This is a genomic window from Alteromonas sp. P256 (assembly GCF_036864455.1).
In the GTDB taxonomy this organism is placed as follows: domain Bacteria; phylum Pseudomonadota; class Gammaproteobacteria; order Enterobacterales; family Alteromonadaceae; genus Alteromonas.
In genome coordinates this window covers 461370-519040 of record NZ_JAZETM010000002.1, presented here as the reverse complement: position 1 = coordinate 519040, position 57671 = coordinate 461370, and the positions used below count along the sequence as shown (strand labels likewise).

Annotated in this window: 55 protein-coding genes and 1 pseudogene (1 of these 56 only partly in view); 37 read left to right on the top strand and 19 right to left on the bottom strand. The window is 43.2% G+C overall.

Annotated features, from left to right (window positions below):
- The first annotated feature begins 55 nt into the window (after positions 1–55).
- The 16 genes from V7R39_RS05625 (at position 56) to V7R39_RS05545 (ending at position 10388) form a co-directional block, all read left to right on the top strand.
- The gene (locus V7R39_RS05625; protein WP_334029087.1) at positions 56–652 is read left to right on the top strand and encodes a glutathione S-transferase family protein; all 597 of its coding nucleotides are present in this window, start codon (positions 56–58) and stop codon (positions 650–652) included.
- Between the two features lie 1041 nt (positions 653–1693).
- Positions 1694–2494: an alpha/beta hydrolase gene (locus V7R39_RS05615; protein WP_334029084.1), complete on the top strand. Its 801-nt coding sequence runs from the start codon at positions 1694–1696 to the stop codon at positions 2492–2494.
- Between the two features lie 275 nt (positions 2495–2769).
- Positions 2770–3249, top strand: coding sequence for a hypothetical protein (locus V7R39_RS05610; RefSeq protein ID WP_334029082.1), 480 nt, complete (start codon positions 2770–2772; stop codon positions 3247–3249).
- Positions 3250–3356: 107 nt separating this feature from the next.
- Complete coding sequence (locus tag V7R39_RS05605) at positions 3357–3557, top strand: hypothetical protein (RefSeq protein ID WP_334029081.1); 201 nt, start codon at positions 3357–3359, stop codon at positions 3555–3557.
- A gap of 173 nt (positions 3558–3730) precedes the next feature.
- Entirely contained in the window at positions 3731–4156 is a 426-nt protein-coding gene (locus V7R39_RS05600) for a hypothetical protein (protein WP_334029079.1), read from the top strand.
- 1 nt (position 4157) lies between these two features.
- Entirely contained in the window at positions 4158–4487 is a 330-nt protein-coding gene (locus V7R39_RS05595) for a hypothetical protein (protein WP_334029077.1), read from the top strand.
- Between the two features lie 50 nt (positions 4488–4537).
- Positions 4538–4747 carry a hypothetical protein gene (locus V7R39_RS05590; protein ID WP_334029074.1) on the top strand — a complete coding sequence of 70 codons (210 nt, stop codon included), beginning with the start codon at positions 4538–4540 and terminating at the stop codon, positions 4745–4747.
- 106 nt (positions 4748–4853) lie between these two features.
- Positions 4854–5279: a GNAT family N-acetyltransferase gene (locus tag V7R39_RS05585; RefSeq protein WP_334029072.1), complete on the top strand. Its 426-nt coding sequence runs from the start codon at positions 4854–4856 to the stop codon at positions 5277–5279.
- Positions 5280–5397: 118 nt separating this feature from the next.
- Positions 5398–5856, top strand: coding sequence for a hypothetical protein (locus tag V7R39_RS05580; protein ID WP_334029070.1), 459 nt, complete (start codon positions 5398–5400; stop codon positions 5854–5856).
- A gap of 24 nt (positions 5857–5880) precedes the next feature.
- Complete coding sequence (locus V7R39_RS05575) at positions 5881–6129, top strand: hypothetical protein (protein WP_334029068.1); 249 nt, start codon at positions 5881–5883, stop codon at positions 6127–6129.
- On the top strand, positions 6116–6619 hold the full coding sequence (locus tag V7R39_RS05570) for a TFIIB-type zinc ribbon-containing protein (protein ID WP_334029066.1): 504 nt from the start codon (positions 6116–6118) through the stop codon (positions 6617–6619). The genes V7R39_RS05575 and V7R39_RS05570 overlap by 14 nt, the downstream gene beginning before the upstream one ends.
- A 141-nt stretch (positions 6620–6760) precedes the next feature.
- Complete coding sequence (locus tag V7R39_RS05565; protein WP_334029063.1) at positions 6761–7498, top strand: hypothetical protein; 738 nt, start codon at positions 6761–6763, stop codon at positions 7496–7498.
- 331 nt (positions 7499–7829) lie between these two features.
- Positions 7830–8081: a superinfection immunity protein gene (locus V7R39_RS05560; RefSeq protein WP_032095849.1), complete on the top strand. Its 252-nt coding sequence runs from the start codon at positions 7830–7832 to the stop codon at positions 8079–8081.
- 270 nt (positions 8082–8351) lie between these two features.
- Complete coding sequence (locus V7R39_RS05555; RefSeq protein ID WP_334029060.1) at positions 8352–8720, top strand: DUF3703 domain-containing protein; 369 nt, start codon at positions 8352–8354, stop codon at positions 8718–8720.
- Positions 8721–8799: 79 nt separating this feature from the next.
- Positions 8800–9129, top strand: coding sequence for a DUF1801 domain-containing protein (locus tag V7R39_RS05550; RefSeq protein ID WP_334029058.1), 330 nt, complete (start codon positions 8800–8802; stop codon positions 9127–9129).
- A gap of 89 nt (positions 9130–9218) precedes the next feature.
- On the top strand, positions 9219–10388 hold the full coding sequence (locus tag V7R39_RS05545) for an iron-containing alcohol dehydrogenase (RefSeq protein ID WP_334029056.1): 1170 nt from the start codon (positions 9219–9221) through the stop codon (positions 10386–10388).
- A 43-nt stretch (positions 10389–10431) separates the two neighbouring features.
- Here V7R39_RS05545 and V7R39_RS05540 read toward each other — a convergent pair whose 3' ends face one another.
- From V7R39_RS05540 to V7R39_RS05525, 4 genes are all read right to left on the bottom strand, one after another.
- Positions 10432–10893 carry a YaiI/YqxD family protein gene (locus tag V7R39_RS05540; protein WP_334029054.1) on the bottom strand — a complete coding sequence of 154 codons (462 nt, stop codon included), beginning with the start codon at positions 10891–10893 and terminating at the stop codon, positions 10432–10434.
- Positions 10894–10944: 51 nt separating this feature from the next.
- Positions 10945–11706: an SDR family oxidoreductase gene (locus V7R39_RS05535; protein WP_334029052.1), complete on the bottom strand. Its 762-nt coding sequence runs from the start codon at positions 11704–11706 to the stop codon at positions 10945–10947.
- A 49-nt stretch (positions 11707–11755) separates the two neighbouring features.
- On the bottom strand, positions 11756–12523 hold the full coding sequence (locus tag V7R39_RS05530) for an SDR family NAD(P)-dependent oxidoreductase (protein WP_334029050.1): 768 nt from the start codon (positions 12521–12523) through the stop codon (positions 11756–11758).
- Between the two features lie 77 nt (positions 12524–12600).
- Positions 12601–14403, bottom strand: coding sequence for an acyl-CoA dehydrogenase (locus V7R39_RS05525; protein ID WP_334029048.1), 1803 nt, complete (start codon positions 14401–14403; stop codon positions 12601–12603).
- A 150-nt stretch (positions 14404–14553) separates the two neighbouring features.
- Here V7R39_RS05525 and V7R39_RS05520 point away from each other — a divergent pair, with 150 nt between their 5' ends.
- Positions 14554–15543, top strand: coding sequence for a GlxA family transcriptional regulator (locus tag V7R39_RS05520; protein WP_334029046.1), 990 nt, complete (start codon positions 14554–14556; stop codon positions 15541–15543).
- A gap of 161 nt (positions 15544–15704) precedes the next feature.
- Complete coding sequence (locus tag V7R39_RS05515) at positions 15705–17981, top strand: TonB-dependent receptor (RefSeq protein WP_334029044.1); 2277 nt, start codon at positions 15705–15707, stop codon at positions 17979–17981.
- Positions 17982–18108: 127 nt separating this feature from the next.
- On the opposite strand, the gene V7R39_RS05510 is transcribed toward V7R39_RS05515, so the two are convergent.
- The 4 genes from V7R39_RS05510 to V7R39_RS05495 form a co-directional block, all read right to left on the bottom strand.
- Positions 18109–18465, bottom strand: coding sequence for a hypothetical protein (locus V7R39_RS05510; protein WP_334029042.1), 357 nt, complete (start codon positions 18463–18465; stop codon positions 18109–18111).
- Between the two features lie 253 nt (positions 18466–18718).
- Positions 18719–20821: a prolyl oligopeptidase family serine peptidase gene (locus V7R39_RS05505; RefSeq protein ID WP_438823516.1), complete on the bottom strand. Its 2103-nt coding sequence runs from the start codon at positions 20819–20821 to the stop codon at positions 18719–18721.
- A gap of 228 nt (positions 20822–21049) precedes the next feature.
- Positions 21050–24199: an efflux RND transporter permease subunit gene (locus tag V7R39_RS05500; RefSeq protein WP_334029038.1), complete on the bottom strand. Its 3150-nt coding sequence runs from the start codon at positions 24197–24199 to the stop codon at positions 21050–21052.
- Positions 24196–25443: an efflux RND transporter periplasmic adaptor subunit gene (locus V7R39_RS05495; RefSeq protein ID WP_334029036.1), complete on the bottom strand. Its 1248-nt coding sequence runs from the start codon at positions 25441–25443 to the stop codon at positions 24196–24198. Before V7R39_RS05495 ends, V7R39_RS05500 begins: the two co-directional genes overlap by 4 nt.
- 309 nt (positions 25444–25752) lie before the next feature.
- On the opposite strand from V7R39_RS05495, the gene V7R39_RS05490 reads away from it, so the two are divergent.
- Positions 25753–26061 carry an isoamylase early set domain-containing protein gene (locus V7R39_RS05490; RefSeq protein WP_269519848.1) on the top strand — a complete coding sequence of 103 codons (309 nt, stop codon included), beginning with the start codon at positions 25753–25755 and terminating at the stop codon, positions 26059–26061.
- 153 nt (positions 26062–26214) lie between these two features.
- Here V7R39_RS05490 and V7R39_RS05485 read toward each other — a convergent pair whose 3' ends face one another.
- Together V7R39_RS05485 and V7R39_RS05480 are read right to left on the bottom strand one after the other, a co-directional pair.
- Positions 26215–27141 carry an electron transfer flavoprotein subunit alpha/FixB family protein gene (locus tag V7R39_RS05485; RefSeq protein ID WP_334029033.1) on the bottom strand — a complete coding sequence of 309 codons (927 nt, stop codon included), beginning with the start codon at positions 27139–27141 and terminating at the stop codon, positions 26215–26217.
- A complete protein-coding gene (locus V7R39_RS05480; protein ID WP_334029031.1) occupies positions 27138–27890 on the bottom strand; it encodes an electron transfer flavoprotein subunit beta/FixA family protein in 753 nt (250 codons plus the stop codon). Before V7R39_RS05480 ends, V7R39_RS05485 begins: the two co-directional genes overlap by 4 nt.
- Positions 27891–28261: 371 nt before the next feature.
- Between V7R39_RS05480 and V7R39_RS05475 the strand changes: the two genes are divergently transcribed.
- The 5 genes from V7R39_RS05475 (at position 28262) to fldA (ending at position 32256) form a co-directional block, all read left to right on the top strand.
- On the top strand, positions 28262–29911 hold the full coding sequence (locus V7R39_RS05475; protein ID WP_334029028.1) for an electron transfer flavoprotein-ubiquinone oxidoreductase: 1650 nt from the start codon (positions 28262–28264) through the stop codon (positions 29909–29911).
- 154 nt (positions 29912–30065) lie between these two features.
- Positions 30066–30464, top strand: a complete 399-nt coding sequence (locus V7R39_RS05470) for an H-NS histone family protein (RefSeq protein ID WP_334029025.1) — start codon at positions 30066–30068, stop codon at positions 30462–30464.
- 89 nt (positions 30465–30553) lie between these two features.
- Positions 30554–31330 (top strand): alpha/beta fold hydrolase, encoded by a 777-nt coding sequence (locus V7R39_RS05465; RefSeq protein WP_334029021.1) that lies wholly within the window; start codon positions 30554–30556, stop codon positions 31328–31330.
- Positions 31331–31482: 152 nt separating this feature from the next.
- Positions 31483–31701 carry a DUF2788 domain-containing protein gene (locus V7R39_RS05460; protein WP_032095830.1) on the top strand — a complete coding sequence of 73 codons (219 nt, stop codon included), beginning with the start codon at positions 31483–31485 and terminating at the stop codon, positions 31699–31701.
- 30 nt (positions 31702–31731) lie between these two features.
- Positions 31732–32256: a flavodoxin FldA gene (gene fldA, locus V7R39_RS05455; protein ID WP_163107257.1), complete on the top strand. Its 525-nt coding sequence runs from the start codon at positions 31732–31734 to the stop codon at positions 32254–32256.
- An 87-nt stretch (positions 32257–32343) separates the two neighbouring features.
- Here the strand turns inward: fldA and V7R39_RS05450 are convergent, their stop codons facing one another.
- On the bottom strand, positions 32344–34341 hold the full coding sequence (locus tag V7R39_RS05450; RefSeq protein WP_334029012.1) for a methyl-accepting chemotaxis protein: 1998 nt from the start codon (positions 34339–34341) through the stop codon (positions 32344–32346).
- A gap of 313 nt (positions 34342–34654) precedes the next feature.
- Between V7R39_RS05450 and fur the strand changes: the two genes are divergently transcribed.
- Entirely contained in the window at positions 34655–35080 is a 426-nt protein-coding gene (gene fur / locus V7R39_RS05445) for a ferric iron uptake transcriptional regulator (RefSeq protein ID WP_032095827.1), read from the top strand.
- A 90-nt stretch (positions 35081–35170) separates the two neighbouring features.
- Here fur and V7R39_RS05440 read toward each other — a convergent pair whose 3' ends face one another.
- The 4 genes from V7R39_RS05440 to V7R39_RS05425 are packed head-to-tail and all read right to left on the bottom strand — an operon-like array spanning position 35171 to position 38572.
- Positions 35171–36037, bottom strand: a complete 867-nt coding sequence (locus tag V7R39_RS05440; RefSeq protein ID WP_334029007.1) for an aminotransferase class IV — start codon at positions 36035–36037, stop codon at positions 35171–35173.
- Entirely contained in the window at positions 36034–37044 is a 1011-nt protein-coding gene (locus V7R39_RS05435) for a biotin-dependent carboxyltransferase family protein (protein WP_334029004.1), read from the bottom strand. Before V7R39_RS05435 ends, V7R39_RS05440 begins: the two co-directional genes overlap by 4 nt.
- A complete protein-coding gene (locus V7R39_RS05430) occupies positions 37034–37789 on the bottom strand; it encodes a 5-oxoprolinase subunit B family protein (RefSeq protein WP_334029001.1) in 756 nt (251 codons plus the stop codon). Before V7R39_RS05430 ends, V7R39_RS05435 begins: the two co-directional genes overlap by 11 nt.
- A 57-nt stretch (positions 37790–37846) precedes the next feature.
- Positions 37847–38572, bottom strand: a complete 726-nt coding sequence (locus tag V7R39_RS05425) for a 5-oxoprolinase subunit PxpA (RefSeq protein WP_334028998.1) — start codon at positions 38570–38572, stop codon at positions 37847–37849.
- A gap of 65 nt (positions 38573–38637) precedes the next feature.
- Between V7R39_RS05425 and V7R39_RS05420 the strand changes: the two genes are divergently transcribed.
- The 5 genes from V7R39_RS05420 to V7R39_RS05400 all read left to right on the top strand — a co-directional run bounded on the left by V7R39_RS05420 (position 38638) and on the right by V7R39_RS05400 (position 47903).
- On the top strand, positions 38638–39558 hold the full coding sequence (locus tag V7R39_RS05420; protein ID WP_334028995.1) for a S1-like domain-containing RNA-binding protein: 921 nt from the start codon (positions 38638–38640) through the stop codon (positions 39556–39558).
- Between the two features lie 22 nt (positions 39559–39580).
- On the top strand, positions 39581–39976 hold the full coding sequence (locus V7R39_RS05415; protein ID WP_334028992.1) for an OsmC family protein: 396 nt from the start codon (positions 39581–39583) through the stop codon (positions 39974–39976).
- A 244-nt stretch (positions 39977–40220) separates the two neighbouring features.
- Positions 40221–41363 carry an efflux RND transporter periplasmic adaptor subunit gene (locus V7R39_RS05410; protein WP_334028989.1) on the top strand — a complete coding sequence of 381 codons (1143 nt, stop codon included), beginning with the start codon at positions 40221–40223 and terminating at the stop codon, positions 41361–41363.
- 25 nt (positions 41364–41388) lie between these two features.
- Positions 41389–44817, top strand: coding sequence for an efflux RND transporter permease subunit (locus V7R39_RS05405; RefSeq protein WP_334028986.1), 3429 nt, complete (start codon positions 41389–41391; stop codon positions 44815–44817).
- The gene (locus tag V7R39_RS05400; protein WP_334028983.1) at positions 44814–47903 is read left to right on the top strand and encodes an efflux RND transporter permease subunit; all 3090 of its coding nucleotides are present in this window, start codon (positions 44814–44816) and stop codon (positions 47901–47903) included. Before V7R39_RS05405 ends, V7R39_RS05400 begins: the two co-directional genes overlap by 4 nt.
- 104 nt (positions 47904–48007) lie before the next feature.
- Here the strand turns inward: V7R39_RS05400 and V7R39_RS05395 are convergent, their stop codons facing one another.
- Entirely contained in the window at positions 48008–48328 is a 321-nt protein-coding gene (locus V7R39_RS05395) for a DUF3718 domain-containing protein (RefSeq protein ID WP_334028980.1), read from the bottom strand.
- Between the two features lie 361 nt (positions 48329–48689).
- Positions 48690–49484, bottom strand: coding sequence for a DUF2189 domain-containing protein (locus V7R39_RS05390; protein WP_334028977.1), 795 nt, complete (start codon positions 49482–49484; stop codon positions 48690–48692).
- A 268-nt stretch (positions 49485–49752) separates the two neighbouring features.
- Here V7R39_RS05390 and V7R39_RS05385 point away from each other — a divergent pair, with 268 nt between their 5' ends.
- The 3 genes from V7R39_RS05385 to V7R39_RS05375 are packed head-to-tail and all read left to right on the top strand — an operon-like array spanning position 49753 to position 52937.
- The gene (locus V7R39_RS05385; protein ID WP_334028974.1) at positions 49753–50973 is read left to right on the top strand and encodes a pyridoxal phosphate-dependent aminotransferase; all 1221 of its coding nucleotides are present in this window, start codon (positions 49753–49755) and stop codon (positions 50971–50973) included.
- Position 50974: 1 nt separating this feature from the next.
- Positions 50975–51574, top strand: a complete 600-nt coding sequence (gene yfbR / locus V7R39_RS05380) for a 5'-deoxynucleotidase (protein WP_334028972.1) — start codon at positions 50975–50977, stop codon at positions 51572–51574.
- 19 nt (positions 51575–51593) lie between these two features.
- Complete coding sequence (locus V7R39_RS05375) at positions 51594–52937, top strand: anti-phage deoxyguanosine triphosphatase (protein ID WP_334028970.1); 1344 nt, start codon at positions 51594–51596, stop codon at positions 52935–52937.
- 41 nt (positions 52938–52978) lie between these two features.
- On the opposite strand, the pseudogene V7R39_RS05370 reads toward V7R39_RS05375, so the two are convergent.
- Positions 52979–53550, bottom strand: a pseudogene (locus V7R39_RS05370) (RDD family protein).
- 414 nt (positions 53551–53964) lie between these two features.
- Here V7R39_RS05370 and msrP point away from each other — a divergent pair.
- Together msrP and V7R39_RS05360 are read left to right on the top strand one after the other, a co-directional pair.
- Positions 53965–54972, top strand: coding sequence for a protein-methionine-sulfoxide reductase catalytic subunit MsrP (gene msrP, locus V7R39_RS05365; RefSeq protein ID WP_334028967.1), 1008 nt, complete (start codon positions 53965–53967; stop codon positions 54970–54972).
- A gap of 1 nt (position 54973) precedes the next feature.
- Positions 54974–55654: a sulfite oxidase heme-binding subunit YedZ gene (locus tag V7R39_RS05360; RefSeq protein WP_334028964.1), complete on the top strand. Its 681-nt coding sequence runs from the start codon at positions 54974–54976 to the stop codon at positions 55652–55654.
- 45 nt (positions 55655–55699) lie between these two features.
- On the opposite strand, the gene V7R39_RS05355 is transcribed toward V7R39_RS05360, so the two are convergent.
- Positions 55700–56131: a YqaA family protein gene (locus V7R39_RS05355; RefSeq protein ID WP_334028962.1), complete on the bottom strand. Its 432-nt coding sequence runs from the start codon at positions 56129–56131 to the stop codon at positions 55700–55702.
- Positions 56132–56586: 455 nt separating this feature from the next.
- On the opposite strand from V7R39_RS05355, the gene V7R39_RS05350 reads away from it, so the two are divergent.
- Both V7R39_RS05350 and V7R39_RS05345 read left to right on the top strand, forming a co-directional pair.
- Positions 56587–57012 (top strand): deoxyguanosinetriphosphate triphosphohydrolase, encoded by a 426-nt coding sequence (locus tag V7R39_RS05350; RefSeq protein ID WP_334028960.1) that lies wholly within the window; start codon positions 56587–56589, stop codon positions 57010–57012.
- A 276-nt stretch (positions 57013–57288) separates the two neighbouring features.
- Positions 57289–57671 carry the 5' portion of a YchJ family protein gene (locus V7R39_RS05345; protein WP_334028957.1) on the top strand. Its footprint extends 1 nt past the window's final position, so only the first 383 of its 384 coding nucleotides appear in the window; the start codon lies at positions 57289–57291; the stop codon is cut by the window's right edge — 2 of its three bases fall inside, at positions 57670–57671.

The following is a 57671-nucleotide window of genomic DNA, read 5'->3' as shown; positions in this document are numbered from 1 at the left end:
CCGCTGCGCGGTTCGTCGCCCGTGTGCTTTGAATTAAACGCTATAAGGAGAGTACGTGAAAATCTACGGTGATATACAATCCGGAAATTGTTACAAAGTAAAATTGTTATGCTCACTTTTAGAAATTGAGCATGAGTGGGTTCATGTTGATATTCTTGCCGGCGGAACGCAAACTTCTGATTTTTTGTTGAGAAATCCAAATGGTAAAATTCCATTGCTTGAACTACCTGATGGGCGCTGCCTTTTTGAATCTAATGCCATTTTGAACTATTTGGCTATTGGAAGCGAGTTACTGCCAAGAGACAGCTTCGATCTCGCCAAAGTTCAACAGTGGCAGTTTTTTGAGCAGTACAGCCATGAACCGTTTATTGCAGTAGCGCGCTTTATTGCCAAATACTTAGGATTGCCTGAAGATCGCCGTGCCGATTATGAATCAAAGCAGGAAGGCGGCGGCAAAGCTCTATCAGTTATGGAAGCTCAACTTAAAAAAACACCATATTTAGCAGGCGAGCAACTAACTACCGCTGACATTTCACTATATGGCTATACTCATGTAGCCGAAGAAGGTGGATTTAATCTTTCTAATTACCCAGCTATACAAGTGTGGATTGACAGAATTGCCTCTCATCCAAAGTACGTTGGCATGGCATAAGTGGTTATACAAAAGTTATTCACGCCCATTACAATAACGAACGCAAACTCTGCGTAGTATATAGATGAGTTGGGAGCTGTGATAGCCACTGTGGCAACCTGTGTGGCTTTTTATTTTCTAAGAAAAGGAAATGCTGAATTTAAGTTTGTCAAAACGCAAAAAGCCATCAAGCTCGCGGCTACTGACCATTTGCTCAGTTTTGCCATGCCACGTAATTTAGCAAATAGACGGTGACTTCATGGACATTTTGTATATTTGGATTTTTGCTTTTTCAATCGTGATAATACTAGCCGTATTGCGATACATAAAAATTGGACATTATGAGCCCGATAAGGTGCTCCAAGATTTCGGTAATAGCATTTGCGTAAACTATTCAGTTATTGGTAGTAAAACGTTACCAAAGAGTTCTGTAGTGAAGATTCAATTAGCAGGCAACTGCGTAAGTCTTTTTAATAAAAGCGATAACGCTCTAGATATTCATGCTCCCAGAAAAGCGCTTGCTCACAGCTTATTTGTTAGAGCAAAAAAAGTTTTTCCTCACGCGGTGGTTATCGAAGTTGACTGCTAACGAGTAAGAGCAATAACAGGGAAAGTTCTACGAAGATATAGATAAGTTTTATGTTTTGACGCGAATCTAGGTCAGAAACGCACCACTCGATAAATTAGACCGCTCCGCGTAATTTGTTAAAGACGACTTCAGGCTGTTTGCAGCCAAGGCAATTTCTTGGTGAGGGTTTGGCGAAGTAGACATTTGGTTTCAGCTTTTCAGCGACCATGGTGCACAGCACCTGCCTCGCGCTGCTCTTCATAATAGGCAACTTCGTGAAACTCTTTATGCGTATCCAATCCGATAAAAATCATGCTATGTTTGTTCATGCTAGCCTCCAGATTAATTTAGTATTGAACAAACTAATTATAGTTTTGGTCGGCACCCGATGGCTTTCGATCTAACCCACGAAGATGCGGAGGCTAGCATTTCTCAGGGAGTCATTGTATCTATATGCACTTTAAGAATTTCAGCCAGAAACGGAGTTTTAGATTTTGAAAATTGTTTTTTTAGTACTTACAACGTTCTTTTCAATCGGAATTAATGCGTCGAATTTCGTAAGCATGAAAATTCCCCAATCAACAATTATGGTAGAGGCACCAAATATAATTGTAGCGTTGCCGCCATCTTATAAGTCAGATACAACAAAAAAATATCCGGTTTTATTTGTTCTAGATGGTGAAACCAATGGTGAGCTGATTGATGGAATGCTGCAAAGGCTACATTTATCTAACGGCTCAAATGAGCATATTATTGTCGGCGTTACTAGCAGTAATCGTCTACGAGATTTTGCGCCCACAGTAAACAAAGATCCAAGAGGGCCCGTTGGAGAAGGCGGTGGTGGTGATAAATTTTTGGATTTTTTAGAGACGGAGCTTATCCCAGAAGTAAATACAAAGTACCGAACTAATGACCATAATGTAATTGCAGGCCATTCAATTGCAGGTCTTTTAGTTATTCATAGCTTCCAATCACGTCCTAATTTATTTCAGGGGCATTTAGCATTCAGCCCTGCTGTTTGGTGGGGAGAGCGAGAAACATCACAAGCTACAAAAAAATATGTCACCACAGCCAAACATATTCAAAATTATCTTTATATGGCTATAGGTAGTGAAGATGGCGAGATGCGACAAGTTTATGATTCTCTAGCTCAAACAATTTTAAGAAATCGTAATATTGATTTTAATGTGCGATTTGATGAGTTTGAACATGAGGGTCATGATTTTACTATGGCGGCCGGACTCTATAATTCCCTTAAAGGATTATTTCAGTATCAACAAAAGCTCGGCATATAAAAAGCTGTTGCGAAAAACTATCAAGGTTTTGGGCTTAGCGAAGACAAAATAGGGATTGCAAAGCTCCAGGGTGAATGCCTGGTGCAGCTCAAAGGTCTAACATTCAAAAGAAAAGATAATTTTGACCCTATATCGGAGTGGATAAACTATAGATCCGTTTCTCTACTTGAACAACACTCGCCATGTGAGGTATCAATAATGCTAGAAGTAGCTAACGAAAAGGTTCGTGGAGCAAGCGAGTAAAATTTAAAGTTAAAATTTTTAAGGAAGAAAATATGAAGAAGTTTTTAGTGATTGTTTTCATGGGGTTATTAACTGGTTGCGCATCAATTAATTACTCGGATATTGAAAATAGCGAAGCGACAGTCAGCAACATCAAAGTTGTGGAATTTGGTGAGGTTGGAACTGATGAACATCAGCTTGATGTGAAATTCGATTACAGCATAACTAATTATCACGATACTTTTAAGCTATACACGTGCTCAGTTTTGTTTGCGAATTCTCACGATGAATTGGTAACTACATCCAAAAAAAGAAATCCTTGCGTTATAGACGCTAAAAATGGCTCGATATCAGTCAAGTGGGACACTCCTTTATCAACGAGTGCGGGCTATTCAAACCAAGCTTTGGGTAAGTTGGTTTTTCCTTTTAAGTTTTTCGTAGCGATACATCAAAAGAAATCCAGGAATACAAACCATATTATTGGTAAAAGCGACGCGCTTTTTTTAAGCCCAAAAAACATAAGTACTCAATAGACTTACTCAGCTCGTCCGATGGGTTGCATAAAGTGGGCTGCTTCGCATTATAGCCCACTCCCCTGCGCCAGTGATTTAAGAGTAAATTGCCTAGAGGGAGAATTTAAATGGGATTTGAAATTTGGTACGCCGCGATTGGAATTGCAATTCTACTCAAAACAGTTGTTTCAATATTTCTTGGCCGTCGCGATGATTTAGAAACCTTTCAGAAAAGTGCTCAGATATTTTTTGTTTGGTTAGTCCCGTTTTTCGGAGCTATAGGGTTATGGTTGTTAAACCGTAGTCAGGATACGCCAGTAAGAGCCTAAAAAAGTTTTGGAGGCGGCCCGCAAGATAGCAGTGGCGGCGGATCCTCGGGTGACTAGTTGTATATAACAGTCACCCTAACGCTCGCTGCACTCGTTACTATAGTTTGTATCACTATAGTTTAAGTGTTTTGTCCGTTAAGCGCTCTTAATTTGCTGTTAAAGGAATTCAACATATGTTGAGCAATGAAGCATCCATTCAAAAAAGCTTGTTAGTCTTTAGCCATTTATTCGTAGGCTTTTCTCTTATCGGGCTAGGAATAGTTCGAGATAATCTTGGTGCGGAAGGGATATGGTTTATCCTTTTAGCGCTTACTTTACATTTTAAAATGAAAGTAGCTTGGGTTGGAATGCTCGCTACAGCTGCATTCAGCGCTCTCATATGCCTAAATCTAATTATTTCATTGCTCCCCCCATCTTTAAACGCAGGCTTGCACTTTAGCGCTAACAACAGCCAACTTTTTCAAATAGGCTCGATAACACACTTATTATTGGCTATTCTATGGACTGCGTATTTTGCACTGCAGTTTTACTTTTTAAACCAGCCAGCCAATAAGGCTTATTTTATACGCACAAGGCACCAAAGAAACACAGGAAGTTAATATGAGTGCAAAAGCTCGCAAAATTTTGGAAGCTTTGGAATCGTCCGGTAAAGAGGGTCGAGGAATAATTACACTCTCCTTAGAAACTGGTTATAGCCAATCAGATTTACGAAGCTTTTTTAATAAAAATAAAAAGTTCTGCGTTCCATTAAATGGACAAACCAAATATAAATTATGTCAATTTACTGAAGAACGAAGTTCAGTTGATGAGATGGTGGCGGAAATTGAACGGCAGAAAGTGGAAGCGCGAGTATCTAGGTCGTTTAGCTGCGGTTTAATTGCGGGATTGTTTATAGCGAGTATTGATAGCTTTATTGGTCTGTTGTTTTGACTACAGCCAATAACGAGCCAGATTACATTAAATAAGAAGGATATTTGATTATGAAACTAGGAACAAAACTTGGCCTTTCATTCAGCGTTTTGGGTTGTGCGGTCGGCGCATACCTTGGGCTCTCCCCTGTTTTTGCAGAGTTACAGTCTGGTGCCCTATCTGGCCAAGAAGCCGGGTTAATATTCAGTTTTGTGGGCATGCTCATAGGCATCACAGTAGCAACGGCGAGTATTCTAGCTTCGAAAAAGCACGCCGTATAATACACCTATTAATGCTTTTAAGATTTTCGATAGCGCGTTCGCTCGAATAGAGTGCGCTGTTATGCCCATCAAACTTGCTTTAGAAGTTTGAGGATTAGATGACTCGATGAATATCTCATTTTTACGCACTGAAGATTTAACGCGAGCTGCCAGTATCACGTTCGACAACATGCGAGTTTATTACCAGCAATTCGCCCCAGCGTGGGACGTGTCGAAAGTATTTGAGGCAACATTAGAACTTGAAAATTATGACATCATATTTCAGCAACAGGTTGTTGGCGTTATGCGGTTGCAATTAAATGATGACTGCTATGTTTTACGAGATTTACAGATTATTGATTCGGCAAAAAACAAAGGCATTGGCAGAGCATCGTTAAATGAGGCTAAAAGGCGTGCGTTAAATGCAAATTTAAACACCCTCACACTTAGGGTGTTTGAAAGTAGCCCGGCAGTTGCTTTTTATGAAAGAAATGGTTTTGTTATACAAAGTGAAGATGAACGCTTTTTCAATATGATAGCGAAAATATCTTAGCTTCACGCTATAGTGGCTAAATAGCCAAGCAAGCAAATAAAGTAGTGCAGCGCGCTCATAAAATGGATACGCATTCAACAGCATTATAAATATGCCATGCACTTACAGGGAATTCATGATGAAAAATATTTTTTTACTACTAGCTTTTGCTCTAGCAGGCTGCACGTCCACAACGTTGCCTCCTACAACTGCCACTTACCCCCTTTCTGACTCAATGAAAATTATTGAAGCCGCGGCTAACGCTGCCCCCAGAGGTGTTGTTGGAGAGTATACCCTTCGCATAGTCGCCGCAGGCAGTCAAGGTCACTTTGTTTATCTTAATACAGAAGCCGATTATCGCGACCAGCGCGCCGTAACGGTAGCCCTGCCCCCACGAGTCATTAAGCAACTCACAGCTTATTATAAAATGCCTCCGCAAGAGTTTTTTATCGGCAAAAAAATAGTGGTGAGAGGAAAAGCGCAGCGAGTAAAGATAGCGTTTTTGGCAGAAGGTAAACGCACAGATAAATACTATTACCAAACACACATAAGGTTGATGGATATAGCGCAGTTAAAAGTTGTTGATGAGCCCGTTTAATAAAAGAAAGGTAATGGAAATAGTATGTCTAATTTGAAAAAAACTGGAACCTGGTTACTGTTAGGTATTGCCGCGGTGGCGTTTATTGCCGCTGTGTTTGTACTTGGTTCCACACTTGGTAGTCTGTATGCCGCTGGCTCAATCGACCTATCGTTTCCTCAGGTTGGTGTGCTTTGCGGTGGGATTGTGGCCATATCATTATTAATACGTTGCATTAAACAACTAAGAAATGATGCCGAATATACGGAAGTGTTAACCAATGAAATGCCCTAGAACGCACTCCACGTTAAAAAAAGTCAGTGTAGGAAAAGTCCCCGTTTATTACAGTGAAGCATGCGGCGGCGTGCTATTGGAAAATAATACCCTGAGTCACTTTGAAAACCCTCAAGATAAAAAAGGCAACGTTTTAGCTAAGCATTTAAGTCAGTTTCATTGTGAGCTGGAGACGAAGGACAAACGCATACGCTGCCCTAAGTGCCCGGACACTGTAATGCTTCAGCGATTTTATAGCCCTTTGCACGCGGTGGAAATTGACGAATGCCCAGGGTGTGGTGCTATTTGGTTAGATACTGGCGAACTCGGAAAAATTCAGTCGCTAATGCTTAATGAAAAGGAACGTGCCCTTTTACGCAACGAGCTAATGAAGAAGCATGAAAGAATAGAAATAAAAGGCATGCCTCACCAACACGATAATTGGAGTCGCCGCAGCGATAAAGTAGATGCTTTTTTTGATTTAGCATCTTATATATCGAATAGCTGGTAGGCCATTGTCAGGCGCTCCGACTTAACAAAAGACCAAATACCTCTCACTACGAATTTGAGTTAACGAATGTTGTCTGCTAAGTTTTTTAAGAACTAATTATTAACGGTGAGCAATTGAACCTAAGACTCAAAAGGGATATTTATGTCTAAAAGAATTCAACCTCTATCAACCCTGCTTCTCTTTCTATCCTTATCGGTAAATGTGTCTGCAAATAGCGAAAGCTCAAGCAGCCAACAATTGAAATCTAATATCGAGCTTTCAGACTACAGAGACTATGCAGACTATCTTAATTTGCCAATCGACGAATATTATAAATTCGTTTCCGCGTATGGCATCAATAATAAATCTAGTCACTTACCAAATTTTATCGATATTCAAAACCACCCAGCATTTCTTAGTCTGCTCAATTCAGACAAAGATGAATCAGTTCCGAAAACACTGGTTAAAGAAGTGGAGCAATTGTTTGATACGAATAAAAAAATATTTGCGGAATATATGGGGTGGTCTTTGGATAGGCTAAAATTTACGCAGACAAGGTTTAGTGAACTTACTCGGGTGGTAGACGGTTTAGCACCAGTAACAAAACGAAAAAGCACTTCATCTATAAAAAAACCAGACGACGAAACTGACGCACTTGTAGTGGTAGCGAATAAAGAAATTATAAAGCAAACATCATCAGCTTCTTTCACCAATTTGACCCCGACAATTTTGAACTTTGCCATAAATTCAAACAATGGGCTGGGTGGAACCTTTACCGTTAAATTTAAAACAAACACCGGGGTGTATGGAGAGCAACAATGGTATGCGAATAGATTCAGTGCTTACCCCGTAAAAAATATTGTTTGTAAATCTGAGCAATGCGGACCTAGTTCAATTTAAATAGAAAGCACCATGCGTATGACCGCCTTTATTCAACCGGGCGGTTCGATATGCGATAAATTGCAACTCTACACTACAGCGCTTCACTACGACGCTACATTAGTGGCTTTCGATTGCTCTACCCCGTTTTAAAAAGGTCGTTTCTAACAACATAGCTCTTTATTAGAAAGGCCCCATATTTGCCTACGAACTCCTACTCGATATCCATAGCCCAATAAATAATTCTTTTTTCTGTGTAATAAATTCTTCAGCTTAAAGACTACTTAGTTTGAAAGCTGAATATCACAGCTTAAGACATCAACTTTGAGCTAATTTTAAGGACAGAAAAAGAATGGAATATATCAACACAGTTTTGGAAAGCGGCAACTACGCATTTATTGGGTTTGTAATTCTTGGCGTAATTGTATTGTGGTTTCTCCCAGCTATGCTAGCCCTTATTTTTAATAGAAAGCACTTTAAATATATAGTGCTAGCATGCATTCCTGCTGGCTTTTCTGTTATTGCATGGGTAGGTGTTTTAATTTGGGCAACTACAGGCAAAGTGTTTTCCAAACACGCCCATCAAATAAAAAATGAAGCTTAGGCAGCACTAAAAAAGAAGTAGTGATGTCGACACGTGCGAAACTAAAATGTTTCGGCAATTGAGCTCGGCTTTATTCTATGTGTAAGGCCTATTTCATTTTATTTACATTCACCAAAATATAACTCAGTATATAAATTACCTAATCGTCATATTGGTTTAAAGCGTGTCGCGGCAGCCACCTAGCTTTGCATTTTAGCCGGTTTGAAAAGCGAAAAGGCCCCAATTTAACTTGGTAACCAATTAGTTTAACGCTACCAACAGGATGAACATATGCTAAGTCAATTCTCTAAAAATATAGCTGATAGCGTACAGGCAGAGATAGCTATGGCCGCTAAAAAAGAAGCAAATGGCGATGTTGCCGCCTCTTTTCGTCATCTTGAAACTGCGCATGTATTAGGACAAGAATCTACATGGTGGCATGTGAAAGCTCATATTCTCATGTTTGGCTGGGCGTTTCGGCAGAAAGATGTAAAAGAGTGTTTAGGGCAAGTTTTTCGTATTTTCGGAGCTGCTACCAAAACAGCTGTAGGTTTAGTGCCCGCGGGAAATACCGGTGGCTCGAACATTAGCCCATTTAAAACGCTACCAATTAAAGCAGAAATTCAGCACGCTATTTTAATAGCCAAAGGAAATGGCTAACCGCGATCACTTTATGATTTTTGTAGCGCCCCCTAGCTTTTATGCGCCTAACCACAATATTGACTAAACGGGTAATTCAATGGAAAACAATAGCGCGTTAGATCTAGTTTCACTTGCCAATGAACTTGAAGCTTTTATTCAAGTTTGCGTACCGGATAGTAGAACAGTAAATAAATACGGCGGCACCCTATTTACCTTGAAGCCAGATGAAAAAGAGGGGCAGTTTTGCGGTGTTTTTATTTACTCGGCCCATGTACAGCTGTCATTCAGTCATGGCCCTCAACTTGTAGATGAACGCAATATGTTATGTGGCACTGGAAAATATAGGCGACATATTAATTTTAAACGTGTAGATGACATTGACTACCCTTACATTGAAGCGCTTTTATGCCAGGCATCCGCATTTTAACGTCAATACCAAAGTCGTAAGTGTGCTGTCACACAATGTTATGATACTGTTAACAGCATATTAAATATAACATTTTTGAGTGAGCACACATGACTGTAGATATACATTTGCCAAGCATTATGAAAGTGGGTGGAGGCGCTATTTCACAGCTTCAGGATATGCTTGCTACCTTGGGTGTAAAACGGCCGTGTATTATTGCCGATCCCATCATGGTGACATTAGGCAAAGTGGAAAATATTACGTCATCGCTTTCAGCTTATGCCAACGACATCCAGGTTTTTAGTGATGTAATGCCCGAGCCCGACGATAGATCTATCGATGGTGCGGTAGCCCTAGTTAAACAGCAGCAGTGTGATGGCTTAATTGCACTTGGTGGTGGTAGCGCAATTGATAGTGCCAAGGCCATTGCACTTTTGGCAACCCACGGCGGGCACATGAGAGACTACAAAGTACCCCGTGTAGTTTCAGAGCAGAGTATTCCAATTATAGCCATTCCAACCACAGCAGGCACAGGGTCTGAGTGCACGCGAGTAACTGTGATAAGCGACTCACAATCTGCTGAAAAAATGCTGTGTATGGGCCCGGGGTTAATGCCTAAAGCGGCCATCCTAGACTATGAACTTACGCTGTCAGTACCTTATCGGGTGGCGGCAGATACGGGGTTAGATGCCCTTACTCACGCAATTGAAGCTTATGTGAGTAGAAAATCCAACCCGTTTAGCGATCAACAGGCCATTGCTGCTATGCGATTGATAGCCCCACACCTTATTGCAGCATGCAAAAATCCAGATAATATTAAAGCCAAAGAGGCCATGATGCTGGGCGCAAGCTTGGCTGGCTTAGCATTCTCAAATGCGTCAGTTGCATTGGTACATGGTATGAGTAGGCCCCTCGGTGTGCACTTTCATGTACCCCACGGCATGAGTAACGCAATGCTTCTGCCTATAGTAACCGCGTATTCGCTTTCGGGAAGTCCATCTAAGTATGCTGAGGTTGCTCATCACTTAGGCTTAACTGGCGAGCCAGGTAGTACTGGTACTCACGAAAATGCCCATAAAAAGCTCATCGACTTTTTGCACCATTTAAATCGTGAGCTTGACGTTCCTACCATGTCTTCATTTGGCATTGAAAAAGGGCCCTACGACAACATAATCGAACTGATGGCAACGCAAGCATTGGCTTCCGGATCGCCGGCTAATAACCCTAAAGTGCCTAAGCCTGAAGAATTAGAGCGGCTTTACCGTGATGCGTATGCCTAGCACGTGTCGATAGCAAAAATAGTCGTAACAGCAGGCAGTGAGGTTAGTTTTTTGCTGCCTTAATTCCCTGCATAAGTAGTCTATCTAGTGCATTGGCGAAATTTTGCTTATCGCGTTGAGAAAACGCTTTAGGCCCGCCCGTATGCTCACCGCTAGAACGCATGGTATCCATGAAATCGCGCATTGTCAGCGCAGCCCGTATTGATGATTTATCAAATTCATCACCACGGGTATTCACTGCACTCGCACCTTTAGCCAGTATGTCCGCTGCCAGTGGAATATCGTTGGTAATCGCTAAATCACCCGCTTCAATTTTTTCTACAATATAGTCATCTGCCGCATCAAAACCCGAGGGAACTACGGTGAGTGTGATGTGCTTGTCGGGTGGAACCGACATTGAGTGGTTGGCAACTAAAGATAAAGGCAGCCCTGTGCGTCGGGCTGCCTTAAATAAGATTTCTTTAATTGCACCGGGACACGCGTCTGCGTCTACCCATATATGCATGGTGCTAGTCTCTCGTATATTTTTACACGCTACAACGTGTAACCATCCTCTTTACGCTAGCATACCACCATCAACTGTTACTGTCGTGCCTGTAGTGTAGGTAGACGCGTCGGAAACAAGGTATAACACGGTGCCAGCCATTTCGTCCGGATCGGCCACTCTGCCAAGCGGAATCACTTTAAGCGCGTGCTTTAAAATTTGATCGTTAGAGGTCAGCGCTGAAGCAAACTTGGTATCGGTTAACCCTGGTAATAATGCATTAACGCGAATATTTAAGCTGCCGCATTCTTTCGCGAATGATTTGGTCATGCTTATCACCGCTGCTTTGGTAATAGAGTAAATACCTTGCATGTCACCTGGGGTTACACCATTTACCGAGGCCGTATTTAATATTACGCCACCGCCCTGCTCTTTCATCATTTTGCCCGCTTCAATAGACATGAAGAAGTAGCCGCGAATGTTGACGTCTACGGTTTTATTATAAGCGCCCAGATCGGTGTCTAGAATATGGCCGAAATACGGGTTTGCCGCCGCATTATTCACCAAGATGTCTAGCTTTTTGAAGTCTCGCTTAATAGTGGCAAATGTTTCAGTAATTTGCTCCATTTCGCCTACATGACAGGCCAGTGCTGTTGCTTTACCGCCTGCATCGCGAATAGATGAAGCTACCGCTTCGCAGCCGTCTATCTTGCGGCTTGAAACAATAACGTGAGCGCCATACTGAGCTAGCAAACGAGCAATAGACTCACCAATACCACGGCTTGCGCCTGTTACTAGCGCTACTTTTCCTGTTAGATCGAATAAATCTTTCATCGTTATAATCCTTATTCTGTGTTCTTTGCTGTATTTTTCTGTGTTGCCTTTAGGCTAACATGCCGCCATCAAGTACTACTGATTGGCCTGTCATAAACGACGATTCATCGCTACATAACCACGCAATAGCATTGGCAATTTCTTCTGGTTTACCCAAGCGCTTCATTGGATTAGCGCCCACTAAGCCTTTTTGACCACGTTCATCGAGTTTAGACAGTACGCCTTGAACCATAGGAGTATCAACAAAGCTTGGGCATACTGCATTAATGCGAATGTTAGCTCGGGCATATTCTACCGCTGCCGACTTGGTAAGACCGATAACACCGTGCTTCGACGCGCTATAGGCACTGATCATGGGAGCAGAGCGAAGGCCAGCAACAGAGGCTATATTAATAATGTGGCCGCCGCCGGTTGCAGTCATATGCTTAAGGGCATTTTTCATGCAATACCACACGCCCGCTAAATTAACCTGAATGTTTTTCATAAACATGGCATCGTCTACCTCTGTAAGAGGCGCAGGGAAGTGATCGATACCGGCATTGTTAATCACCACGTCTACTTTTTCGTGCTGAGAATATGCCGTTTCAAACATGGCTTTAACTTGCTCGGGGTCGGTTACGTCAACTGCAACCGCATAGGCTTTACCACCAGCTTGCTTTAGCTCTTCAACAAGGGCTTTCGCATTATCAAGGTTTAAGTCTGCTACCCCGACAAGTGCGCCTCGCTCACACAACACTTTTGCAGATGCCGCGCCAATTCCAGAGCCACCACCCGTAATTAAAATATGTTTATTTTGTACATTTGCCGCTACGTTCATGCATGTTGCTCCACGTTTTATTGGCGATACTTATGCTTCACAACCCTAATTGGGCTGTGAAGCTCATTCTAGTTTTTTCAGAAATAGGCTGCTTTTACGCTATCGCAGGTTGTGTCCTTGGACGATAAAATTTCGATGTCTCTTTGCACTAACGGTAGTTCCCAACTTAAAAAGTACTCCGCAGCGGCAAGCTTGCCTTCATAAAAATCTACGTCTTGGCCTTTGGCACCTTGAGTTAACGCCTGCTCTGCTACTTTGGCCTGGCGCAGCCAAATCCAGCTAACCACACAACTAGAGAACACATTAAGGAAACAGCTTGCGTTAGTAAGTAGTACCGACTGTTTGTCTGAACGCAAGTCGCCCGCCGCTTGTTGAATTAGCTCGCCTAGCTTATCTAAATAGGGTTTAAGCTTTTTAGCAATGGCTTGAGCACGAGGTGTCTCCGCTCGCTTCATATCAGCGGTAACGCGAGCAAGAAGCACTTGAAGGCCTTTACCTTCATGTTGCCATAGCTTTCTGCCAAGCAGGTCGAGAGCCTGAATGCCGTTGGTTCCCTCATGAATAGGGTTTAAACGGTTGTCACGCCAGCACTGCTCTACTGGATATTCACGGGTGTACCCTGCTCCGCCTAAAACTTGTATGGCTAAATCGTTTGCTTTAGGGCCAAACTCTGACGGCCAGGCTTTGAAGACAGGCGTGAGTAAATCGAGCAGTTGAGAAAGCTCGGTTCGCTTGGCTTCATCTTGTTCTGTTTCTAGCTCGTCTATCAACATGCTGCCGTAAAGGCAAAGAGACATACCGCCTTCACAATACGACTTTTGCGCTAGCAACATACGGCGCACATCGCCATGATTAATGATTGGCGTTGGATCATCCTCAGGCGCCAAATTCGGAGCAGCACGGCCTTGGGTTCTATCTTTTGCGTAGTCTAGCGAGTAGCGATATCCTCTATAGCCAATCATAGCAGCACCATAGCCAACCCCAATTCGCGCTTCGTTCATCATCATAAACATGTAACGTAAACCTTGGTGCGGCTCACCGATAAGGTAACCGTGACAATCGTCGTTGTCACCAAAGGTAAGCGCCGTTGATGTAGTACCGCGATAGCCCATTTTGTGAATTAGGCCAGCAAGTGACACATCGTTTCGCTCACTCGGGTTGCCTTCTGTGTCTAATCGGAACTTAGGCACTGCAATAAGTGATATGCCTTTAACGCCAGCAGGGCCACCAGGAATTTTTGCTAGAACAAGGTGAACAATGTTGTCTGAAAGCTCGTGCTCACCACCTGAAATATAAATTTTACTGCCTTTTACGCGATAGCTACCGTCTTCTTGAGGCTTCGCTGTTGTGCGGATGTCTGCAAGTGCAGAGCCTGCATGGGGCTCTGTTAACGCCATCGTGCCGGTAAAATCACCAGTGAGCATTCTAGGTAAAAACGCATTTTTGATATCTTCTGAGGCAAAGTGCTTAATTACGTTCGCAGCGGCGGCAGTTAAGAATGGGTACGACGTGGTTGATGGGTTTGCCGCGAGAAAATAGCCAGCACACGCATTCATTACGGTAACAGGCAGCTGCATACCGCCGTCTTCATAATCAAAATGTCCGGCAATAAAACCCGATTCTCTGTAGGTATCGAAGGCCACTTTGACATCGTCAATCATGGTTACTTTTTTACCGTCAAACGTAGGCTCGTTTTTATCTGCAATAGCATTGTGAGGAAGGAAAAGCTCTTCCGCCATTTTTTCTGCCATATCGACAACGGCATTAAATGTCTCTACGTTATGATCTTCAAATCGTGTTTTTGAGCAAAGCGCTTCTGTGTCTAGCACTTCATATAACTGGAATTGCATTTCTCTGCGGGGAATAATTTGATCGGCCATGTTCGTCTCCACGAATAATTGTTAACGCATTGTGTCATATTCGTTATCGTGCCATTATTGTCATTAATGACACAATAATGGTCAAAACAGCCATTAATCATCTAAACTAATTAAATATCATAAGTCGCATTATCTTCATGAATGAGTTGTATGAATAACGCCCCGTTTACCGTCACCGTTTTTGGTTTCAATCACGCCCTCGCCTCGGCGATTACTGGCGCACTTGATGTATTCGCCTTTGCGGGAATTAGCTGGCAACGAATTCACAACCTGCCCACCTCACAGAAGTTTAAAGTTCAGCTTGCTAGCGCCCATGGACTGCCTTTTCATTGTTCAAATCAGCTTACTCTCACGCCAAATATTGCCATAGAAGATGTAAGCCATACCGATATATTGCTGATCCCCACTATAGGCGGCGATATCGACACTGTGCTTACTGAAAATCAGTCACAGCTGGTGCATATAAAACGCTTGCATAAAGTAGGTGCTGATATTGCGGCAAACTGCACTGGCACCTTTTTACTTGCTGATACTGGCTTGTTAGACGAGAAAGTAGCAACCACCCATTGGGGCTATGCCGAAAAGTTTACACAGCAATACCACAACGTAGATTTACAACCTGAGAAGATGGTGACGGAGCAGGATAATATTTATTGTGCGGGTGGCGGTATGGCATGGATAGATTTAGCAATCCTGCTTATAGAACGTTACTGCGGCCATCAGATTGCAAGTGACACAGCAAAATCTCACGTTCTCGATTTCTCTAGAACCAATCAAACTGCTTATGCTAGCAGTCGGCAACGCCGTTTTCATTCTGATGAAGATATTATGGCGGTACAGTCATTTATAGAAGAGCATCTCGCCGACACTATTTCTGTGAGTGCGTTAGCAACTACCCATAACATGACCGAGCGCACATTAACTAGGCGCTTTAAACTTGCCTGCGGCACAACGCCTGGGCAGTATCTTCAATCGTTGAGAATCGAAAAAGCACGTAAGCTCCTAGAGACCACTGCCATTTCGTTAGAGAAGATTATTAATGCAGTGGGTTACGAAGACCTAAGCTCTTTTACCCGTTTATTTAAAAAAATAACGGGCCTTTCACCATCCCAGTACAGGGCAAAGTTTAGGCGCAACTAGCCGATATAATCGTTTCGACTGATATTCAAATTAAAGGTAATTTTGCTAAAAACTGCAGCATTTTCTTATAAATTTAGGTAAACTCGCGCTCGTTGCGCAAATCTAACAAAAATAAGCGCACTACACTACAAAGAAACTGACACAATCATCTTGGTGAAAACATGAGTTCATATAAAATCGCGTCATTGGCGTTAGCTATCAGCGCTGCTTTTAGCACGTCGGCACTTAGTCAAGAAACCACAACGACTGAAAAGAAAGAATCAGCACTTGAAAAGATTACTGTAACTGCGCAAAAGCGTACACAGTCAATCCAGGAAGTTCCAATTTCAGTTGCCACATTAAGCGGCGAAAACTTTGAAAGCCTGTTTTCAGGCGGTGAGGATATTCTTGCATTAGCTGTTCGTGTTCCGGGTCTTTACGCTGAATCATCAAATGGTCGCGTAGCACCACGATTTTACATTCGTGGCTTAGGTAACACCGATTTCGACTTAGCCGCTTCACAACCTGTTTCTATTATCATGGACGAAGTGGTAATGGAAAACGTGGTTTTAAAAAGCTTTCCACTGTTTGACGTTCAACAAGTAGAAGTACTTCGCGGCCCGCAGGGCACGCTTTTTGGCCGTAATACTACAGCGGGTATCATCAAATTTGACACGGTTAAGCCTACGCAAGACTTAGAAGGTTATGCAAAAGCAGGCTTCGGCAATTTAGGTACAATGAATTTTGAAGGTGCAATTAGCGGCGGTCTTACTGATGACTTGTCAGCTCGTTTGTCGGTGTTATCTCAAGAACGTGATAACTTTATCGACAACGCGTTTACTGGCGAAAATGATGCGCTTGGTGGTTTCGACGAAAAAGCGTTCCGTTTACAGCTTCTTTGGGAGCCTTCGGCTGACTTCTCAGCGCTTCTTAACGTACATGGCCGCGACCTTGAAGGTACCGCTTCTGTGTTTAGAGCAAACGTGTTCGACAAAGGTAGCAACAACTTAAACGAGAATTATGATCGCGATACTGTATTTTACGATGGCGATCTTGAAGGCGACGGCATTGATAACAATCCACAGGCATACGAAGGTTTTGGTACGTCACTAAAACTAGAGTATGACATGGACACTGTAACATTTACCTCAATTTCTGCATTAGAAACAGCCGACGGTTCAAGCCTTGGTGACGTCGACGGTGGCTTTAACAATGCAGACGGCACATCGGGTCCAGGGTTCATTCCGTTCTCTGCAGTGACTAAAGATGAGTTAAACGACCTTGAGCAATATACTCAAGAGTTCCGCATTTCCAGTAACACTAATGACCCTATGAACTGGCAACTCGGTGCATTCTATTACGACGCGTCATTTAACGTCACCAGTATCGATGGATTCTTCGGCGCGACCACAGTTTTCCATGAAAACCAAACGTGGGCCCTGTTTGGTCAAAGCTCTTACCAAGTGAACGAAAAGCTAAACGTAACAGCTGGTGTACGCTACACGCACGACTCTAAGAGCCTTGTTGTAGGCGAGCAAAACGTAAACGGCTTTGCCTTAGTCATTGGCGCTGCAAGTATCCAAGATTACGACGATATCGATGTAAGTGACGGACAAGCAAGCTACGAGCTAAGTGCGAACTACCGCATTACAGACGACATGTCTTTTTTCGCACGTTACGCTAATGGCTTTAGAGCACAAACTATTCAAGGTCGTGACGTAGCATTTGAAGGCGCGCCTTCTGTCGCTGACTCTGAAACTATCAACTCATTTGAAATTGGTTTCAAGTCTGACCTACTTGACGACTCTTTGCGCTTGAACGCTGCTGCTTTCTACTACACAGTTGACGATATGCAGTTCTCCGCTATCGGCGGTGGTAACAACTTTACTGCCCTAGTTAACGCAGACCAAGGCGAAGCATATGGTTTTGAAGTTGACGCACAATGGCTCGCTACCGATGAGCTTAGCTTCACAGCAGGTTACAGCTATAACCACACAGAAATACAGGATGATTCACTGACTGTTTCACCATGTGGTACAAACGCAGACTTAGGCTTTACTGGTAACTGTACAGTAACCGATCCTCGTCCTGATGGTTTTGTTGCATCTATCGACGGCAACCCTTTCCCACAGGCACCTGAATCAATCTTCAACTTTACTGCTCGCTACACCATTCCTATGGGTGACGACGGTGAGTTCTTCGTATTTACCGACTGGGCTTTCCAAGGTGAAACCAACCTATTCTTGTACGAAGCGGTTGAATTTACTACCGACAATAACTTTGAAGGTGGCCTGCGTGTAGGTTATGAAAACTTTGCGCACAACTACACAGTTGCGTTATTTGGTCGAAACATTACCGACGAAGACAATGTAAGAGGCGCAATCGACTTTAATAACCTGACGGGTATTGTTAACCAGCCTCGTATTTGGGGTGTAGAGTTTAAATACACATATTACTAAGCCATTTATTAACGGATAGCTTTTGTAATAAATAGCTTTTGTATTAAATAGAAATGGTAGCCAGTTGGCTACCGTTTTTTATGCGCAATACAAACGCTGCGCACTTTTATCTGCGCAATCTCTCCAATTATGCCGCCAATTGAACGTCTTGCTTAGCGCGTTTTACTAACTGCTCTAACTTTCTACATACCTTCACCCAACGCGCTACACGTTGATAGTATACCTGTTCTATCAGGTTACCTTTTTCATCAAACAAAAAACTAGCCAGTTTTCCTTTGTGTGAAGGCAAGTAGAAGTGGTGAACATTGAAACACTTCGATAACGGTGCATGCGCTACTTTTTGGTACATGCAAAACGGCAAGTTGTTTGCTCTTTCGTCACCGCCTGTCAGTCGCACACGACGTTGAAATTCATCTGCACCAGGACTCACTAAAATGCCATATTTAGTAATTAACGTATCTACTGACTTAATACCTGTTTGCATATCGTATCTCCTGCCAACGCTTAATCATCATCGGAACGCGCCTTCTACATAGTTTTTCTACATGGTTTTTCCACATAGTTGCAGAAGTAAGAAAGGGCGGCACCATTTTAAATCGAGTCATTTTAAACCATACTGTATATATACAGTATATGTGTATTCGTACGAAATGCAAACAAAAAAACCGCTCATAAGAGCGGCTTTCAAATATAGAGTAAAGTATTTAAATTTTAGTTGGTCATCAGGGCATAAAAACCTAGTTCAAAGCAGACTCTAAAAATGCCCATTGGTCGGCATAGCCCTGAATACGCATCCACGTGGGCGTGCCAGCACCATGACCTGCTCTGGTCTCAACTTTTAGCAGTATGGGGTTATCACAACCTTGGTCAGCTTGTAGCTGAGCAGCAAATTTATAACTGTGCCAAGGTACAACCCTATCGTCGTGATCGCCTGTGGTTATCATAGTCGCAGGGTAACACGTGCCTGCTTTTGTGTTGTGTAACGGCGAATAAGCATATAGCGCTTCAAACTGTTCTTTGTTTTCACTCAACCCATAGTCTGAAGACCATGCCCGGGCATTGGCACTTGGCGTGTGATAGCGCAACATGTCTAACACGCCCACCGCCGGTAAAGCCGCCGCAAATAAATCTGGTCGTTGAGTGATAACAGCACCAACCAATAAGCCTCCGTTTGAACCGCCCTGTACCGCGAGTTTTTGGCTTGACGTGTAGCCCTTATCAATCAGAAAATTTGCGCCTGATATAAAGTCATCAAACACGTTTTGCTTGTTTAATTTAGTGCCAGCTTGGTGCCATTGCTCGCCGTATTCACCGCCACCGCGAATGTTTGCGATAGCAAGCACGTTACCTTGTTCTACCCACACCATGCGAGAGATAGAATAGCTTGGCAGTAAAGAAATGTTAAAACCGCCATACCCGTACAATAATGTTTTGTTATTGCCGTCTAGTTCTATGCCTTTTTTATGCACAATAAACATAGGTACTTGGGTGCCATCTTTGCTGGTATAGAATACTTGCTTGGTCACGTAGTTGTCGTAATTGATGCCAGTATCAATGGTTTTAAAAACCGTGCTTGTTCCGGTGTTTAAATCGTATTTAAATACCTGCCCAGGGTTAGTGAAACCAGTTAGTTTATAAAATGTCGAGTCTGCGTTTTTACTGCCATTAAAGCCCGATACATTACCAATATCTGAAAACGCCAATTCCTTTAGCTTATTGCCTTTGGTGTCAAACACAACAACGTTTGCTTTTACGTCTTTTAAGTACTGTACGAACAGTTTGCCGCCAAAGAGCGATACGTCTCGAAGCGTTGCGTCACTGCTTTGTATGATGGTGGTTCTCTCACTGACAATTTTGCCCGTTGATGACGTATCGCTTGCCGGGTTATCCGTTAGGGAAACTTGAATTACTTTTCCGGTAGGTGCGTTTTCAGTAGATGAGAAAAAGAGCGTGTTGCCTTCTTCACCAATAAGCTCATATCTGCCATCCCATTTATCGAAAATTGGCAGTAGAGGCCCGTCTTCGGCAAGGGATTTTGCATAGACACCATTTGACTGATAGCCTTCGAATACGGAAATCAGCAGCGTTTTTCCACCTTGAATTACCTCAGGATACGGGTTCCATGTTGGTTTATCATCAAACTTGAAAATAAGCTTGTCTTCGCGCTGCTCAGTGCCTAATTGATGAAAGTAAATCGAAACGGTTTGGCTATCGTCATACTCACCGTTTTCATCTTGTGGATAGCGAGAATAGTAAAAGCCCGTTTCGTCAGGCAACCAAGCGATATTAGTGAACTTCACACCGCTTAAAATATCGTTAGTATCTAGCTTTGAACTCACATCACGTACGTGCACTGTTTTCCAATCGCTGCCGCCATCAGACAGTGTATAGGCAAGATAACTGGCTTGAGGGCTCACCTCGGTAGAGGACATAGACACGGTGCCATCATCACTTAGCGTGTTGGGGTCTATAAGTACGTCGAAGTTTCCTTCACCTTTCCCTTCGCCTTCTGCATCGCCGGACACATAGATGACATACTGATTCTGTAGCCCGTTGTTGTAAGTATAAAACACCTTCGAATTAACCATATAAGGTGTAGAGTACTTCTCGTAATCCCAAAGGGCAGTTAGGCGTTCTGTATAGCGCTCGTGAGATGGAAGCGCACTTAACAGCGGTTTAGCTAACGCATTTTGCGCATCAACCCACGCTTTCACCTCGGGTGTATCTTGCGCTTCTAACCATCGATAAGGGTCGTTGACACTTATCCCGTGATAGTTATCTACCTGAGCAATCGTTCTTGTCGTTGGGTAAGCCCCCGACGTAACAGACAGCGTAGGCATAAAAGTAGAAGTGCCTGTTTCTTGCGTGCTGGCTTCTTGCGTGCTGGCTTCTTGTGCGCTTACTTCTTGTGGGCTTAGGCTTGAGATGTCTGCACTATCTTTTGAGGCCGAATCAGATTGGTACGCCGAATTACAGGCAACCATAGCACCAGCCGCTAACACCACAGCAAATGAACGCATTGATTTAATTATCAAATTACTCTCCTTAAAAACACGGCCATTTTGAGATCAGCCTGCATTTTCAATTTCAGAATTACTGTTTGCCGCGTTATTTTTACCCTTAAAAATCATTCTTATGTCGTTAAGAATTAAGTACAGCGCAGGCACAAGAAGCAGTGTAATAACAGTGGCAAACAAAATACCGAACGCCAGTGAAATGGCCATTGGTATTACAATTTGCGCCTGCAAGCTGCGTTCAAATACAATAGGCATCAGCCCCATAAACGTAGTCAGTGAAGTCAGGATAATGGCCCTAAAGCGCTGCGTACCAGCACTTATCGCGGCATCCATTAACGAGAGTCCCTCTTTACGCGCCCGGTTTACAAAATCCACCATAATTAGGCTGTCGTTTACCACAACTCCCGACAGCGCAATAATTCCGCAGATGGACAGCACGCTTACCGCCATTCCAAGCACCAAGTGACCAATAATAGCCCCCACCACGCCAAACGGTATTACCGACATAATAATAAGCGGCTGACTGTAAGAGCGAAGCGGAATCGCCAACAGGGCATAAATGGCAAACAGAGCAAACAGCAGTCCTTGCATTAGGCTAAAAATAGCGTCGGCTTGTTCTTTCGAATTACCCTGTAGCTTAAATTCAACGTTGGGGTAGCGCGCAAGTAAGTCTGGCATAATGTTATCTACAACATCATACGTTACCTCAGACGGGTCCATTAAGGCCTTATCCACTACACCTGTAATGGTAACCGAGCGTTTACCGTCAACGCGAATGATAGAGTCGAAGCCTTGACCTAAATTGAAGGTTGCGACTTGTTCAAAAGGGATCTCTTGGCCGTTTGGCGCTCGTACGCGCATATTCTCAAGGTGCTCAATTGAGCTGCGTTCAGATTTTGGATAGCGCACCATTACTTTAATTTCTTCATCGTCACGCTGAATACGCTGTACCTCTGCGCCGTAAAAGCCAAAGCGAACTTGTTGCCCTAACTGCTGCAGCGTAATGCCAAGGGCATCCGCTTGTGGCTTAAGCGCCAGCTGAATTTCATCGCTACCACCAGAGAACGTATCGTTAATGTCTGTAACGCCTTCGTAGGTATCAAGAACTTCTTTTATTTCATCCGTAATAGCGCGAAGCGCATTAATATCGCTAGAACTAAATTCGAAGCTAAGATCGGCGCCACCACCTGGCCCACCTGGCGAGCTAATGCTAAAAGTTTTCACACCGGGAATTTCTGGTACTTCTTCACGCCAGCGATCTTGAATATCAAAGTCTGACAGCGTGCGAGTTTCCCCTTTGGTGAGCTCTGCAAAAATTTCACCACCCAAGTTTCCGTTATCGAAAGTCATGGCGTGTTTAATAACGTTAGAACCCGTTTCTTCTTCAATCTTTTTGTCCATTCTACTCATGGCATCTCGAAGGGTATCGAGCACGCGGTCGCGCTGAGCAATGGAGGAGCCAGGTTCTAATTCAAAGCTTGCCGACATAAAGTCGCTTGGAATACTGGGGAAAAATACAAACCGCACAATCCCGCCGCCAAATAAACCAACCGTTAGAATAAGCATGGCTAGGAAAGTGGCTACAGTGGTATAGCGGTTTCTCACTGCTTTAGCCAAAAATGGGGCATAGGTATTGTGAATAAACTTCTTAATGCCTTCGCTGAAGAAGTCTCTAAAACGCTGAAATTTATTTGCTTTTGCCGGGTCGTATGGCTTCAGCTTCATGTGCACTAAATGCGCGGGCAATATCAGCTTTGACTCTATGAGAGAGAAGACAAGACAAACAATAACCACCATACCGATGGTTTTCCAAATAATGCCGAAGGGCCCTGATACCATTAGCATTGGCGAGAATGCGGCAATGGTTGTTAACACACCAAAGGTTGCAGGCATTGCTACCTTTTTGACCCCAGCGATAACATTTTCTGCGCTATGGCCTTTTGCGTCTATTTCGGAATACGCAGACTCCCCCATAATAATGGCGTCATCTACCACAATCCCCAGAACTAATATAAAAGCAAATAAGCTAAGCATGTTAATGGAGACACCAATCATGTCTAAGGGCATCACTAACAAGGTACCCAAGAAGCAAACAGGCAGCCCAATAATCACCCAAAACGCCAGCTTAATTTTGAGAAACAGAGACAACACCAAGAAAACTAACAAGGCACCGAAAAACATGTTTTCTAGCATCATGTTGAGTCTGTCAGCGAGGTAAAACGAGCTGTCTCCCCATGTGTCTGCTGTAATGTGCGCAGGGAACGTCTCTTTTTCTTTGTCGATGTATTGGTTAACTTGCTCAGATATTTCTAAGGCATCTTGATCGCCCACAGCGCGAACACGCAAACTAACCGCAGGCTTTCCATCAAATAACGCGTACTGATTGTTCTCGATAAAGCCATCGTTAATGTAAGCCACATCGCCTAAAGTTACCCGAGTACCGTTGCTGTTTGACACTAAAATAATTTGTGAAAAATCCCAACCGGTATACGCCTGACCTTTCGTTCTTAATAAGATGTCGCCATTTTCAGTTCTTATTGAGCCACCTGGCAAGTCGATACTTGACTGGCTAAGACGCGCCACAACATCGGCGAAGGTGAGGTTATATTTTTGCAGGTCAGACTCAGAAAGCTCGATTGAAATTTCATAATCGCGAGCACCCACCACCTGAACACTCGATATGCCGGGCAGGTTTGCAATATCATCGCGAAGGTCTTTTGCAAACTCTTTTAACTCGCGCTCGGTGGCATCCCCATACACCGATACCCAGATAACGTCTTGCTGAATCTTTTGTCGATATATAACCGGCTTTTCCGTATCGGCAGGAAAGCTGGGGATTGCATCAACCTGAACCTTAATTTCATCGAGCAAAGACTTAACGTCGTAGCCCTCTTCAACTTGAATACTGACGGTTCCCATGCCCTCAACTGCAGTAGCGTTAAGCTGCTTAATTCCCTCAAGCTCCTTCACGGCTTCTTCTATTTTCAGCAGTACGCCCTCTTCCACTTCTTGTGGCGCCGCGCCCAAATAAGGAACTCGAACATTGACTACATCAATTTCGAAACTAGGAAACACTTGTTTTTGAATTGAGAATGCACCAAATAAGCCACCAACGACCAATAGCCACATCAATAAGTTAGCTGCTACGTTGTTGCGCGCAAACCAAGCAATCAATCCGCTATGTGTATCTATACGACTCATTCGCTGCCACCTTCTGAGGTATCAGTATTAATTTTTTCTTTATCTGAATTTTTATCAGTGCCTTTATCTAGCTCAGCTTCTTCGGCTAACACTATTTCATCGCCTGGCAGTCGAACTTTCATTCCGTTATAAGGGTTAGGTACTGCACTTGTCACTACCAAAGTGCCTTCGTTTATACCGCCGCTAATAAACACGTCTTCAGCCGTAGTGCGTGTTACATCCACAGGAACAATTTCAAGCTCGCGATTTTCATTCACAGTCAGTATGGTGTTATCTAAACGAAGAATATTGCGGGGAAGCACTATTAAGTTTTCATCTCTGCCTGAGGTAATCTCGGCCTCAACAAATTGTCCAAATCGAAGTGGAGAGTCATGCTCGTCATTAATTTGATAAGGCAACGTCACTTCAACTACAGCAAAAACGACACGACTTCCGGTATCCAAAATACCTTCAGAGCGAACTAGGCGCCCAGTCCAACTGCGTTTTGCACCGCCCACTGTGGCCCGTAAAGTAACCTCTGCACCGTCTGATGACTGGTCGGCAATGCTGATAAACCTTAAGTCGCCATCGGTGATTGGCAGCCTTACCTCAGCCGTATCAGTTGAATACACTGTACCAATTGGCGTTCCCATTGTTACAAACTGACCTAAATCGATATTTCGCTCGACCACAATACCGTTGTAAGGCGCTTTTATTTTTGTGCGCTCCAAGTTACGTCTTGCACGCTCTAATTTTGCTTCTGAGGCTTTTACATTCGCTTGTTCTTTGGCGAGTTGCGGCTTGCGTAACCCTAACTCGGGAGGCGTTGAATTGCGTACTGAACGCCATTCTTGTTCAGCAACTTTCCCTCTCGCAATTTCTTCTTGTAGGGCAGCCTGAGCTTGCGCAAGTTCAGCTTCAGCAAGCTTCATATCGGTCATGTAGTCTTCTTGCTCTAGCACAGCAAGCACATCACCTTTTTTGAACGTTCCCCCTACTACAAAATGGTCAGATAGAGAGACGACTTGCCCACTTACCTGCGCACTCAATGCAGTTTGATGTTTTGGGACAACGTTACCCTGTGAACTGACGACAAAACTAATAGACTCGGGTGACACCTCTTGCGCGTCTACCAAAAAGGCCGGTATCTCGACGGGAACCTGTTCGGGTGGTTTTTTAGCGCTGATCATGATTGCTGCTGCAATGAACGCAACAACAATAATAATAAGTGGTATACCACTCTTTTTTAAACCGGAGTTTTTCATTTTCTATCCCTAGGAACGTGTTGCTAAGGCCTGTTAAAGAAGACCTGATATTTTATTATTGTATGTAACCAGTGTACTGACTTTTCTTGTTTTTTGCTTTACATAGATTGTTAGATTTTATGTATTTTTCGCTGAAAATCGCATCGCTGAATAAAGCACGGGTAATATAAGTAATTATTGGGCTAATAAAAAGTCTGATTGAAAAACTTTCGATAATCGGTGATTATTTATGCGCTCAATTGAAAAAGAGCGTTAGAAAAGACACTTTTTCTAAAAAAATATTTTCGCTACGTTGAAGAGAAACACATTATGAGTCTTAAGAAGCAATACCTTAAATCTAAACCAGTGTGCAAAGTGACATTTCGACTGAATGCGGAAGCAGCAGGAGAAGCGAAAAACGCAGAGCTTTGCGGCGATTTCACTGGCTGGGACGAAAAGCCACTGTCGATGAAAAAGCTGAAAAGCGGTGACTTCACGCTAACAGTGAATCTAGAAAAAGATGCCGAATATCAATTCCGCTACCTTTTAGACGGTAAGACCTGGGAAAATGACTGGGAAGCCGATGCATACAGAACATCACCAGTTAGTTTTGAAGAGAACTCCGTAGTTCGCGTGTAATTCGTTCATCGTTCGCTTTTAACGCACAATTAGAAAAATTATAGATTCCCTACAGAAAGGGCTGCAGAAGCAGCCCTTTTTTATTGCGTTTTATCGCTTGTATTCAAACAGGTATTCAGTCAGATGTTATACAAACATACTGCTAACAATTGATTAAATAGCGCCTTCCAATTCTGGAAGCACTTCAAACAAGTCACCCACCAAGCCGTAATCTGCAACTTGGAAAATAGGCGCTTCTTCGTCTTTGTTAATAGCGACGATAACTTTAGAGTCTTTCATACCAGCAAGATGCTGAATGGCACCAGAAATACCCACTGCAATATAAAGCTGAGGAGCAACAATCTTTCCTGTTTGGCCTACTTGCATGTCGTTTGGTACGAAACCGGCATCAACGGCTGCACGGGATGCACCCATAGCTGCGCCTAGTTTGTCAGCAATACCTTCAAGAAGCTTAAAGTTCTCGCCGTTTTGCATACCGCGCCCGCCAGAAATAACGACATCGGCAGCAGTAAGCTCAGGACGCTCTGATTCTGTAAGCTCTTCAGATACAAAATCGGACTTTTCGTTTGCTTTTACTACGTCGATAGCAGCAACTTCAGCGCTATTGCCAGTTGAAGCAGCATCGAAAGACGCAGCTCGCACAGTAATAACTTTCTTTGCGTCACCTGATTGTACAGTCGCTATCGCATTACCCGCATAGATAGGACGAATAAACGTATCTTCGCTTTCTACGCCAATAATATCTGAAATTTGGGCTACATCGAGCAGTGCCGCAACGCGAGGCATGAAGTTCTTGCCTGTGGTTGTTGCTGCAGCAATGACATGAGAATAATCGCCCGCTAGTTCAAGCACTAAGTCGGCAACATTTTCTGCTAGCTGATATTTATAAACTGCGTTGTCTGCAAGCAACACCTTAGTAACGCCGTCTACTTGCGCCGCTGCATCAGCAACCGCCTGACAGCCTTCACCAGCAACCAATACATGAATGTCGCCACCCATTTGCTTTGCAGCATGCACTAGCTTATTAGTTTCGGTTTTTAGGCTCGCATTGTCGTGTTCTGCGTATACAAGTACTGTCATGAGATCACCTTCGCTTCATTTTTAAGTTTGTCTACTAACTCAGCAACGTCTGCTACCTTAATACCACCCTCGCGCTGTGGCGGTGGCGTTACTTTAAGCACTTTCACGTGAGATTCTAGCGCTACACCAAAATCTGCCGCTGCTTTAACATCTAGAGGCTTGCGTTTTGCCTTCATGATATTAGGAAGTGACGCATAACGAGGTTCGTTTAAGCGAAGGTCTGTGGTTACTACCGCAGGAAGAGAAAGCGCTACAGTTTGAAGGCCGCCGTCTATTTCACGTGTAACGTGCACTTTTTCACCATCGATGGCTACTTCAGAAGCGAACGTGCCTTGAGGCATTCCCGTTAATGCTGCTAGCATTTGACCCGTCTGATTATTATCAGAGTCGATGCTTTGCTTGCCTAGGATAACCAGCTGAGGCGCTTCTTCTTCAACAACTTTTGCTAATAGCTTAGCAACTTGCAAAGAATCTAGGTTTTGATCGGTATCAATCTGAATGCCGCGATCAGCACCTAATGCCAAAGCCGTGCGAATTTGTTCTTGGCAGCTTTTATCGCCAATTGAAACAACAACGATTTCAGTGGCAACCCCCTTCTCTTTTAATCTTACTGCTTCTTCAACAGCAATTTCACAAAACGGGTTGATAGCCATTTTTGCATTAGTAAGGTCGACGCCAGATTCATCGGCTTTCACTCTTACCTTAACGTTGTAGTCGATCGCGCGTTTGACCGGTACGAGTATTTTCATATTTACCTCAATTATAGAGTTCGTCGGTGTCTACTACGTTTCACTAATAATTAACTATTAAAAATTAAAAACGTATTACTTCACCACGCTTTTTGAAACTTTAATAAAGTACATTACGTTAAAAAAGAAACCGTGGAACGTCCGTTTTTACAAGGCTAGCTCGAAAAAGGCGTTAACACCACGTTTACCAGCGCATAAAATGCGTTGTCAGTTAACGTTAACGTAAACTGCTATGCAATGTACTTACTGTTGACGTAAACGTCAACCTGGATTACCTTGCAGGTCGACATTTAATTTACATGTTTTTGACACATTGCATTATTTGTTTCATCAATAGTGCATTATAAAAATACGAACATAAGGAGCCTCCCGTGGAACGAGAATCGATGGAGTTTGACGTAGTCATCGTCGGTGCCGGCCCAGCTGGACTATCAACTGCTTGTAAGCTAATGCAGCTTGCAAATGAAAATGACCAAGAATTAATGGTTTGCGTAGTCGAAAAAGGCTCCGAAGTAGGTGCACATATCCTTTCGGGTGCTGTTTTTGAGCCTCGAGCCATGAATGAGCTCTTCCCCGATTGGAAAGAGAAAGGCGCGCCACTTAACACGCCTGTTACTGAAGACCACATTTATCTACTTAACGATGAGAATTCGGCCAAAAAGCTGCCAAACAGTATTACCCCAAAAACCATGCATAATGAGGGCAACTATATTGCCTCTATGGGTAATGTTTGCCGCTGGCTTGCAGAACAAGCCGAACAGTTAGGCGTTGAAGTATTTCCTGGCTTTTCTGCCGCAGAAACAATTTACAACGAAGACGGTAGCGTTGGTGGTGTAATAACGGGCGACATGGGCGTTGGCGAAAATGGCGAGCATAAAGATGGCTACATGCCGGGTATGGAGCTTCGCGCGAAATACACGATATTTGCAGAGGGCTGTAGAGGCCACCTTGGTAAAGAACTTATTTCTCATTTCAACCTAGATAAAGACAGTTCACCACAACATTATGCCATTGGCTTTAAAGAAATCTGGGATATCGACCCAGCCAAACACCAGCCAGGTTTAGTGGTGCACAGTGCGGGATGGCCACTAGATGAGGCTACCGGCGGCAGTTACATGTATCACGCCGAAGATAACCAAGTGTTTGTGGGTTTAATTGTTGACCTTAACTATGAAAACCCTTACTTGAGTCCTTTTGATGAGTTCCAACGTCTAAAACATCATTCGGTATTTAAGCAATACCTTGAAGGCGGTAAGCGGGTTTCTTACGGCGCTCGCGCCATTGCAAAAGGTGGGTTTAATTCACTGCCTAAAATGACGTTCCCTGGCGGTCTACTAGTAGGTTGTAACGCTGGTACACTGAACTTTGCGAAAATTAAAGGCAACCATACGGCCATGAAATCAGGCATGTTGGCTGCTGAGAGTATATTTGAAGCAATAAAAGAAAATAATGAAGCACCAGTTAAAGAATTAACCAGTTTCACAGACAAATTTAAATCATCTTGGGTATACGATGAATTATTCCGTTCGCGTAACTTTGGCCCGGCAATTCATAAATTGGGTAATTTCTGGGGCGGTGCATTTAACACCTTAGAACAAAATTTCTTTAAAGGTAATTTACCCTTTACCATGAAAGATGAGCATAAAGATTATGCGCAGCTTAACGAAGCGGATAAATCACAAGAAATCAGTTATCCAAAACCAGACGGCGTTTTGAGCTTTGATAAACTATCTTCTGTGTTTTTATCCAATACAAACCATGAAGAAGATCAACCCTGTCATTTGCAATTGAAAGATCCTTCTATTCCAATTCAGATAAACTTACCGAAATTTGCAGAGCCTGCTCAACGTTATTGCCCTGCTGGTGTTTATGAAATTATTGAAGATGAAGGTGAAAAGCGTTTTCAGATTAATGCGCAAAACTGTGTACACTGCAAAACCTGCGATATTAAAGACCCTAGCCAGAACATAAAATGGGTAGTGCCTGAAGGTACGGGCGGTCCTAATTATCCAAATATGTAAATGTTGAGTCGATTTGTGTAAAGGTTTGCTTTTTAGCGACTGAATTACACTGTACATCGTATTAAATTAAAAAGTGGGCTCTGCTCGCTTTTTTTTTGCCCGTTTATTAATTATTATCATTAGGAATTTACACCCAACGTACTAAGGTTAATTAATGAGTGAATTTTTAGATATTTTAACCCATGGAAGACGTTTACAAGGTGCCGTAAAGGAATTAAGCATTGAAGAACTGGAAGAAGTTCAAGAAAAACTAGCAAATATTGTAGATAAAAGAAAAGAAAAAGCGTTAGAACAAGAAAAAGAAGTACAGCAAAAACGGGAAAAACTGGCTGCTATTAAACAACAAATGGAAGAAGCTGGTTTAAATGTTGAAGACCTACAGGCTCTAAGTAACGAGACAAGCAAGAAAACAGGTAAAAAACGCCCGGTTAAATATAAGCTTGTAGACGAAAAAGGCGTTGAGCATCCATGGACCGGCATTGGCAGAATGCCACGGGTTTATAAAGACGCCCTCGATAGCGGTAAATCGTTGGATAGCTTTTCAATTAATTAAGGCATGCCTTAATACATACTGTTATTAATTACATTTATGTAGGTCTGTATTGCAGGCCTCTTTATTTCATCAATTTATTTGGCGACTACGTGGATATAAATTACAAAATATCTCAATGCGATAATTCATCGTCATGGCTTTTTTTAATTCATGGATTATTTGGAAGCGCTGATAATTTAGCAATAATTAAACGGCATTTTGAAAAACAATACAATATTGTAAGCATCGACCTTCCTGACCACGGTGAATCGAAGTGGACAAGTGGATTTGACGTCATTAACGCAGCCAATGCCATTAACGATATTGTCGAAACACTTTCCCTTTCGAGTGTAGCCATACTAGGTCATTCTTTAGGTGGCAAAGTCGCAATGCAGTATGCACTTAACTACCCAGAGAAAGTGAGCCATCTTGTTGTGGCTGATATTGCGCCAGTTGCATACAACCACAGGCATTACAGCATATTTAATGGTTTAAATGCAGTTCCGTTAGATGACATTCAAGGTAGAAAAGACGCTGAAACTGCAATGGCTGAGTTTATTGAGGAACCTGGTGTACGACAATTCTTACTTAAAAGCTTGTACAAAACAGACGAAGGTAAATGGTCTTGGCGTTTTAATTTAGCAGGGCTGATAGAGAGCTACCCTCATATAGTAGACTGGCGACAAACGTCTAAACAATTTAACGGGCCTACCCTATTTATAAAAGGGGGAAATTCCGATTACATCACCGCGGATCATAAATCCGCTATCGGTACCTATTTCCCGAATGCTAAAGCGCATATTATCGAAGGTGTCGGGCACTGGCTGCATGCAGAAAAGCCTGCGGCTTTTAATGCAATTGTAGAGAGAATGTTACAAAAAAATTGATTTTTTGTATTTACAAAACAATCTCTTATTAAACTTGCACTGACAGCGAATACTATTACATATTTTTGAATGTTTTGGTCTCTTACACATTCGCATATTGTGATATCATTCGCGCAGATTTTGTAGATTACTGATATTGAATTAACGAAACCATGCTTGCAGAAAACTATGAACTAATAGAGTCCATTATGCTTTACGGCGGCCTTGCAATACTTTTTGCATTGATGGGCTTTGCTGTGCACGATGTATTGCGTAAGAACGATGTCCCTCTTATTGGTAAAGTAGTGACCTATGGCGTGCTTGGCCTAGGTGCCGTGGGGTTTCTAGCAAAGGGACTCATCGAATGGTTCTGGCTTAATTCAGGCGTTTAAACAGACAGAAATGATTAATAGAGGTTAGTTATGGCGAGCGTTGGCCTATTTTTCGGCAGTGACACGGGTAATACCGAACACGTAGCGAAGATGATTCAAAAAGAATTAGGTAAGCAACTCATTGACGTTAAAGACATTGCTAAGAGCAGTAAAGAAGATATTGCCGAGTTTGACCTTCTTATTTTCGGAATACCAACGTGGTATTACGGAGAAGCACAGTGCGATTGGGACGACTTTTTCCCAGAGCTAGAGGGCATCGACTTTAACGATAAGCTAGTGGCAATTTTCGGTTGTGGCGATCAAGAAGACTACGCTGAATATTTTCTAGATGCCATGGGTATGGTGCGCGATATCGTTGAAGCGAAAGGCGCAATTCTTGTTGGTCAGTGGTCTACAGATGGCTACGACTTTGAAGCGTCTAAAGGCATGGCCGACGACAACCACTTTGTAGGCCTTGGTATAGACGAAGACAGACAGCCAGAGCTCACTGACTCTCGAGTGAAAGCGTGGTGTAAGCAAATTCACGACGAACTTTGTCTCGCTGAACTCGCGTAAGCAACGCCAGTTTGTTAAATAAAAAAACCGCTCATGGTGAGCGGTTTTTTTGTGCCTGGCATTTTATTTCTGACATTATGTTTTCGTTTACAATTGAAAACGCTCAACCGCTTTTCGCAAGCTTTCAGTTTGCGCATCTAACTTCATGGTGGATTCGTTAGACTGCCTTGTGCTTTGAGCACTGGAGTCTGCCAAGCTGACAATGGTGTTTAAGCTTTGCGCTACGTCGGCTAACAACACGTCCTGCTGTTCGGTATCGGTGACAATATGCTCGTTGATGTTGCTTAGCTGCTCGATAATTTCCCGAATATTTTTTACCTGCTCTGCAACCTGGTGGGTAATATCAACGCTGCCCTTTGCCTGCTCTTTCCCAGATTCAATGGCTTTAACCGCTTCAGCAGCATCTTTTTGTAAATTGCCAATCATCTGCTCAATTTCTTCAGTTGAGTCATGAGTTCGATTTGCTAAGGTTCTTACTTCATCGGCAACAACAGCAAACCCACGTCCTTGCTCCCCTGCTCTGGCAGCCTCTATGGCTGCGTTAAGCGCCAGTAGATTAGTTTGTTCTGCAATGGTTTTAATAACATCAAGTATGCTACCAATGCTGCGAGAGTTATCATCTAACCGGGCGATAATCTCTGCAGATGTTTCAGCCTGTTTAGCTTGGCTGTCTACTTGCTGTCTATTTCGCTCTACAAGGTGACCAATGTCTTGACTCTGATTGGTAATATCCCGTAGCGCAGACATTGCCTGATTAATTTGTTTAAGGTTACTGCGGCTTTTTTCCTGTACATGTTGCGTATTGGTGGACGTAACCGTGACTTGCTCTCGTTGGTCATCCACATCGACTAGGCTCTTATCACCTAATTCTACGCTCTCTTTCGCTATTTCAATTAACCGCGTTTCCTGCTCTAAAATATTCCCAACCAGCTCTCTCAGGCTATCGGTCAGGCTATTCACTTTGGCAGACAGTGCTGAAAACTCATCATTACCTTTTTCAGGTAGCTTCTGGCTTAGATCACCCTTGCTCAATAAACTCAAACCGCGATTAATGCGGCTAAGTGGTTTTGAGATACTGCGGGTAACCACAACTGCCAGTACGATAGCGGTAATAAGGCCAAATACAGCAACAATAGTATTTTTAACTAAGTTAGCCTGTACCGATTCTAAAATTGCGTTTTGCCCGCTTAACGCTTGAGCTTGAACTCGTTTAAATAATGCGTTGATGTCGTCTAGGGCCGTATTAAGCGATGAGGTCGCATTGCTTCTCTCTTTTACCGTGTTTTCAATCATGTCTAGCTTTGCTTTTTGCAGCGCTGTTAACTTGTCGACAGCGACCAGTAAGGCATCGTATTGCTCGTTAAACGCACTCACCGTGCCACCGTCGTCTATTCCGCTTGCTAACCTATTTATATAGTCTTTATCTACCTGAAGGTTACTGAGTTGATAACTTAAATCATCAATAATCCCTAGGCTTTCTTCTGAGCGATTAGACTCTGCTAATTCGATAAATGAGTCATTGATTGTGAGAAGCTTATTATCTATGGCGGTGCCAGCGCCAATTAATGTTTCTATACCTGGGTCGTTAGAGTCGATGTAAGAAAGGTCAAGCATAAGTGCACTGGCCTCGTCGGCCACCATTAGCACTTGTTCAAGTTGGCTTTGCAGCTGCGCCTCTACTTCCATACGCGATTTTATAGCCGCATACATTTTATTGCTGCTATCTACGTAATGAAGACTATCTGCAATTGCTTTTTGAGCATCGCCATTTGAGGGCATTAACGATTTGAGGTTATCAAGATCTTCTGTGAATTCAGAAGATAAAGCATCAAACAATGCTTTATTCTTTTCGAATGAAGCAGCGTTTTCCACATGGAAGCCGTTTGCGGTGATAACAGATAAGGACAAAATTTCTGTTTTCACTCTTACCATGCTGGTTTGCTCAGGCATTTTTCGCTCAACCACATCTTCTGCAGATTTGCGGATATCGTTAAGGCCAAAGTAAGATAAAACACTGGTAAATAGAAGTAAGCATCCGAAGAGACCAAAGCCTAACGTTATTTTATTTATTATTGTTAACTGCATAATAGAATCCAACAAGTACGCCCGACAAAAGCAAGGAGTGTCATAATACTCTCTCAATTCTAGTTTAACAGTATGTAAATTCAATGCACCAAAAGTTTATATCTATTTTACATATTTATGTTTCTTATCCTGCACTTAATGAACAATCTCTACTTTTAAACGCTAAACTTAATACACCTTTACTACTTGCCCACTATTCGAATTAAGAACAAAAATCGTTCATACGTTTAAAGAAACCTGAGTTTTACTTTAAAATCGCTACAAGTTACCTATAATACCTGCAAATGTTTTCACACTTTCTCAGTAGGTTGTAATGGATCAAAATAAAGAATTGAAAAGAGCAGGGCTTAAAGTCACTCTGCCTCGCCTTAAAATTTTACAAATTCTGCAAGACCCAAATAATCAACACATAAGTGCGGAAGATGTGTACAAAATTCTTATCGAACAAGATGAAGAAATTGGTTTAGCTACGGTGTACCGCGTTCTTAACCAATTTGACGACGCCGGCATTTTAAATCGTCATCACTTTGAAGGCGGCAAATCTGTTTTCGAAATAAGCCATAAAGACCATCACGATCACTTGGTATGTCTTAAGTGTGGAAAAGTGATTGAGTTTGAAGACGATATCATCGAGCAGCGACAAGAAATGGTGGCAAAGCAGCACAATATTAAGCTTACTCACCACAGCCTGTATCTGTACGGCGAATGCACCGACGGGAACTGTGACACACTCGACTAATCAAGGCGTGTCGACCTAAAGTTCAAATAAAAAACCTGCCCTAATATCGGCAGGTTTTTTTTCGCTTTTCAAACGCTGCTTATATGCGCATTAAGCGTCAAATTTATAAGCGTGATACGCCCTTATTGCACGTTCCCACACTTCACCTGCCGCGCCCTCACCAATAACATGCCCATCAATTTCAATTACCGGAGACACTTCCTTACTCGAGGATGTAAGCCACACCTCATCGGCATCGAGCAGTGACTCTTTAGAAAACCACTCCTCTACAACGTTAAGGTTTGCACGCTTAAACGATTCTAGTGCAATGTGGCGGGTGATCCCTGGCAGCAATTCGTTATTTAAAGGCGGCGTTTTAATCATGCCGTTTTTCACCATAAATACGTTACACGAACTTGCCTCAGTTATCAGCCCTTTCTCGTTGTACAAAATCGTTTCGTTAACACCAGCCTTTACGCCACTTTGAAAGTGCATGACGTTGCCAAGCAACGATGTGGACTTTATATGGCATCGCTGCCAGCGCTTGTCTTCTTCTAGTGCCACTTTGAACACCTTGGCACTGCTTCTTGAATTTGACTGGGGGGCTGCCATTTCAAACGCGAAAGCAAAAACCGTTGGTGTAACGCCAGTTGGGTATGCATGATAACGCTTAGTGTCAGTACCTCGACTCACATGGAAATACACTCCCACGTTACCACTTTCTATATGCTGAGCATTTTCTGTTGCCAGCTGCAGCACAATGGATGTCCACATGGCATCGTCATAAGGGTTATCAATTTCAATGGCCGATAGCCCCGAGGCCAACCGCGACAAATGGCCCTTAAGCCCTACTGGTTTCCCTGCATAGGTCGGTATCACTTCATAAATACCATCTCCAAATAGGAAGCCCCTATCCATGGGTGAAATTCTTGCTTCACTAAGGGGAAGGTATTCACCGTTTAAAAAAGCGACTGTCATGCAATTTCTCCTCTCAATCGCAGCACGTGTTGCCGAGACAAAAGAATGTCGGCTCGGGCTTCTTCACTATTTTGAAAAATAAAGGAAACAGTTTCCCCAGGAACCCGCTGAGCCAAGCGACTCACATCGAGTGGGTTCAAACATCCTAACTTCGGATAGCCACCCAGGGTTTGTCTATCGCGCATCATAATAATAGGCTGTCCATCTGGAGGTACTTGAATTGCGCCTACATGAATAGCCTCTGAATGCATTGAAGATAGTGATGAAGCAATATCTGCTCCGGTCAAACGATAGCCCATTCTGTCAATTGACGAACTGACCGTATACTCTGAGCTTTCAAACATGCGCTTTGCGACCTGACTAAAATGCGCTTCTTGATACCCTTTAATAACACGTAACGGCGCGTCTATGTCATAGGCTATCTGCTGCCCACACTTTATCGACATGCTGTGCTTTATCGACATGCTGTATTGCATTGACATGCTGTGCTGGATTGGCAGCTGACGAACAGATAACGTTGCATAGGTTTGCTCATCGCAACGACTTATATCGATACAGTCACTGTCGCTAATCACTCGACCATCGCCATGAAGGCCGCCAAGAGATTCCCGAACTACAGTACATGCACTGTCAACGTGATAAGGAACCTTCCACTGACCACAAATAGCAAGATACGCCTTACTTCCAACATATTCACTTTCAAAGCTTAAGCAGTCATTTTTATTGACCTTAATACTGGAATAAGACGGTTGGTCATGCCCATTTACCTGCACCTTTACCTGCCGCCCAGCAACGGCAACAATAGTAGGCTCATGAAAACAGACCGTCATTTTTCCCATCACTTCTAAACAGGGCGTATTGTCAGGGTTATGAGCAAGAAAATTTGCCCAACGATACGCTATTTCGTCCATAGGGCCTGATTGGGAGAACCCCTGACGCTGCTTACCTTTTCTGCCTTCATCAACAATGAGGCTGAAAAGGCCTTTCGAAATTACTTCAACCTTCATGATAGGCGTTAAACTCACTTTCTGTTATCGACACAAACTTTACGGTATCGCCAGCACTTAGCAAAGAATGATTGGTTTTATCCAGCATGTTTTCAGGACACAGGCCCATTAAATTCCAGCCGCCGGGAGATTCGCTAGGATAGACAGCGGTTTGTCTATCTGCGATGGCTACCGCTCCCTTCGGCACCCTCTTTCTGGGCGTGCTCAATCGAGGGCACTGTAGCTGTTGCACAATATTACCCATGTAGCCAAAACCGGGAGCAAAGCCCACCGCGTAGACCTTGTATTCAACGCTGGTATGAAGCGAAATAATATCTTCAATTGATAAGGATGTTTTCTGACTAATTTCAACGAGATCGTTAGCCTCTGGCGCGCCATACCACACCGGTAATGTATGGCATTTTCCTGCGGCTACTTCAGTTTCACCACCTTCCTGGCTACCCACTGCCGGGTCACCAAATGCCGGGCCACTTATGGTGTTTCCACCGTTTTGCCAGCTGCGAAGCGTATTGTATACAAAGTGGCTATCGACTCGCTCAATATCGAATATTATTAATAAGCTATCGTAAGATGGCACACATTCTACAAGCCAAGGCTGCTCGCTATGAATGGCAGCCCTATCGAGTACACGCAACCATTGCTGGCAGGCGGCATTTGCTTGCTCTAAGTCAGAACCTGAAAAATACAACATGATGGCATCTGCTCCCACGGGAACAAACTGCTTAATACTGCCAAAAGGTTGCATGAGCACCTCCTACCTTAAGACCACTTTCAAAATAACGTGTTTCTTGAAACAACATAGTTATAGGTATGCTCTAATTTGGCGGGCTATCTCTACGGCGCCGGCTGTATCGCCGTGCACACACAAACTGTCTGCTTGAATAGATAACGTGGCGCCTGATGCAGTTGTTACTGTGCCCTGCTCTATTAGTTGCTTGGCCTGTACTAACGCCTCTTGCGAACTGAGAACAGCGCCGTCTATTTGACGAGACTGCAGATAGCCTTCATCGGTATAGCGTCTGTCAGAAAAAGCTTCAAACAACAGCGATACACCATGCTGTTTTGCTTCATCTGCTATCCCTTGGTATTGAGATGTGGCTTGGACCATCAGCGGAAGTTTTCCATGGCACATGGCAGCAACACTTTTCATCACGGTTTGCCTAATGTCCTTATTTTTCATCATGTCGTTATAGAGTGCACCGTGGGGTTTAACGTAATCGACTTTTGCCCCTACAATATCTGCCATACCAATTAATGCACTTACCTGATATTGAATACAGGCGCTAAGCTCATTGGCTTGCATTGCCATACTTCTGCGTCCAAACCCTTGTAAATCAGGGTAAGACGGATGAGCACCAACCGACACACCGTGGGCTTTGGCAATATCCAGCGCGGCTTTCATGACCAATGGATCGCCAGCGTGAAAGCCACAGGCAATGTTTGCTTGGTCTATTTCAGACATAATGTCCTTTTCCACAGGCATCGACCAAGCCCCAAAACTTTCACCTAAATCGCAATTTAACTTCATAATGGTTTAGCTCTTAACTCCAATCCGATATTATGTTACCTGTTCTATTAAAAAAGTCAGTGTTAATGATAAATATTGGAAAAATTAATACATTGCGCGTGGTAGCAGAATACCCTTTTGGGTACGCCCTAGCCGCCCTAGACGCTAATGAAAACGAGTTTGAGAGTGGGACTGATAACGAAGGTGCTGCTGTTTTCGATTCAGAGGCCCACACTCTTGGCATCGATGAAACCGTTACTCTTCCTCTTGATGAGGTTGAAACACCCCTTGCAACAAATGCGGAGATAGAGGTATTTGTTGCCACAAATCAGCGTGGAGAGCCCTACGCAACGGTGAAAAAACCGCTGATCCAAGTGGGTGAAGTCAAAATATTAAAAGCGGTATCTGCAACCAATTTCGGCGCATTTTTCGACTGGGGATTAGATAACGATTTACTCGTTCCAGACGACTATCAAGCCGAGCCTGTTAGTGCGGGTATGAAATACGTTGTTTATACGTTTTTTGACAATAAAACCCAGCGTATTTTGGGTGCGACCAAGCTTCACTACTTTTTACAGGAAAGTAACGCCTATTTGAATGAAGGCGACGATGTTGAATGCCTAGTTTATGCCAAAACAGATCTTGGCTTTAAAGTCGTGATAAACGAAAAGAATCTTGGGCTGATTTTTCACAGCGACGCGTTTAAACCATTGAAAGTAGGTCAAGCTACCTCAGGTGTAATAAAAACAATTCGCGAAGATGGCAAAATTGACGTGGTGCTTCAGCGTATAGATAAAGATGCGCGAAGTGAGCTTCAGCAGGCTATTTTAGATGATTTAGACGCCCACGGCGGCATATCGACTCTCACTGACAAGAGTGCACCTGAAGACATTTACACGCATTTTAATGTGAGTAAAGCGGCCTATAAAAAGGCATTGGGTGCGCTGTATAAACAGAAAAAAATTACTATTAACGCTGATGCAATACGATTGAACACAAATATTTAACCTACACAACTCAGGATATATAATGAAAGCACGTGTTTCATGGGATAAAGACCTTACGTTTACTGGTACTACCGACAGTGGTTACAACACCGTGATGGATGGAAACGGCAACGCTGTTTCACCTATGGAATCGGTGCTTGTTGCTATTGGTGCCTGTTCAAGTGTGGACGTCGTCGATATTTTGAAAAAAGGGCGCTTTGACATTACAGCGTGTCATTGTGAGCTTGAGGCCACCCGCGCTGAAGAGCCACCACGGGTGTTTGAAAAAGTACATGCTCACTACACGGTGTCAGGAAAGGGAATTACCGATAAGGCGTTAGCCCGTGCTGTGCAGTTATCAGCAGAAAAATACTGTTCGGTCATGTTAATGCTTAAGGGCAATGTTGACATTACCACCAGCTACACCTTGGTTGAATAAAAAATCAGTGGAATAAGCGATGTTTAGGCAGGCTTTGGGCTTGTAGACTTTAGTTTAAATCGCTTTAACTTAGCAATATTGGCTAACAGATAGTAAAAAAGGCTAACCATTTCGGTTGGCCTTTTTGTTTTTCACCTTTAAAAACCCCTAACTTACTGAAAATTATAACGTTTAGTTTACTGGCACGTTATCTGCTGATACTGGTCATTATGATATAACGACAATAAATGTTAGGGCATTGACCATGGAAACAACACATAACACCTCATATCAGAACGCAAACAACGCTTCACTTCGCAGTTCGAACGCTAACTCTCTACTTTTACGCTATGCGGTTATCGGTAGCACAATTCTAGCGCTAAGCGCATTTGCAACTGGCTGCACAGATGCTGATGCGATTGATGCAGAGAATGGCCCTGACAAAGTAGAAGAGACGGTATTCGCTATTCCCGTTGAAGCACTGCACTTAAAAACAGGCGACATTACCTCAACGTACGATACCACCGCTATTTTAGAGGCCCGTGAAGAAGCGTTTGTCTCTGCCCGCGCATCAGGAATTATTGAAGCCATATTCGTAGAAGAAGGCGACTACGTAGAAAAAGGACAAGCGTTGGCACAGCTAGATAAGCGTCGGTATGAGCTCAATGTGTCAAAAGCACGCGCTGATTTACAAGGTATCGAAAACGAGCTCGAACGCGTCAACAAGGTATACTCACAAAAACTCATTAGTCACGATACCTACGATAAACTCAACGCCCAGTATGAATCAGTTAAAGCCTCGTTGAGCATTGCTGAATTGGATTTAAAAGAAACCACTATCGAGGCCCCTATCAGTGGCTTTATTGCATCTCGCAATGCCAAAGTAGGTAATTTAACCGAGTCTTTCCAACGTGAAAGAATGTTTCATATTGTGCAGCAAAAAGATCTTCAGGGCGTAGTATTCCTACCAGAGAACGAATTAACAAATGTGTCTGTAGGCCAAGTTGCTACCCTAAACGTTGCGGCGTTAAACAATCAAGAAATAACCGCACACGTTGAGCGAATCAGCCCCGTTATCGACGCCACTACCGGTACCTTTAAAGTAACTCTGCGAGTGCCCAATGGACAAAACACGTTGAAAGCCGGCATGTTCACTGATGTGTCTCTTGAATATGCCACTCATGCCAATACCACACTCGTGCCCCGCCGTGCTCTGGTTACCATTGATAATACCCACAGCGTTTTTGTAGTCGACGGTGGCGTGGTTAAGAAAGTTAATGTATCTACCGGATTTGAAAATAACGATGTTATTGAAGTCACTCATGGGTTAACTGGTAACGAGCAAGTCGTTACTGCGGGACATCAAAATTTAAAAGACAATGCGCCTGTTGAAGTTGTAAACAGCTAAGCGAAGATAAATAAGGAATAGTATTATGCGTATTGTCGATATTGCTGTTAAGCGTCCCGTCGCCGTTTCTATGTTTACTTTCGCGGTGTTGTTATTTGGTATGGTGTCTCTTGGTAGGCTGTCGGTGAATTTATTGCCTGATTTGTCTTACCCCACTTTAACTATACGCACTGATTACGATGGCGCCGCCCCTGCAGAAATAGAACAACTGATATCTAAACCCATCGAAGAGTCTATCGGCGTTGTTAAAGGCGTGCGTAAAGTTACCTCTACCTCACGTGCAGGACAATCAGACGTGGTCTTATCCTTTGCTTGGGGCACGGACATGGACTTTGCCAGCTTAGAAGTGAGAGAAAAACTAGACGTACTTCGACTTCCTCTGGACATTGAAAAACCTCGACTGCTGCGGTTTAACCCCAGCTTAGATCCCGTCATCAAGTTAGGCCTCACCACTGATACCGAAAACCTTTCCGAAAGCGGTATGAAACGCTTGCGTTTATACGCCGAACAACAAGTAAAACGAGGCTTAGAATCTGTTGAAGGTGTTGCGGCCGTGCGCTTAGGCGGAGGGCTAGAAAATGAAATTCACATTCTTATTGACCAGCGTAAAGCCAGTCAGCTATCCATTCCCATCACAGACATTGTTGAGCGTATAAAAGCGGAAAATGTTAACGCCGCAGGCGGAAGAATAGACAATGCCGCCCAAGCCTTTTTAGTTCGAACACTAAACCAGTTTGAAACACTAGACGATATCGAAAACTTATTTATAGGCCGCTCTGGTAATCGAAACATCCAATTAAAAGATGTTGCCGTGGTACAAAGTGCGTATAAAGACAGAAGTGTCATCACGCGCTTTAATGGCACTGAAGGTGTTGAAATAGCTATCTATAAAGAAGGTGACGCTAATGCGGTGGATGTGGCTACCAATGTGTCACGTCGCCTGAAAGAAGTACAAAAAGCCCTCCCCTCAAATTATGCACTTAGTCAAACTTATGATCAGAGCGTGTTTATAAAACAGGCCATCGACAACGTTAAATCAGCGGCCATTGTGGGCGGTATTCTAGCCATGTTGGTGCTGTATTTGTTTTTAAAAGACTTCTGGGCAACGGTTATCATTTCCGTGTCTATTCCTGTGTCTGTTATTGCCACGTTTAATTTAATGTATGCCAACAACATAAGCTTAAATATGATGAGCCTTGGCGGTATTGCTCTTGCTGTTGGGCTATTGGTAGATAACAGCATTGTTGTGCTTGAAAATATTGATCGCCACCGCAAACACAAGCGTGGCTTAACAACGACCCAACATGGCGAAAACGAAAACGCGACGCAATTTGAGGCGGCCTCTAAGGGCACTAAAGAAGTATCGGGTGCGATAATCGCCTCTACATTAACCACCATGGCCGTATTCGTTCCCCTTATTTTTGTTGAAGGCATTGCTGGTCAGTTATTTCGAGACCAAGCGCTAACGGTTTCCTTTGCCCTTGCCGCATCTCTCGTGGTGGCGCTCACCATCATTCCGGCGATGGCAAGAAGAAAATCAACGCAACAATTATCTCACCAAGATACATTCGATAACCCGTCAGCCTCTGTAAAAACAGCCCCTACGAGTCTGTTAGGTAAAATAGCGTTTTACGCCACCTGGCCTATTAGAGCGCTATTCAAGTTTGTTTTTGTTTTCTTGCCTGCAGCCCTTGTTACTTTGTTAATTGGTGCATGGCACATCATCAGCAAATGTTTGTCGGTAGTGTTCACACCCCTTGTTTGGCTGTTTTCCAAAGGGTTTGAGGGCCTATCAAAAGCGTATGAAGTGTTACTGAAAGCAAGCCTTCGCGCTCGAACGGCAGTGCTAGGTATTGCAGTAGCCGTGTCTGCTGGGGGCGTTTTACTGTTACCCCAGTTGGGTATGGAGCTCATTCCCACCATGTCACAAGGAGAGTTCTCAGTAGAAATCACCTTGCCAGCAGGTTCTCCTTTGCAGAAAACTGATGCCGAACTTAACGCACTAGCGGCTGTTGTATTTAATGAGAATAACAGCTTGGACAGTGGTCCAGAAGACGAGCATAAAGGCGAGCATGAGAGCGAGCATAAGGACGAAGAGCAGAGCGGAGCCCACACAAAAGTACAGCGTACTTATGCGATGTCTGGAACGGGCAGCCTTGTAAGTGCTGCGCCTAATCAAGGTGGCGACCACTGGGGCCGGTTAAATGTAGTCATGCAACCCAATGCGACTCAAGATGACATGCAACAGGTTCAAAACACCTTGCGTGATTATCTAAACAACAAATCGAATATCGAATCAGTGTTTTCTGAGCCTGAACTCTTTAGCTTTTCATCGCCAATACAAGTGGAAATAACGGGTTACGATTTAAATCAGTTGCAAGAATATGGTGACGCTATTGCGCTTAAGCTGGCAAGCTTTGCTAATTTTACCGATGTAACCACCAGCATTCGCGATGGCAATCCAGAGCTTAAAATAGAATTCGATCACGCTAAGCTTGCTCGGCTAAACTTAGATGCAGCCACTGTATCGCAACTGATCGCCGCCAAAGTGGGCGGGCGCATTGCCACCCAATACAGCGTTGAAGATAGAAAGGTTGATGTATTGGTTCGCACTATTGAAAGTCAGCGCAACGATATCGCGGGCGTAAGGGCAATTGTTATCAACCCTCGTTCAACACAGCCTATTCCTCTAAGCGCAGTAGCCGATGTTTACATGAGCGTGGGCCCAAGTGAAATTACCCGCGTTGGCCAGCAGCGTGTCGCTATCGTTACGGCAAATTTAGCGAAAGGAAAGCTAGACGAAGCTGTTGATGTTGCGAATACTGTACTTAACGAAACTCAGCTTCCTCTTTCACTTAGCGCCACCATTGCAGGTCAAAGTGAAGATATGCAAAACAGCTTCCGCTCGCTGCAATTTGCTCTCGCCCTGGCAGTATTCATGGTGTACCTGGTTATGGCGTCGCAGTTTGAATCCTTGCTTCATCCGCTTCTTATTTTGTTCGCAGTGCCACTTGCAGGCGCAGGCTCAGTGTATGGCTTGTGGCTCACCAACACACCGCTTAGTGTGGTGGTGTTTATCGGGCTAATTATGCTGTGCGGTATTGTTGTGAACAACGCCATTGTGCTTGTTGATAGAATAAATCAGCTGCGCAGAGACGGAATGGAAAAGCACGCTGCCATTGTTGACGCTGCCCAAACACGTTTAAGACCCATTGTAATGACTACATTGACTACCGTTCTCGGTTTGCTCCCCATGGCATTAGGTTTTGGTGAGGGTGCGGAAATAAGAACACCTATGGCGGTAACGGTTATTTTTGGATTACTGTTTGCCAGCTTACTTACGCTCGTTTTACTGCCAGTGCTGTATAGCTTATTTGACAATAAAAAAATACCGGTGGATACGAGTGCAGTGATGACACGCAACGAGCCTATTGCAAAAGGAGGCGCGCTATGAAGCCTTCACAACAAAAGTCGCCCACTGTAGTAGCGGGTATAGGTGCGGCGTTAGCAAGATTTGCCCTTAACAAACCCGTCACCATAGGCATGTTATTTTTCTCCATGCTGCTGTTTGGATTAGTGTCTTCTAGACTGCTTCCGTTAGAGAAATTTCCCGGTATTGATATACCCCAAATGGTTATCGAAATCCCCTACCCTGACGCTACCCCAATTGAGGTAGAAACCATGATAACGCGGCCTGTGGAAGCGGCCATTGCCACCATGTCAGGGATTAAGCGCCTGCAAGCCCGTTCTTATGATAATAAAGCAGAAATCGTTGTTGAGTTTGACTGGGAAGAAAACCTTAAAGCCAAAAGTATCGAGGCAAGGGAAAAGGTAGACGCGATAAGAAATGAGCTGCCTTCAGATATTGAACGCATAATGGTGTATAAATTTAACACCAATGACATGCCTATTTTTCAGCTGCGTGTGTCTAGCGATCGAGACCTTTCTAACGCTTACGATTTGCTTGAGCGCAACTTAAAGCACCCGCTTGAACGAGTACCCGGCGTGTCGAAAGTTGAGCTTTATGGCACCATGAAACGTCAAATCACCATTCGGCTGAACGCTAAAAAGCTTTCTACCTATCGCATAGACAGTAATGAGCTTGAACGAAAGTTACAAGGGGCTAACTTTTCCCTGACTGCAGGCTACATGTATAACGATGGCCAAAAGGTGCTTGTTAACCCAACAGGTGAATTTGACGATATTAACGACTTTAAACAAATGTGGATCAAACCCAATATTCGTTTGTCGGATGTGGCTGAAGTCAGCTATGAATTGCCTTTGCGAAACGAAGGGCGTCATTTAGACAGAAGCTTTGCTGTTGGCTTCAATGTATTTCGTGAATCTGGCAGTAACTTGGTCAACGTATCAGATGCCGTAATGGCCGTGATCAATGAAGCAAAAAACGACCCTGAGTTTTCAGGTATCAACCTTTTTGTGATGGACGATACCGCTAAAAGCGTTACGTCTTCCCTAAGCGATTTGTTAAGTGCAGGCTTGCTAGGTGCACTGCTGTCAGTCATCGTTTTATACCTATTTTTGCGCCAGCTGGTCACCACACTTATTGTTGTGCTGTCGGTGCCATTTTCTATATGTATCGCCCTAGGCGTTATGTATTTACTAGGTTATACCCTAAATATACTGTCACTGATGGGACTGATGCTGGCCGTTGGTATGCTGGTAGATAATGCGGTGGTTGTTACTGAAAGTATTTTTCAAGAGCGCCAAAAAAATAATGATATTGCTTATGCCACACAAAGTGGTGTCAACAAGGTAAGCTTGGCCGTCATTGCGGGTACGGCCACCACGGCCATTGTATTTTTACCCAATATCATTGGCGTTAAAATTGACGTAACCATCTTTTTAGAGCACGTGGCAGTTGCCATTTGTATTTCGCTATTTGCCTCTCTTTTTATTGCGAAAACTCTCATTCCCTTACTGACCACTAAAGTGAAAATTCCGGTGGTCAAGCAGTCAGCGCCCCCAGCTTACATCTCTCGTTACGGGAAAATACTTCAGTGGGTACTTAACAATCAGGGTAAAACATCACTTATTGCTGTTGGTATTTTGGCATCCACCATTATTCCCATGCAGGCGGTGACGTCGGATGATGATGGTAATAATAACCAAGAACGCATTTGGCTGAATTACCACATAACCGAAAACTACACCCTATCAGAGGTAGAAAATACGGTTGAAAAAATGGAAGCGTATTTGTATGAAAATCAAGAACGCTTTCATATTAAACAGGTATATACCTATTTTACTCCAGGGTATGCAACAAGCGGCCTTACGCTTAACGACGACCTACCTGTGCCGGTTAGCCAGATTAAAGAAGATATCCGTGAGTCTATGCCCTCTTTCGTAAGAGCACGCCCCACATTTCAGTGGGAAAGTGGCAGTGGTGGCGGTATTCGAGTGACATTGCTTGGCGAGTCTTCAGAGCAATTAATGAAAATTTCAGACCAGCTGGTGCCGGTTCTTGCCAAAGTGGATGGACTTAAAGATGTGAAGGCTGATACCGGCTCAACCCGTGATGAAGTTCAGATTCGAATTGACAGAGAAAAAGCCAATCGATTCGGTATTGCGGTTAACGATGTAGCCAAACTAGTTGCTACCGCACTTCGCGGTAGTAATCTAAGGACGTTTCGCTACAGCGACGCTGGAGAGGTTAACGTGCAGCTCAAATATGGTAGCGATATTCAGTCGTCACTTAGTGCACTCAAAAATATTAATATCGGCTTTGCGCAAAACCAATCAATTACCCTTAATATGATTGCTGATTTTGAAATAAAGCCTCAGCTGTCGCAAATTAACCGTAGCTATCGCCAAACCGCGCTGGCTATTGGTGCCAACCTTGAGGGTGAGACCACCACCGCACAGGCGAGACAGCAAATAGAAGCGGCTCTCGAAAATATTACCCTGCCTACAGGCTACACCTGGACATTAGACGGCAGTTTCTCTCGTCAAGATGAAGCTAATGCGGTTATGCAGATGAACATGCTATTGGCGCTTTGCATGATATACGTGGTGATGGCAGCGTTGTTTGAATCGCTGATCTTACCTACATCGGTCATCACATCCTTATTGTTTTCCTTCACCGGTGTATTTTGGGCGTTTATGGTAACCGGAACGTCAATGTCGGTAATGGGTATGATTGGAATGCTTATACTTATGGGCATTGTGGTGAACAATGGCATTGTGCTGGTAGATAGAATTAATCAGCTTATTAATGACGGTCTTTCTTTATACGACGCCGTTATTGAAGGGTGCGTTACCCGAATAAGACCTATTCTTATGACAGTGGCAACCACTGTGCTGGGGCTAATTCCGCTTGCCATAGGCACAACGCGGATAGGCGGCGATGGTCCACCCTATTCCCCAATGGCCATCGCCATTATTGGAGGTTTGCTATTTTCTACGCTCACCAGCTTGTTCCTTGTGCCGTTAGCATATGTATTACTCCTCAAGTTGAGATTCCACACTCAGCGACTCTTTATCAACGGACGTAACAGAGTGTCGCGTTGGGTAAGGGTTTAAGCCAAGCATAATTAACCAGTTATGACTTCCTGGCTGGGTGTGTGGTGTTCTTTTAAAGAACAGCAACACCCGCCTTTTCATATTAACCATAGTCAACGCTTACCTTAACTACGTGAAGTAAGGTATTCGTGAACCGTATCAGCGCCACGTTCAGCCGAAAACTGAATAAGGTTACTTCCATTACACGTTAACCCTGTGTCTGAGGTGACTAATCGTAGTACTTGACGCTGGCTGTCACCAATACGACCTACGTTACGTGACAGGTTTGAACGAAAGGTTTTAATGTCGTCGTTGATAATGGCTTTGCAAAATCCTGCAAATTCCGTTTCGCCAACAAAACGAACTTCTTTTTGTGAGTTGGCGGCGCTTGCACTAAATGCAATTGATAGTGTTGCTGTAGCAATAATGGTCTTGAGCAATTTCATTGTGTTTTCCTCGATGCATAAAAAAAGGGTGTTAGCACTCAGGTAATCGCTGAGTGCCCATTAGTTATGCACTAAGATGGAAAATTTTTCTGTTGTAATGTTGTGTTAGGCAGGTAAATTTGCAGTAAATTGAGTTGTTAATACCTATTTAAAACCTTAAGCATCTGAAAATTAAATATTTTTTTGAAATTTTTATACCTAAACACTATTACAAGGCTCAAATCGCGAACAAAAAACTCTAATACTAAAGACTAAAAAGTGTATTTTTGCACCCCTAATTCTGAAATTTTAACAAAAAAAATGGCATTTCAGATTATTTTTCACACTGAAACGCCACTTTATTTTGTAATAAAACTACACTTTATTCATATTTTCTTTCGACTTTCGTTTCTATTGCATCGATATATGCATGCCAAGACCCATATCCAATAAGCGGCATTAAAACGATAAAACCGACAAATCCAGTGACGAATCCTATAGCGACGGCCGAGAAGATTATTGCCGCCCAAATCAACATGGGTACTTTATTTAACCACACTGCATTAACACTCGTTAGCACGGCGGTAGCAAGATCGACTTTCCGTTCCATGAGTATTGGCTGAGTGAATGCAGTAATAAACAGCATGATCATTGTAAATGCAGCCCCCACTAAGGTACCCAACACTAGAAACGGTAGCAAGCTCTCAAGATTATTATCTATATAAGGAGGATAAAGTGCATGGATTAGCGACGCTACACGTAGCCAAAAGATCATCATGACCATGATGAGTAACGCAAACCCCCACTCATTGATTGCATTTCTTCGCATTGCTCGCAATGAATGTCTTAACGTCGGTTTGTGGCCTTTCTCCATTTCCCAGCTTACATCGTAAAGACCTGCCGCTAAAAACGGGCCTATCAACATAAAGCACACAATGGCAGGCAGAATAACCAAGTGCCAGCCCGTCATTTCAACCAAATACATGATGAACCATGGAATAACGGCGAATAGTACACCATAAAACACTGTTAATCCTGGCGCTCGCATGGCGTCTCGCAACGCCAACGACAACCATTTTATAGGGTCGCCAACATCTAATTCTTTACAGGGAATGACACGCGCAATGCCACTTTGAGTAATCGCATTCTCTGGAGTTTCTTTAAAATGGTGCGACATATTAAAATCACCTCTGCTGGTAAAATTGCCTTACGTGATGTTTTTAAAAACATCTTAATCATACGATAGGCTTTTATTGGAAAGTTAACAAGTCATTAACATTGATTTTACTAAATTATCTTTAGAAGGACAGCTATCACTTTTATTGTACGTAAAATGTTCAATTTGAGATGAAAAGTATTCCAATGAGCTTAATATTTCTGATTTTACGTCGCATCTCACTGTGGATTACGATAATCTCAAGGTATGTAAATCAACCAGATAGACCATGAAAACTGTATCTCGCTCACATAAATTAGACAACGTGTGTTATGACATTCGAGGCCCAATAGCAGCACAAGCTAAAAAGATGGAAGACGAAGGTCATCGCATATTGAAATTGAATATCGGTAACCCTGCTCCGTTTGGCTTTGAAGCCCCCGACGACATAGTGAAAGACGTTATTCATAATCTGCCGACTTCCCAAGGGTATTCAGACTCGACGGGAATTTACGCGGCGCGTGTAGCAGTTATGCAGTACTATCAACAGCGAAATATCAAAGATATTCGCGTTGACGATGTTTATATTGGTAACGGGGTAAGCGAACTCATCATGATGGCGATGCAAGCGCTGCTTAATCATGGTGACGAAGTACTTATTCCAAGCCCTGACTATCCACTTTGGACTGCAGCGGTAAGTCTATCGTCAGGGTCTCCGGTTCATTATCATTGCGATGAACAGGCTGACTGGTTTCCTGACCTTGATGATATTAAAAGTAAAATCACCAGCAAAACCCGTGCAATTGTACTCATCAATCCGAATAACCCCACGGGAGCTGTGTACGATGAAGCGCTACTTCAGGACATTGTTGAATTAGCGCGGCAACATGGACTTGTTGTATTCAGTGATGAAATTTACGATAAAATTCTTTACGACGATGCAAAACACACCAGCATTGCGTCGCTAGCCGATGACGTTTTTTTTGTTACTTTTAGTGGCTTAAGTAAGAACTACCGTGTCGCCGGATTTCGCGCTGGCTGGCTATTGGTTAGTGGTAACAAGCGACTGGCCTCTGACTATATTGAAGGGCTCAACATCCTCTCTTCAATGAGAATGTGCGCAAACGTGCCTTGTCAAAGCGCTATTCAAACTGCACTTGGCGGATATCAAAGTATTAACGACTTGGTAAACGAAAACGGAAGGCTGCGTATTCAGCGAGATGTGACTACTGACATGCTTAACGGCATCGATGGCATACACTGCGTTAAACCTAAAGGCGCTATGTACTGCTTTGCCCGAGTGGACGAGAAAAAATTCAACATTTACAACGATGAGCAAATGATTTTAGACTTACTTAGCTCGGAAAAAATTCTGCTGGTACATGGCAAAGCATTTAACCTTAATAGTGGCATTTACTTCCGCTTGGTATTTTTACCTCACAGTGACGTTTTAGTGCCTGCCCTGCACAGAATTGGAAATTTCTTTAGAACCTATAAGCAGGGAGCTTAATATGTCAGATAGAAGTCATTTCTTTGCTCACTTATCTCGGCTTAAGTTAATTAACCGCTGGCCACTGATGCACAATGTGCGTACTGAAAATGTGCAGGAACACAGCTTACAGGTGGCAATGGTTGCTCATGCCCTTGCGCTTATCAAAAATAAATTTTTCGGTGGCACCGTTAATCCAGAGCGTATCGCCACTCTGGCCATGTTTCATGACGTATCTGAGGTACTGACTGGCGATCTTCCCACGCCGGTGAAGTATTTTAATCCGGCGATAAAGGAAGAATATAAAAAGATAGAAAAAATAGCGGAAAATAAGCTCATTGAAATGGCGCCTGAATCCTTTCGCGATGACTATGCTGCGCTGATAGATTCACAAAACCATAACCCAGAAGATGCCTTCATTGTGAAAGCAGCGGATGTGCTGTGTGCTTATCTAAAAACGTTAGAAGAAATTGCCGCTGGAAATCGCGAATTTACGCTAGCAAAGAAACGCTTGGATAAAATTTTGAAAGAGTATCATTCAGAAGAAGTGGATTATTTTCTCACTCAATATGTACCGAGTTTTTCATTGAGTCTTGATGAAATAACCCAAGACGAAATGTAACATTCAAAAAGGAGCTACTGTGACGATATCTCAATGGGAATTAGATTTACACGAGCGTCGCCTTCCACGCAGCGAATCGAGAGACGGCGATCACAGAAACCCTTACCAAAGAGATAAAGCAAGAGTACTCCACAGCGCCGCTTTTCGAAGACTGCAAGCAAAAACACAGGTATTAGGCGTTGGTTTAAGTGATTTTTACCGAACTCGACTGACGCACTCGCTAGAGGCCGCCCAAATAGGTACGGGGATCACCGCGCAGCTTTGGAACAAATTTCCCGATATAGCAAAAGACTTAGTACTCGACCCTACGTTAATTGAAACCATCTGTTTGGCTCATGACATTGGCCATCCTCCTTTTGGTCATGGTGGAGAAATTGCGCTCAACTACATGATGCATGAACACGGTGGTTTTGAAGGTAACGGTCAAACGTTTCGTATTGTTACTCAGTTAGAGCCGTACACGGCCGACCATGGCATGAATTTGTGCCGACGCAGTATGTTGGGGTTAATTAAATACCCCAACTTCATAAATACTCTGCATACTAAAGAGCCTGCTGGCCCTCGGCCGCAATCATTGCGCCAAGTTAAAGCCGATGATTGGCACCCGCCTAAAGGTTTATTTCAATGTGATAAGCCCTTGTTCGATTGGCTGCTTGCTCCGCTAAACAATGACGATAAACAGTTGTTTATGCAATTTACTGGCAGTACAGGTGCCCACAGTAAAACCTGCTTCAAGTCATTTGATTGTTCTATTATGGAGCTGGCCGATGATATTGCCTACGGCATCCACGATTTAGAAGATGCCATTGTCATGGATATGGTGCAAAAAGCGCATTTCATAGAAGATGTGACGAACCCATTAAAAGCGCTGTCTATTCCATGGCTTTCAGATAATATTGAATCGCTGACCACAAAATTGTTTAGTCACGCCCACCACGAGCGTAAAAATGCAATTGGCGCGCTGGTAAACAGCTTTATTACTGCTATCGAAATTCAAAAGGTAGACGGATTTTATCATCCGCTATTAGCCTTTAATGCCACCATGCCCCAAGGCTTTGGCGAAGCATTGGCACTATTTAAGCGATTTGTGTTTAGAAAGGTAATACGTCGCCCTGATGTTCAGCTGTTGGAATATAAAGGGCAATTAGTGGTGATGGAGCTCTTTGAAGCCTTTGCCTCAGATCCTGCCCGCTTGCTGCCAGAGAACACACAAGAGCGCTGGCGTAAAGCAGAGGAAGCGGGAAACGGCATGCGTGTGCTTGCCGACTATATATCAGGTATGACCGACGAATTTGCATCTCGGCTTTACAGCAGTATATTTTCACCTAAACAAGGCGGCATTCAAGACAGTTTCCATATCTAGCGCTAGGTGTAAAACAAGGTCATTAGGTTATGTTGCCAAGGCTAATTGTTAACCGCATTAGCAACAGTAGTGGCATTTACAACTTGGTTCACACTTCCCTGAATAACCACGGTGGCTGATATTTTATCCTGAATGGCTTGTCTGTTTGGATCCCAATAAACCTGTAAAAAGCCTAGTAACCCCGTCGCAAAACCTGCTCCGTAACCGCCGTACCGGCCAAAGCAATCAAGCATGCAAAGTGGCTCACCGCTTAGCGAAACCACGCGAATATTACACACTTTTTTACCTGGAGTTTGCCCGCGCCAAAGTAACGAGAACAAGGTAAAGTAAACAGCTTAAGAGTTCTGCGCCAAAACGACGACATTTTAGGAAGGTACTGTTGTGCTGTGCCTTTATAAAAAGCCATCGCAGCAACAAAGGCAATTAACGTTGCGCTAAGCTTTGCAGCCATAAATATTAAAATGACATCAATGATCATTGCCATTGCGCGTTTAATAGGTGGAGCCAAAGGAATGCCTAATAGCGCTTGGTCAACTTTAAAGGCATACGGGGTTATTACATTTCTGGTTTCTGAGCCAGACAGCGCTAATTGCTCTATTTCGTTGGCTTTCATTTTTATACTAGTTAATAAAATACGTAAATCGTTCAAGTTACGCGCTTTTCATTTTCAGAACAAGCTAAAGCTATTGATTACTATGCATAAAAAGCATTTTGAGTTTATTTAGCTTTACTTATTACCATAGCGGTTCGCTGTGTTCTTTTTAATTCATGAAATTTTATTGTTATTAAATGGGTCTTATTTTATACGTGTTAAATCTGAAGTTACTTTTTATAAAATTCGCGTGTTTTTAACGTGTAACAAAGCGCGTGTTTAATACCCGGTAGATAGAAGGCGTGTATTAAATGATGCAATCCTAAAACCTTGTATTCACGTAAATAATGTAATCTCGGTACTCTCGCGCGTAGTCGACGTAAACTGCTTTTCAGTTTTTAATATCTAAGCGCGCTCAATAATTATGGTGTAAGTATGTCTAAACCGTTTAAACCATCTGTAAAGCTAACCGACAATCATGTTACCAATGAAAGTGTTTATATAAACCGACGGTCATTGCTTAAATCTCTTGGGTTTGTCGGCGCGTCAACGCTACTTGCACAATCTGCAAGTGCGGCTGACTGGTTTTGGGAAGATGAGAAAGAGAAAGCAACCTTTCAAAGTAAGCCGCTGGATTTTACCAAACCTAGTCAGTATCAAATTAATGAGACTCGAACCCCAGAAAAGAAAGTCAGGTCATACAATAATTTTTACGAGTTTGGCACATCTAAAGATGCCCCAGCAGAAAACGCCAGTGAATTTAAAACCGACCCATGGACATTGAAAATAGATGGTTTAGTTAAAAAGCCACTAGTACTCGACCATGACTCACTGACAAAGCGCTTTCCACTTCAAGAGCGCATTTATCGTTTGCGCTGTGTAGAAGCGTGGTCGATGGTGGTGCCTTGGATAGGGTTTGAATTAGCAGCACTTATCAAACAAGCCGATCCATTAATGTCAGCAAAGTACGTGGCGTTTGAGACTCTGTATGATCCAGAACAAATGCCAGGGCAAAGTAATCGATTTTTGGGTGGCGGTATTGAGTACCCCTATGTTGAGGGCTTACGCTTAGATGAGGCTATGCATCCATTAACGCTGATGTCGGTTGGCTTGTACGGGAAAACCCTGCCCCCACAAAATGGAGCCCCAATTCGATTGGTTGTGCCTTGGAAGTATGGGTTTAAAAGTATTAAGTCTGTGGTGCGTATCCGTTTGACAGATAAACAACCTCCAACAACATGGAATCGACTTGCCTCAAATGAATACGGTTTTTATGCCAACGTGAATCCTAAAGTCTCTCACCCTCGTTGGAGTCAGGCGAGCGAACGTCGAATTACCTCTGGTGGTCTTTTATCTCGAAATAGAATAGAAACACAGATGTTCAATGGGTATTCAGAAGTGGCTCCTCTTTATTCTGACATGAATTTGGCAAAGTTTTACTAAGATGGCACCGAGAAAGGCTCCCCTGCGACTGTCTCCATGGCTCAGACGTTCAATCAAATCAGTTATTCACGTAGTAGCTCTCGGTTACTTAGTGTGGCTGTTCTACGCTGGAATTACCGATACGTTAGGGCCGGACCCAGTGGATACACTCTTAAACGAAACGGGCATCTGGGCAATTCATCTTTTATTCATTACCCTATTGCTCAGCCCATTGGCTAAGCAAATGCGCAGCCCTGCTCCCATCCAGTTCAGAAGAATGCTTGGTGTGTATGTGTTCGTCTACGCATTGGCTCATTTAAGTACCTACGTTTTGTTTGAACTTCAGCTTGATATGGCGCTAGTGCTAAGTGAACTCATTAGTCGCCCTTACATTGTGGTTGGCATGGTGGCGTTATTGCTACTATTAGCTCTTACCGCAACCTCTTTTAAGGTACTACAAAGAAAAATGGGGAAGCGTTGGCAGCAGCTCCACAATGCAATTTATCTCATATTACCACTGACTCTTTTGCACTTCAGCTGGTCACAAAAAACCTTTTGGCAAGAACCCATATGGTATTGGTTAGCGGGAATCACCGTCTTAGCTCCGAGAGCAAAACAGTGGCTAATAACATATAAGAAGAAAAGAAGTCGAAAGCAGGCAAAAAAATCTGCGGCTAAAGCAAATAGTCCTCAATATCCTTAAACATTTACTTTCAGCATGCGCTGCAACAATAGCGCACTGAACAATTTATGACAGAATGAATAGCAGCAGTGAATAGCGAGCAGTTTTAGCCATAGTAACAACACAAAGGAAAAACCAAAAATTACTGCGAAGCACTCCTGCTACTAGCGTGATTGGGTCGCCAATAACTGGCACCCAACACAAAAACAGGCTCCACTTCCCCCAACGGGTAAAAAAGTGAGAGGCGCGAAGAAACGTTTTTTCGCTAATTCTTAAAAGTTTTGTTGCAACCACCCTACCGTATTTAAAGCCCAGTACGTAGTTCACCAGGGCACCAAGAATATTTCCACTAGACGCCACCAACAGTAAACCCCAACCAGAGAGACCATTGCTATACAGTGCTGTGATAACTATTTCTGAACTAAAGGGCAATATTGTGGCTGCCAAAAATGCACTGACAAACATTCCCGCATAACCAAGATTAACAAAGAAGTTCATTATGCTCTCTTTTTATAATTGCCTTACCCTCATTGACCTATCACTTTGTCTTAAACTCACTGCCTTAACCTTACTGCCAAATGTATGTGAGGTTATCAATAAACGTGCAGCCCACTTTCATAAAAGCCCGTGGCTACTTTAAAAGTACACACAAGAAATAACGGGTATTTCCTGTCTCTAGTCTCTTTGTTTGTAATGACGCCTGTACTGAAGCCTGTACTGATACCTGTACTAATATTTGTACTAAAACCTGCAGCTGCGAATAGTGCCAGATTCAAATTTTACGACGTAATAAAAATTCCTTTTATTTAAAAGCACTTAGATAGAATTCTCGCAGTTGTTCGAAAAAAACACAATCTACCGCTTGCAAAAGAGACTCATCACAACTACTGTATACGCATACACACTGTACACTTAAACAGTTAAAATGGTTTTATAAAAATAAGGTATGTCCTATGAGTAATTCACCAGTTTGTCGATTCAATGCACTTCGTAGCGCTGTATCAAATACCGCGGTTGAAAATGTAGTTCAACTTCCATTACCCATTGAAGGTTACCCCGGTGAAGGAAAAGGAAGCTTTGAAGAAAGAAACGACAAGGGGTGGAGTTATCTTCTCTCTGACTCAGTAGCGTTTTCTAAAGACGTTGTAAATGCTATTCGCATTCAAAAGCCTGAGAAAGAGAAAGTACCAGAGTGGATAAGTAAGCTCATTACTGGCGGCCAATGTAAAACGCTGTATGTTGAAAATATAGATTTAGACTTACAACCCACAGACAGCGACATGATCCGCAAGCTCTGTGAACTTTACTCTGTGAGTTTAGTTAACGTAAAAGTAGACAATACTCAGCAGAGCAAAAATGTTGCGGTTGGCCCTTGGTGATATAAAGAGGAAACACAGAAGAAGTACAGAGAAGAAATGGAAAGAAAGTAGAGAGGAATCAGGCAATATAGCGGTCTCATTTGGCTACGCTATCAATATGCACTCTCGCAGTGCTACCTCGCAATTCACTCTGGTAATGCGATACACTATACCGTCATGAAATCCTAAGTGTAGATGAGTGTTATGCGTTGCTATTGTTGTTCTTCCGCTTCTTTTGAACGTTGTTGTGAGCCATTTTTAAATGGTACCGAATCGCCGAAAAGTGCAGATCAACTCATGCGTTCTCGGTTTTCAGCATATGCGACAAACCAATACGATTACGTACTGAATACCTACACCCGTGAAAAACAAGAAGGCTTAACCATAGAAAGCCTTAAACAAAGTGCTGATGGCGCCTTGTGGTTTGCTCTTCAGATAACTCCCCCATCCGTTCAAGAAGCAACACTGGATACCGTCGAATTTACTGCATTTTATTTTGAAAATAAAAGCCTATTCCAGCTACATGAAACATCTAACTTCCTTATTGAGGATAACCAATGGCGTTATCACGATGGTACGCTTCACGATGACTGTGGAAAAATAAAATACGGTAGGAATTTGCCATGTCTTTGTGGCAGCAATAAGAAGTTTAAACAGTGCTGTGCAACAAAGTTGCGGTA

Bases quoted from the DNA above. Each gene is read 5' to 3' on its own strand.
- V7R39_RS05495 (WP_334029036.1), bottom strand. From the start codon at position 25,443: ATGAAAAACTCCGGTTTAAAAAAGAGTGGTATACCACTTATTATTATT.
- V7R39_RS05420 (WP_334028995.1), top strand. From the start codon at position 38,638: ATGATAAATATTGGAAAAATTAATACATTGCGCGTGGTAGCAGAATAC.
- V7R39_RS05460 (WP_032095830.1), top strand. From the start codon at position 31,483: ATGCTTGCAGAAAACTATGAACTAATAGAGTCCATTATGCTTTACGGC.
- V7R39_RS05435 (WP_334029004.1), bottom strand. From the start codon at position 37,044: ATGAAGGTTGAAGTAATTTCGAAAGGCCTTTTCAGCCTCATTGTTGAT.
- V7R39_RS05480 (WP_334029031.1), bottom strand. From the start codon at position 27,890: ATGAAAATACTCGTACCGGTCAAACGCGCGATCGACTACAACGTTAAG.
- V7R39_RS05385 (WP_334028974.1), top strand. From the start codon at position 49,753: ATGAAAACTGTATCTCGCTCACATAAATTAGACAACGTGTGTTATGAC.
- V7R39_RS05520 (WP_334029046.1), top strand. From the start codon at position 14,554: ATGAATAACGCCCCGTTTACCGTCACCGTTTTTGGTTTCAATCACGCC.
- msrP (WP_334028967.1), top strand. From the start codon at position 53,965: ATGTCTAAACCGTTTAAACCATCTGTAAAGCTAACCGACAATCATGTT.
- V7R39_RS05545 (WP_334029056.1), top strand. From the start codon at position 9,219: ATGACTGTAGATATACATTTGCCAAGCATTATGAAAGTGGGTGGAGGC.
- V7R39_RS05585 (WP_334029072.1), top strand. From the start codon at position 4,854: ATGAATATCTCATTTTTACGCACTGAAGATTTAACGCGAGCTGCCAGT.
- V7R39_RS05605 (WP_334029081.1), top strand. From the start codon at position 3,357: ATGGGATTTGAAATTTGGTACGCCGCGATTGGAATTGCAATTCTACTC.
- V7R39_RS05595 (WP_334029077.1), top strand. From the start codon at position 4,158: ATGAGTGCAAAAGCTCGCAAAATTTTGGAAGCTTTGGAATCGTCCGGT.
- V7R39_RS05600 (WP_334029079.1), top strand. From the start codon at position 3,731: ATGTTGAGCAATGAAGCATCCATTCAAAAAAGCTTGTTAGTCTTTAGC.
- V7R39_RS05450 (WP_334029012.1), bottom strand. From the start codon at position 34,341: ATGCAGTTAACAATAATAAATAAAATAACGTTAGGCTTTGGTCTCTTC.
- V7R39_RS05550 (WP_334029058.1), top strand. From the start codon at position 8,800: ATGGAAAACAATAGCGCGTTAGATCTAGTTTCACTTGCCAATGAACTT.
- V7R39_RS05390 (WP_334028977.1), bottom strand. From the start codon at position 49,484: ATGTCGCACCATTTTAAAGAAACTCCAGAGAATGCGATTACTCAAAGT.
- V7R39_RS05555 (WP_334029060.1), top strand. From the start codon at position 8,352: ATGCTAAGTCAATTCTCTAAAAATATAGCTGATAGCGTACAGGCAGAG.
- V7R39_RS05470 (WP_334029025.1), top strand. From the start codon at position 30,066: ATGAGTGAATTTTTAGATATTTTAACCCATGGAAGACGTTTACAAGGT.
- V7R39_RS05570 (WP_334029066.1), top strand. From the start codon at position 6,116: ATGAAATGCCCTAGAACGCACTCCACGTTAAAAAAAGTCAGTGTAGGA.
- V7R39_RS05395 (WP_334028980.1), bottom strand. From the start codon at position 48,328: ATGAAATTGCTCAAGACCATTATTGCTACAGCAACACTATCAATTGCA.
- V7R39_RS05535 (WP_334029052.1), bottom strand. From the start codon at position 11,706: ATGAAAGATTTATTCGATCTAACAGGAAAAGTAGCGCTAGTAACAGGC.
- V7R39_RS05590 (WP_334029074.1), top strand. From the start codon at position 4,538: ATGAAACTAGGAACAAAACTTGGCCTTTCATTCAGCGTTTTGGGTTGT.
- V7R39_RS05440 (WP_334029007.1), bottom strand. From the start codon at position 36,037: ATGACAGTCGCTTTTTTAAACGGTGAATACCTTCCCCTTAGTGAAGCA.
- V7R39_RS05425 (WP_334028998.1), bottom strand. From the start codon at position 38,572: ATGAAGTTAAATTGCGATTTAGGTGAAAGTTTTGGGGCTTGGTCGATG.
- V7R39_RS05350 (WP_334028960.1), top strand. From the start codon at position 56,587: ATGAGTAATTCACCAGTTTGTCGATTCAATGCACTTCGTAGCGCTGTA.
- V7R39_RS05500 (WP_334029038.1), bottom strand. From the start codon at position 24,199: ATGAGTCGTATAGATACACATAGCGGATTGATTGCTTGGTTTGCGCGC.
- V7R39_RS05430 (WP_334029001.1), bottom strand. From the start codon at position 37,789: ATGCAACCTTTTGGCAGTATTAAGCAGTTTGTTCCCGTGGGAGCAGAT.
- V7R39_RS05575 (WP_334029068.1), top strand. From the start codon at position 5,881: ATGTCTAATTTGAAAAAAACTGGAACCTGGTTACTGTTAGGTATTGCC.
- V7R39_RS05360 (WP_334028964.1), top strand. From the start codon at position 54,974: ATGGCACCGAGAAAGGCTCCCCTGCGACTGTCTCCATGGCTCAGACGT.
- V7R39_RS05610 (WP_334029082.1), top strand. From the start codon at position 2,770: ATGAAGAAGTTTTTAGTGATTGTTTTCATGGGGTTATTAACTGGTTGC.
- V7R39_RS05490 (WP_269519848.1), top strand. From the start codon at position 25,753: ATGAGTCTTAAGAAGCAATACCTTAAATCTAAACCAGTGTGCAAAGTG.
- V7R39_RS05355 (WP_334028962.1), bottom strand. From the start codon at position 56,131: ATGAACTTCTTTGTTAATCTTGGTTATGCGGGAATGTTTGTCAGTGCA.
- V7R39_RS05405 (WP_334028986.1), top strand. From the start codon at position 41,389: ATGCGTATTGTCGATATTGCTGTTAAGCGTCCCGTCGCCGTTTCTATG.
- yfbR (WP_334028972.1), top strand. From the start codon at position 50,975: ATGTCAGATAGAAGTCATTTCTTTGCTCACTTATCTCGGCTTAAGTTA.
- V7R39_RS05560 (WP_032095849.1), top strand. From the start codon at position 7,830: ATGGAATATATCAACACAGTTTTGGAAAGCGGCAACTACGCATTTATT.
- V7R39_RS05415 (WP_334028992.1), top strand. From the start codon at position 39,581: ATGAAAGCACGTGTTTCATGGGATAAAGACCTTACGTTTACTGGTACT.
- V7R39_RS05530 (WP_334029050.1), bottom strand. From the start codon at position 12,523: ATGAACGTAGCGGCAAATGTACAAAATAAACATATTTTAATTACGGGT.
- V7R39_RS05580 (WP_334029070.1), top strand. From the start codon at position 5,398: ATGAAAAATATTTTTTTACTACTAGCTTTTGCTCTAGCAGGCTGCACG.
- fldA (WP_163107257.1), top strand. From the start codon at position 31,732: ATGGCGAGCGTTGGCCTATTTTTCGGCAGTGACACGGGTAATACCGAA.
- V7R39_RS05515 (WP_334029044.1), top strand. From the start codon at position 15,705: ATGAGTTCATATAAAATCGCGTCATTGGCGTTAGCTATCAGCGCTGCT.
- V7R39_RS05540 (WP_334029054.1), bottom strand. From the start codon at position 10,893: ATGCATATATGGGTAGACGCAGACGCGTGTCCCGGTGCAATTAAAGAA.
- V7R39_RS05410 (WP_334028989.1), top strand. From the start codon at position 40,221: ATGGAAACAACACATAACACCTCATATCAGAACGCAAACAACGCTTCA.
- V7R39_RS05565 (WP_334029063.1), top strand. From the start codon at position 6,761: ATGTCTAAAAGAATTCAACCTCTATCAACCCTGCTTCTCTTTCTATCC.
- V7R39_RS05505 (WP_438823516.1), bottom strand. From the start codon at position 20,821: ATGCCTACGCTGTCTGTTACGTCGGGGGCTTACCCAACGACAAGAACG.
- V7R39_RS05485 (WP_334029033.1), bottom strand. From the start codon at position 27,141: ATGACAGTACTTGTATACGCAGAACACGACAATGCGAGCCTAAAAACC.
- V7R39_RS05525 (WP_334029048.1), bottom strand. From the start codon at position 14,403: ATGGCCGATCAAATTATTCCCCGCAGAGAAATGCAATTCCAGTTATAT.
- fur (WP_032095827.1), top strand. From the start codon at position 34,655: ATGGATCAAAATAAAGAATTGAAAAGAGCAGGGCTTAAAGTCACTCTG.
- V7R39_RS05400 (WP_334028983.1), top strand. From the start codon at position 44,814: ATGAAGCCTTCACAACAAAAGTCGCCCACTGTAGTAGCGGGTATAGGT.
- V7R39_RS05510 (WP_334029042.1), bottom strand. From the start codon at position 18,465: ATGCAAACAGGTATTAAGTCAGTAGATACGTTAATTACTAAATATGGC.